The following is a 54,631-nucleotide window of genomic DNA, read 5'->3' as shown; positions in this document are numbered from 1 at the left end:
GAGGGGCTGGTGTCGGGAGACTGTTCCGGCCGCCGTAGGTGGGCCGCCTCGCCGCCGGCGAGGTGGGCGGGGTCACGGGGCGTCAGGAGCCGGTGGTGACAGGCAGGGTCAGGTCCGTTCCCAGATGGGTCACCTGGTGGATGACCATGTTGGCGTGGCGGGTGCTGGTGATCAGACCGGCACGCCGCAGCACCTGGGCGTGGGCGCTCGCGCTCGACAGCGAGATCCCTGTCCGGCGGGCGAGTTCGCTGGTGGTGCAGTCGTTGGTGGTGGCGACGCAGCGCAGGATGCGGGCTCTGGTGGGGCCGAGCAGGTCGGGTAGCGCGTCGTCCGGCTCGTGAGCCGCAGGGGTGTGGGGGACCGGGAAGACCAGGACGGGCGGCAGGCTCGTGTCGGCCAGCACGACGGGCATCGAACGGGCGAAGTAGGAGGGGATGAGCGTCAGCCCACGCCCGCCCAGGTGGAGTTCGTACTGCCCGCTGACGTAGTCGGCTTCCAGGACCGGGGGCCGCCAGCGCATCGAGGGGCCGAGGGCGGCGAGCATCGTCTCCACGCCGTGATCGGTGAGTAGCCTGGTCAGCCTGGCACGCTCACGCCCGAGCGAGTGCTCCATCGTCAGGCGCTGGGAGGCGAAGACGGTCTGACAGTACGTCGCGCTCAGGTCGGCCAGGTCACGGATGGACTGCTGGTTGCCCCGGGCGAGATCGTCCAGGGTGGCGGGCACCGGAACGTGGGGGCGTAGCTGGTCGACTTCATGGCGCACCCGCGAGGGCGGCGTGTCCGCCAGCGCGGCGACGCCGTTGTCCAACCCCGACAGCCCCTCGTACGGGGTCAGGAAATCGGGGAAGTACGCCTTGAGCGGCAGCAACGGCACCAGTGTCTCCCTGACCTGTTTCAGCAGGCTCGTCTCGGTCAAGGCCACGCGCGCTCGCCGCCGCCAACCGGCCAGGGCATTGCCTCTGCCGAATCCCTGGAGCACGTGCAGGCTCATCGCCATCTCCCAGAGCTCGTCGACGCGCGAGGCGATGCGCAGCCGAGCCAGGTCCTCACCAGTGAAGAAGATCTTCAGGGTTCCACCGCTCATACCAGCATGCTCTGCCGTGGACGTCACAGAACAATCAACGTTCTCTCGGCGCCGTCGCCTGCCACAGCTGTGAGCTGCGTGTTCCTGCTCAGCCAGGAACACGTGGACCAGGGATGCCATCGCGTTGTGGACTGACATCGGCGAAAGCCCGTGCCTCCGCCATCCGGCGGCGGCGGGCTCACAGGGGAAAGCCGAGGGAAGCCGACGGAAAACGCGTCGCTCCCGGCTCCGCCGGCAAGCGAGCCCGATCAGGCACCGGCATACCTACCCATCGAGGAGGACTCATGCATGGACGTTGGAGGAGAACATCGGTCGTCGTGGTCGCGAGTGCGATCGCCGCGGGTGCTTTCACCGGACCGGTGTCCGCCGCCACGTCGGCGTCCGTCACGGCCGCGTCAGCGAGCTGCGGCAAGTCCGTGGCCTTCCCAGGCGGGGACACATGGAGCTTTTATCCGGTCCGCAAGCTCACGTTCAAGGGCCGCACGCTGTGGCTGCGTAACGTGAGGCTCACCGACTACTCCTATGCCTACATCAAGAGCGGCTATCGGGCCGGTGACCTCGTCACGGTGCACCGCTCGAAAAACGGCGGAAAGACCTGGAAGAACTGCGGTCCGTTCGCGCGGGACCATTCCAATCAACAGCCCAACTACCGCGTGTGGATGCGCGCCTGCATCGGTGTGAGAGTCAGCGGCGCGCTCAGGAGCAAGTGCACGAGTTGGTATTACGACAAGGGCTGACACGCCCTCCAACAGCTATCCGGAGAGACTCGGCCGTGCTCCCCAACGACGACGTGGCCAGGATCGACGATCCTGGCCACGAGCTGAGACGGCTCCCGAGGTTGGGTGTGGTCCGTTCCCGGAGCCTGGACTGATCAAGCTGCGAGGGTGTACCCGTCCCGGTGGCGGGCCTGTCCGCGATCGGGCGGACGGCCGACCGCCACCGGCGTCGGGGCATGGCGGGATTCCGTCCCGAGCCACTCCGAGCCCCGTCACTTCGGGCGCAGCGAGGTGAGCAGCAGGTCGGCGAAGTGCTCTCCCACCTCGGCGCCGGAGAGCGCGCCCTCCGCGCTGTACCAGGTGCCCAGGTGGTGGACCGAGCCGAAGAAGAAGTCGACGACGATCTCGGCGGGGGTGTCGGCCCTGAAGACGCCCTCACGCTGGCCCTCGGTGACGAGGTCGCGGAAGCGCTCGTGATAGCGGCGGCGTTCGGCGCGGACGCTCTTGCGGGTGTCGGGGGCGAGCAGGTGCATGGAGCGGAAGAAGATCTTGGAGTCGTCCAGGTTCTCCACCGTGGTCAGCACGACGTCGGCGGCGGCGGCGTGGAGGCGTTCGGCCACCGGGCCCGGTCCGTCGGCGAGCAGGGTGAGCCGCTCCATCTGCATGCGCAGCACGCGGCCGTAGATCTCGTGGAGCAGGTCGTCCTTGGAGTCGAAGTAGTGGTACATGGCGCCCTTGGTGACGCCGGCCGCCGCGACGATCTCCTGCACCGAGGTGCTCTCGAAGCCCCGCTCGGCGAACAGGCGGGTGGCCTCGCCGATCAGCCGCTGCCGTACCGGCTCCTTGTCCTGCGTCATCTGTCCCCCAAGGTGTGGTGCGGCAAGCATACCGACTGGTCGGTCAAACCGGCGGCAGGTATCTGGGTTGTGTTATTTCCATCACCTTTGGATGCCTGGAGCCCCTGCTTGGGTATTTCATGATTGAGGGATCTTCAGCGTCGCAGATCCGCCTCACTGCCACCAATCGACTCTGGGGGGTTCGCTGTGCCCGGCGGATCAATCTACGTGACGCCCGACGACCAGGTGCACGGCCTGTCACCCCAGGTCATGTACGAGCAGTTCTGGATCAAGGAAGCCGATCAGCGCCGGAAGGCGCGCGCGGTCAAGGCGGCGGTCGGCCTGATCGTGGGCATCCTGCTCGCCTACCGTTTCGACCTGCCCAGCCCCCCGGTGATCGGGCTCGTGGCCGGCCTGCTGGTCGGCGCCGCCGACATGTTCTGGGTCTGGCACTCCTACGAGGCCACCGCCGTCTGGCGCGGCAGGCGCCGGGGCGAGACCATCACCGGCAAGCTGCTCCGCCGCAAGCTCCGCAAGCACGGCTACCACATCCTCGACGGCCGCGCCGTCCCCGGGCAGGCGTCGATCGACCACCTCGTCATCGGCCCCGGTGGCATCTGGGTGGTCGACAACGAGGCCTGGGACCCCGACACCGAGATCGCCCGGTACGGCGAGCGGCTGTTCCTCGGCGAGAAGTACGGCTCGAAGGTGGCCAAGGCGCTCGTCGACGCCTCCGAGTCGCTGGCCGCCGTGCTCTCCAAGGAGTCGGGCATCCCCGTCACGATCGAACCGCTGCTCGCCGTGCACGGCGGGGAGCTGCGGCGGACGGTCACCGCCGAGGGGCTCACCCTGCTCAAGCCGCGCCTGGTGTCGCGCTGGATCATACGCGGGCCGCGCGCGGAGTTCGACGAGAGCCAGGTGGAGCTGCTCGCCCGCACCGCCGCCCGGGTGCTGCGCCGGATGAGCTGAACCCGGCACCGGATGGGCTGACCGGACCGTTCCGCCACCTCGAACCAGACCGACCGGCCCGCCTCGTCGTCATGCTGGGATCCCCAGGCGGTCGCGAGCAGGTCGACCAGCCACAGCCCCCGCCCGCCGTCGCTGTCGGCCTCCGGCACGCGCACGGCCGGGACGCTCGTGGCCGACCCGTCGTCGGTCACCTCCACATGGACGGATTTCCGGTCGCGGGTCACGTGGACCGTCACCCGGCCGCCCGCCGTACGGCCGGAGTCGGAATGGGCGACGGCGTTGGTGACCACCTCGCTCAGCAGCAGCACGACGTCGTCGAGTGTCGCGGGTGCGAGCCGTACGGCCGGCAGCCCGTGGGCCCAGGCACGGGCCGCCGGCACGGACGCCACCTCGCCGGGGAACTCCCTGCGCCACGAGCCGTGTCGCGTGTCCGCGCTGGGAGTCCCCGGGGCAGCGTCGTGGGGCCTGATCCGCTCTTCCGGTCTCATCCGTTCACCTCGGCCATGACGATGTCGGCCGCGTTGTCGGCCTCCGTCAGCACCCATTCGCTCCGCCGCCACAGGCGCGCCCACCACGGCCGCCAGGTGAACACCCAGCCGCAGTAACGCCGGATGACCGTGATCCGGGCCAGGGTCCCGGCCGCCGAGTGGACCTCCAGGATCAGCTGCCCGGTCACCGGCAGGACCAGCGAGGTGCGAACCCCCAGAGTGCGCAGGTCCCAGCCGAGCCGCACCAGGTGGACGAACCGCTCCTGCTGCTCCGCGGTCGTGGGATCCGGAGGTTTCCGACGGCCGCGGGCGGAACGGGAAAGGCCGTTTTCCTGATCGCGCATCGCTCGTTTGTCTCCTGCCGGAAGGGAGCTCTTCGCGCTTTCTTTTCCTTCCTGACGGAAAGAGAAGGCGTGTGCCTAGATTGCCCTTGTGGCAGGTGGGGCAATGGCCGGACCGGCGGGCCGGGGGATGGCAGCTGATGTCAGGTGCCGGTTTGTCGAAACCGGTCTCCGGTATTCCCGTCGGAACGGAAAGTCTGTTTTTCTCTTTTTATGGGCCGAGGAGATCGAGCCCACCGCCCTGGTCCTGCGCTCCTGGGACCCGCTACTCGTCCCAGGTCTTCTGCAGACCGAGTCCTACGCCCGCCACCTTTTCACCCACGGCCCCCGAGCTACTCCTGATGAGGTTGAAGAGCGTGTTCAGGCTCGCATGCGGCGTGGCCAGATCCTCGACAAGGACGATCCTCCTCTGCTCCTGGTCCTCATCGACGAAGGCGTCCTGCACCGCCGGGTCAATGGCTCGGAGGTGATGCGTGAACAGCTCGGCTACTTATTGGAGGTCGCTCAACGGCCCGCCGTCTCCATTCAGGTCGTCGATTCGGAGTGCATGTCTGGGCTGGCCGGGCCTTTTATGATCGCGGAGCTTCCGAACGGGCAGCCAGACATCATCCACGCGGATTCTCCGGTACAGGGACAGGTTACGACCGACCCCATCTGCGTGACCTCGATATGGAACCGCTATGAAGCGATACGCCGATGGGCTTACCCTGATCACATGTCCCTCAAAATGATCGAGGAAGTGAGACGGGAATGGATTTGAGCGCCGCTGTGTGGCGGAAGTCGTCACGTTCTTCGGACAACGGCGGTCAGTGCGTCGAGGTTGCCGACAACCTGCCGGGCGTGGTCGCGGTCCGTGACAGCAAGGACCCTGACGGCCCCAAGCTGCTCTTCACCCCCGCCGAATGGCGCTCCTTCCTCGGCGGCGTCAAGGCCGGCGACTTCGACCGGCCGACCTGACTGTCGCAATCGAGCGAAGCTCTTTGAGCAGTGCGGGCCGTTCCACGACGGCCGGTCCTCAGCAGAGGCGAGGTGTGTCTCACGTGGCGGTGTCGGGGCTCTGCCTCCGGCGAGCTTCGAGCGCATCCAGAATGAGGGCCAGGCCGTAGCCGAACTCGCTCGTGTGGTCGTAGCCCGGTCGCAGGGCGTGGTCGACGATCATCTCCGTGAGGTACGGATCGAGCGACGCTGCGCAGCGGCCACGCTCATCGCCAGCGCTCCGGCCAAGCAGTGAGGGCGACCAACGAGGTTCCGCTAGCCGCCCACAACCACTGAATCTACCCGCAGGTGCCTACCTTGACGTGATTCGAGTTCTTGTTGGCCACGCGAGTGCCATTCTTGTAAGCGCTAATCCGAGTGTAGAACTCATAGCAGGCACGTGCCTCCAAGTTCCCGGCGAACACATCCGGAGCGCTCCACGACACGGAGCCCCGGTTGGTGCGACAAGCCATGGTGTAGTCCGAGTAGCCGCTCGAGTTCTTTTTCCCCATGATCACCACACATACGTTGGTATAGTCGCCGTTGTTCGTCATGCTGCCTGACCCCTTGATGTACCGCCCATCGACGATGGTGTAGCCAATGTCGATGACGGAACCTGCGGCTTGTGCCGGGGCGGCGACCAGGACGCCGCCGGCTACAATTCCCGCCGCACCAATAACTGCCGCAATCTTCTTGAGGGGTTTCACTTGCTGCTCTCCTATAACTGAAAGGGTGTTGGCGGTCGCGTCTCGGCACCTTGCCGCGCCGGCGCCGTGAGCGTTCGTCGCTGGGACAAGGCTGACCAGATTCAGCTCGGTCCCAGCTCCTTCAGCTCTTATGGCCGGCAGTCCGCTACTGTCCGCAATACATTCGAGTACTTAGTAGTAGTGCCCGAGGTGTGCTTCCAGACGGCCTTCGCACGCCAATCCCGCCAATCCATCATGGTGTCCGCCCTGCAAGGAAGATCCTTGAAAGAGTACGACTTCTGAGAAGGCGTGACGATCCCTGATATCGTGACACGAGTTTGACTGACGTCACTCCAGCCGCCAATCGCAACCTTTGTCTGGAGCACAATTTCGGCTGACTGGATCGCGCGGTTAGGGCAGCTGGTGTAGCTCGCCGACCCCTTGATGTATGCGCCGTCCTTGATTGTGTACCCGATGTCCATCTTGGTGCCGCTACTGCAGTTGATGGCCGCACTGGCCGGCTGGACCTGCCCTACGATCGCAATCCCGAGCGAAATGGCAAGTACGCCTAGGTGAGCAACAGTCTTCCGCACAGATAATCCTTCCCTGATTTGCGAAACCTCGTGTAACGTGGCTGTTGCAATGTGGGTTTCCCGGCACGCTTCAGCCGTCGCGTTGTTCCGATTCTTTTCGGCACCCTTGTGCCGTTCCGATACGCAGTAATGCGGGTGTAAGACTCTCGGCACACCCAGCCGTCCGGATCAGGCAGGCACTGGTCTGGTGCTGGGTCGCTCCAGGCGATATTTCATGGTGGGAACGGTACGGCTGGTGCCCTCAAAGGGGGCCCCGTTGCACCTCATGGAATTACGTTCCTCCGCTAATCGGAGGTATGGACGTGACTCAGGTTTCGGGGAAGCTACTCGCACGGAACGGTGATCGAGTTCGAGCGCAACTCCGTCTTTCCGCCGTCTGAATGGTAGAAGACCACAAAAGTGTCGTATCTGCTCGTGATCCTCGGGTTTTGGCAAATACGATCCTTAGGCGAAAAGGACCGACTCGATGGTGTAGCGATGCCCTTGATTTCAACCTCTGTGGCAAACAGCCGGCCACCGTTTCTGCGTATCCAAATCTCGGCCCGGGATATCGGTCGATCCGGGCAGCTTGTGTAGCTGGCCGAACCTTTGATGTATCCGCCGGAAAGAATGGTGTAGCCAATGTCTGTCTGGGTGCCGTTGGTGCAACTGGCGGCTGCCTGTGCTGGCGTCGACGGTGCTAGGAAGAGCGCCGTTGCCAGGCTGCCGATGGCAGCTGCCGACTTGATCCGCGTCAGTTTCATAAAAGTTCTTTCGGCTCTTTGTCCGTGGTGTCCCGGGTAAAGTTATTTCGGCGTCGCCGAGGCGTCAACGCTATTCGTTTGAGGCCGAAACTCGCTGGTTGCGGGCGTGTGAGGAGCGCATGGCCTGCCCCCCGGTCGCACTCGTTGATCTGAGGTGTCGTTGCGGTCGCGCTGGTCCAGGGGCGCGAGCTCCCGCAGATCGAAACGATCGGCAAGCGCGATCACGCAGGCGTCGACCGCCTGAATCGGAGGCACCGCCCAGGGCGTCGTCGAACTTCATGGCCCCAGCGGAGGCGGCTGCCCTTTTGGCGGCAGCAGGACTTGTCCGAAAGACATCGCGCCGGGTCGGGCGCCGGAGGACACCTCGTGCTTCGGCGTCAGGCCAGCTCCTCGATGAAGGCGGCGAGCTGGACGACGTTGCGGCATTCGTACATCGGGACGACCTGCCCGTACGCCGTGGCCACCGAGTCGCCGGTGTCCCACTGGCTCACCGGCTCCGGATTGAGCCAGTAGGCGTGCCGGGCCTCCCGGCTCAGGCGTCTCAGCGTCTCCAGCGCGGGCGGCTGGTAGTTGGACCTGGCGTCGCCCAGGATCAGCAGGGACGTCTTCGGCCCGATGGCGTCGCCGTACCGTTCGGCGAACCGTTCGAGCGCGTTGCCGTAGTTGGTCCGGCCGAACCGCACCATGTCGGCCTCCTTGGCCAGCCGGGTCATCGCCTCCGCCACGTCGGCGCCGGGGACGAAGAACCGGGTGATCTCGTCCACGGTGTCCACGAAGCCGAACGCGCGGACCTTGGTGAACTGCTCACGCAGCGCGTAGGTCAGCAGCAGCGTGAAGTGGGCGAAGGAGGCGACCGAATCGCTGGTGTCGCAGAGGATGACCAGCTCGGGTTTGTGCGGGCGGCGTGGCTTGTTGAAGGTGGTCAGCGGCACCCCGCCGCTGGACAGCGAGGCCCGTACGGTCCGGCGGAAGTCCAGGCGTCCCCGCTGGCCGAGCCGGTGCTTGACGGTCAGCCGGGCGGCCAGGCGGCGGGCGAGGGGCTGGACCTCGCGGCGCAGCCTGGCCAGGTCGGCCTTCGTCACCCTGAGGAAGTCGAGCTGCTCCAGCGGCGGCCGTACGGCGGAGCGCGCGATCCGCTCGATCCCGGAGTCCTCGGCGATCCGGCGGCGCACGTCGGTGGAGACGGCGTCCTCGAAGCGCCTGGTGTTCTCGCCGATCCGCTGCCGGGCCACCTTCTCCGCCAGGCCGCCGCGCTCCTGGCCGCCCAGCACCTCGGCGAGCAGCCGTGCCATGAGCGTCTCGGGGGACAGCGCCCGCAGCACCGAGTAGGAGAACCAGTTCTGCCGGCCGGGGCCCGCGGGCTGGCGGCCGAAGCGCTCCACCATGGCTCGGGCGAACTCGTTCATCCCGTCGGCGCCCAGCAGCAGCTCGGCCAGCCGGTCCCGCAGCTCGGGGACTGCCGCGGTCGCCAGGTCCGGTCCGGCGGCGTCCGGGCCGTCCTCGGGGCGCGGGGCGTACAGGCCGGTGGTCGACGCGGGGAACCACAGGTCGAAGAGCGTGTCGAAACCCGGCCGGTGCGAGGGCCGCTTGACCAGGGTCGAGGCGTAGGCGGCGCGCAGCGACTCCCGCTCGGCCAGATCGATCACCTGCAGCGCCCGCGCCGCGTCCAGCCCCTCGGCCAGCGAGACCGGCAGCCCAGCCTCACGCAGGGCGTGTACGAAGCCGACATGCCGGTCGAGCAGGCTCACCTCCCGCCCCCCGTCTCCCCGGTCTGTCCGCTCACAGGGCCTCCCGGTCCCCGGGTCCGGCCGCTCACAGCGCCAGTTCCTTGCGTGCACGGGTCTGGTCGGAGGCGTGCTTGAGCACGACCCCGAGGGTGGCGCCGACCGTCGCCCCGTCCAGCTCGGTACGGCCCAGCGCGAGCAGCGTGTTGGCCCAGTCGACGGTCTCGGCGATCGAGGGTGCCTTCTTCAGCTCCAGGGTGCGCATCGTGGCGACCGTACGGGCGAGCTGCTCGGCCAGGCCCGCCTCGATCGCGGGCACCTGCGCCAGCACGATGTCGCGCTCGCGCTCCGGCGTCGGATACTCCAGGTGCAGGTAGAGGCAGCGCCGCTTGAGCGCCTCGGACAGCTCGCGGGTCGCGTTGGAGGTCAGCACCACGTACGGCCTGCGCACGGCCGCGATCGTGCCGAGCTCGGGGATCGTGACCTGGTAGTCGGAGAGGATCTCCAGCAGCAGTCCCTCCACCTCGACGTCGGCCTTGTCGGTCTCGTCGATCAGCAGGACCGCCGGGGTCTCGGACCTGATCGCCCGCAGCAGGGGCCTTTCGAGCAGGAACTCCTCGGTGAAGATGTCGTCGTGGGTGGCGTCCCAGTCCTGGCCCGTCCCGGCCTGGATCCGCAGGAGCTGCTTCTTGTAGTTCCACTCGTACAGCGCCCTGGCCTCGTCGAGCCCCTCGTAGCACTGCAGCCGGATGAGCGAGGCCCCGGTCGCGGCCGCCACGGCCTTGGCGAGCTGGGTCTTGCCCACCCCCGCCGGGCCCTCGGCGAGCAGTGGCTTGCCCAGCGCGCCGGCCAGGAAGACCGAGGTCGCGATGGAGTCGTCGGCGAGGTAGTCCACGGCGCTGAGCCGCTCCCGGACGTCGGCGGGCGAGGCGAACCACATGTGCACTCCCAGTACAGGACCGAATGTTGTTCTACCCTAGCGGCTTGTCATTATCCGTTTCGAAGCCCTCCGGAAAGTGCGCTATCCTTCAAGAGCTTCACGCGCCGCTAGCTCAGTTGGTTAGAGCAGCTGACTCTTAATCAGCGGGTCCGGGGTTCGAGTCCCTGGCGGCGCACCAGCGAGAGAGCCCAGGTCGGCATAGCCGACCTGGGCTCTCTCCGTTGGACGAGCCGCGTGCTCAGGAGCCGGGCGAGGCCGGCGCGGACGGCGGGTGCGGCGGGTGCGGGTGCGGGTGCGGCTCGATCCTGGTCGGCAGCCGTATCGCCAGCAGGAGGGCCAGGAATCCGGCGGCGCCCCCGACGGCGATCAGGGAGAGGGCGGGCCAGAAGGGGTCCTGCCTCCAGTCGCTCTCCAGGTCCCCGGCACGGGGGACGGCGCCGGACGGTGAAGGCAGGGCCGACTCGACCAGCCGGGCAGCCGCCGTCACCGGGGAGTCGAAGTCCTCCGATGCCAGCCTGCCGGGGTCGATGGACCGGGCGACCGTGTCCAGCGCGTCGCGCAGCGCGCGGCCACCGGCCTGGTTGCACAGGATGAGCAGCGAGCGGCCCGGCAGCCCGGCGAGCGCCTCCGATCGGGGATAACCGCTGTCGCGGGCGGTCTCGCGGGGCACGATGGCGGCCTGCACCGCCTTGTCCCGGAGAGCGCGCAGCGGGTCGAGCGCCGGGACGGTCTCCAGATGCAGCCAGGGATGGCGCTGCCGCAGGATCTGCTCAGGCCGCTTCCGGGAGGGCCCCTCCTGGGAGGTATCCGGCACCGAGATCCGGATCTCCTCGTCCTGGTGCGCGAAGGCCGCCGTCAACTTCTCCGGCTTGATCAGACCGGCGTCGTAGACCAGGACGTCCCGGTCCGGGACCGGGATGGTGGCGACCTCGGAGAACCCCTGCGCCGCCAGCGGGTTCACCGGCCGCGTCGGCAGGGGACCCGAGAGGGCGGGATCCGCGGGAGGGATCTCCACGAGGACCACGGCCGGCTCCGCGACGGGTGCGGTCTCGGCGGGGGCGTCGCTCAGCCGGATCTCGAACCGGTAGCCCGTCCGCTGGACGGCCTTGGCCACGAGGTTCCTGGCGAACGCGTCCTCCTGCCCGGACGGGGCCTGGACGACGACCGTGCCCGGTTCCGTCCCGGCCGCGTCCCCCGCGGCGGGGGGATCGCCGCCGGGGGCGAGCAGCATCGCGACGACACCGGTGCCGATCGAGGTGATGGCCAGCGTCGTGAAAGCCGCGACCATGGTGACCTTGCCGCGCAGGCCCCAGCCGGGCCGGGGCCGTCTTTCGCGGTCGGCCTGTTCCAGCCCGCCGAGCGCGGCCTGCATCGAGGGCGGCACGGCCCCCGGGGCCGGGCCCGCGGCGGCCGTCGGCCGGTAGGGCACGGTCGCCGCGGCGGGCGGGACCGCCCCGGCCTCCGGGACACCGCCTCCTCCCGGAACCGGGTCACGATCCTCGGAACCGGGCGCGCCGGGGCCGGGCAAGGCCTTTCGATGCCCCGCCGCGACGCCCGTGTCCGCACCGGGGCCCCCTGTCCGGGGATCCTCCGAGCTCGGGTGCTTCGCCTTCCACCACACGCCTTTGGCGCCGGGGGGCAGCAGCCCGGAGCCGGCGTTTTCGAGCAGCCGTGCGGCGTCCGGTAGGTCCTCGGGGCCGAACGACAGCGGATCGGTCAGCCCGGCGAGCCCCTGCAGCATGTCCGCGAGCCGGACATCGGGCCGGGCCAGCAGGCCCAGGCACACGTTCGCCCGGCCGTCCCGCCAGGTGATCTCCGTTCCGTGGCCCCACCGCACCTCGTAGGCGTTCTCCGGCGCGTGCCGCGCGAAGGACAGCCTGATCTTGTGCCGGGCCGTGCTGCTGGTCCAGGTCGCCGCGGTCAGCCTCGTCCGCATGCCGTACGGCAGGAGCGCGGCGACGGTGTCCAGGAAGCGCAACCGTTCGATCATGGGAACTCTGTCCGCGCCCACCACGCAGACGGGCCGCCCGGTCAGCAGCAGCGCGGCGGCGCACCGCGCGTCCGGCCCGGGGACGAGGGCCGTGGGGTCGAACTCCGGCACGCCTACGACCAGGGGAGGGGAGGGGGTCACCGGCAGGCCCGCGAGGGCGCGGTAGAGCGCCTCGTAGGACACCTGATGGGCGGCCAGCTCCTGGTACGGGACGTAGAACCAGCGGGTGTGGACGATCTTACGGTTGGTGGCGTCCCGGTGCCCGGACCACTCCTGGGCCGCGAGCACGATGTGGCGCGACACCTGCTCGTGCTCCCTGGTCGCCGCGACCGCGATCGTCACCTGGGGCAGATCCGCCGAGAGACCCGTGGCATACCTGCTCCTGATCTCCTCGAAGACCTCGGGCCCGAGGCGGTCGTCGCTCCAGTCGAGCAACTCGTAGTCGTCGTGGGCGCCGGGCCGCTTCCCCTCCAGCGCCCACTCGAATCCGATCTCGTGGTCGGTCACGAGACCACCGTCGGCCGGATCGCGGCGAGCCGCTGCCCCAGCCAGAGCATGGGCTCCACCACGTTGATCGGATGCAACTGCCCCCGGATGCGCGAATCCTCGTCCGCCTCTCCGGGGACCATGTTCTGGAAGTCGTCCCAGTCGAAACGCTTCGTGCGCCGGTCCACGTAGAAGCCGATCGAGGACGTGGCGAAGAAGCGGATCCGATCCGGGTGGAAGAACTGGTCGAGCGCCTTGAGCACCATGTCGGCGTTGCCGCTGGCCGACACCTGGCACAGCTCGTGGAACAGCTCCCGCGCGTCCTCGCTGGTCACCCGGGGCAGCCGGTACGGATCGTCGACGTCCATGGTGAGCAGCCCTCGCTTCTCCGCCGTCTCCAGCACCCGGGGGTCGTCGAACTTGGTGACGCACACGGCGATGTGGTGCGGCAGCTTCCCGTCGGCGAGCTCACCGGCGGCGAGCATCCGCTCGGCGAGCCGGGCAAGCGGGGCGTGCATGTGGTCGAAGGCGTCCCCGAAGGTGAACTCCCTGATCGGATCGAAAAGGAAGACGATGCCTCGGCTCCGCTCAAGGTTGTCCAGCAGCTCCTGCCGACGCGGGTCTCCCGAGCCGTCCGGAGCGCTCGGGCCGCCCGCCGGGCGCCGTCCCGTGCCGAACAACCCTCCGGGAGCGTCGATCATGCCGATGCCTATCCGGGCCGGCGGCCCGGGCTTGGCCCTCCTGCCCCAGAATCCGGGCTTCCGGAGAGCGGGGCCGATCAGCGTCCAGTGATAGCGCTCCAGGGTCATGCTCGCCTCGGGGAACAGCTTGCCCCGCAGCAGGGCGTTGGTCTTCTCGATCAGGTAGTCCGACGACGCGGGGTCGGATCCGATGATCTTCCAGTCATCGCTGCTCTTGGTCAGGGCGATGAACAACGCCGCCAGCAGAGTGGTTTTGCCGCTGCCGGGAGCGCCCCACATGGCGATGTTGTGATCGGGACGTTCCCGGCGCGGATCGGGCTGCATGCGCGTTGTCACTCCGTCTCGTCGAGCAGGGGGAACGGGAAATGGACGGGGGAGGGGGCGACCAGGCCGAGATCGGCGGCCAGGCCGCGCACGTCCACCGCCTCCAGATGGGCCAGGGCCGCCGTGCCGATCCGGTGCCACGCCTGGTGCGCCTGGTCGGCGGGCTGGTCGCAGATCGCGCCCAGCACCGTGTTCTGCCGCTGGCGCAGGGCGGTGATCAGCTTCCGCCAGTCGTGCCGGTGGGGGCAGGGCAGGATCCTGGACTGGTCGGTGCGAGCCGGGTGCGGCGGGCGGCCTCCGACCGTGAGGATGACGGCGGGCGTCGGATCCGCCCGGCCGAGCCGTTCGACCACCACGGCGAGCATGTCCTCAAGTTGCGCCGCGTGGGGATGGTACGGATATCCCCTGGCCACCGCTCCCCGTTCCTCCAGCGCGTCGAGCGCGTTCAGGGCATCTCCCGCGCCGGCCTCCCAGGCCGCGACCCGCACCGGGAACTCCGGCGCCGACGGGTCGTACGAGTGCGCCGCGTAGGCGAGGAGGGAGACCCGGAGCAGGCCGCCGAGCTCGCCGGAGGCAGAGCTGATCATCTGGCGTGCCCGGCTCAGCCGTTCCGCGACCTGGTCGTCCGCTCCGCAGACCTCCACCGCGCAGACGAGGTGCGCCGGGCCGATGCCCCCCGCCGGCCGATCCGGGAGCTCGGCGACGAGCTGATCCCAGCCCCGGGGGTCGGGCGAGAGCGCGGGCAGACCGGTGAACCGTACCCGGCCGGGCCGTACCAGCTCGGCGGTCACCTCGTACCGGCCGGGCGCGACCGGGGCGGACTGCACGGACAGCAGCCGCGGCTTCGGACCCTGCCAGGTGACCACGGCGAACGCGGTGCCGTGCGCGCCCGCGGCTTCGCAGCGGAGGGCGACCCGGGTCCGGGCACCCGGGCGGGAGCCGAGGGGGAAGAGCTGCCTGCTGGTCAGCCGAGGCCGGCTGGTATCCGGGTCGACGAGGACGACGATCAGCTCGTACGACCTGGTCAGCGGGTCGTCGGCGATGACCTCCCGGATCAGTGCGGCGATCGGGGCTTCGGCCCGCAGCACCTGCGCGGCGGGATGTGCCGCGCGCAGCCAGGCGAGGGCCTGCTCGGCCCTCGGATCGGCGAAGGACGCGGCTACGAGGATCACGTCGGCGGTGGACGAGGCGGCGCGGGCCGTGCGTAGCACGGCCTCCCGGGTCTCGGCCGGATGGGCGTCCCATCCGCGTTCGCCCGCGAGACCCGGCCAGGTCGCCGACCAGCTCCGGCCGCGGGGGCGGCCGTTGTCGTCCCGGTGGAGCAGGAACGTGGTGACGCCGTCGGCGGCGATCTCCACCAGGGTGAGGTGATCGGTGTCGGCGAGGTCGGCCAGGGCCTGGGCGATCGCCTTCCTGCTCAGATCCCTGTCGGGCTCCGGCACGAGGAGTCCTCCATAGATATGTCGTATTAGCTGCGCTGCGTCCCCGGTGTCCCGATTAGTTGGCGTATATAACGTTAGGGGGTGTTGCTGGGGTGAGGTGTTGTATCGGGCTTCCTCGATGAAGTTCTATCGGGTATCTGTAAATGCGATATTGGGCGCCTATGATATCCCCTTCGGAGGGGCCGGCGCCGTTCCAATCGGTGCCGAAGCGATGAGACTCCCTTTGCGAGGAGGAGTATGAGACGTTTCCTGAGCGCGCTGTCCGCGGTTTTGGTCGCGCTGTCAGGAGCACGACCCGAGGTTCTCCGGACGTGCCCGACCGAACGCGGCAAATTCGAGGGCATCGGGGGTGCCGTCCTCACCACGAGCGTGCTCGCCTTCGTCTCCATGACGTTCGCCCTCAACAGCACGCTCGGCGTCAACATCGTCCTCGCCGTCGCCGCCGCTCTGCTGTGGGGCCTGGCGATCCTCAGCCTTGACCGGTGGCTCGTCTCAACCATCAGGGCTGACGCGCCGAACCGCTGGGCGCTGGCCGTGCCGCGCGTCCTCGTCGCCGTCATGCTCGGCCTGGTGATCTCCACTCCTCTGGTGCTGCAGGTTTTCAAGGCCGAGATCGACACCCAGATCACCGAGATGAAGCAGCGGCGCGGTGACGCCTTCGCCGTACAGCAGGAGCAGGGCGCGGTGGGAAAGAGCGTCGGCCAGCTCCGCAAGGAGGTGGCCGATCTGCGGCAGGTGATTTCCTCCGGTGGCGACGTTCCCCTTGACATAGAACAGGACTCGAAGATAAAGGCGCTGTCCGCCCAGCGCACCGGTGAGCAGAAGCGAGCGGACAAACACTACAAAGAGTGGCAGTGTCAGCTCTATGGTGGTCCAAACTGCATCAAAAAGGGCAATGGTCCACTCGCTCAGGAGAGCCGGCGTGCGTACGAAAAGGACAAGGGGCGCATCGAGCTGCTCACCCGGCAGATAGAGGAGCGAAAGCAGGAGCTGAACGCGACCGGGGAACAGGCCAAGGGGACACGGCTCGCCGCCGCGGAGGAGGCCCTGCCCAAGGTCCAGCGCCAGCTCGACGCCGCGGTCGAGCAGCAGGCCCGGATCCAGCGGTCCTTCGACGAGGACAACCTGGCCACCGACGGGCTGCTCATCCGGCTCCGGGCGCTCAACGAGCTGACCGGCAAGGACATCACCCTCAGCATGGCCCGGCTGCTGCTGTTCGCACTGTTCCTGCTCATCGAATGCCTGCCGGTCGCGGTGAAGCTCATGCAGCGGCCCGGCCTCTATGAGAAGGCGCTCGCGCTCGCCGAGCGCCAGGAGCTGGACGGCATGCGCGATGCGTTCGGTGTCCGCGCCGGGTCCCGGTCCCGGCCGGCGGATCCCGGCGGGTCGGACAGCGTCTGGCGCATCTGGTCGCCCCGGGAGGACACCTCGCGACGGCCCGGCGCCGCCTTCGGGGAGGAGACGCGGCCGCCCCAGGGACCGAACGGCACCCAGGCCGAGTCGGCCGACCTCGCCTACGAGTACGGGCCCATGGAAGATCAGGCCCTGCGCGGCATGACGGACACCCGCATCACGCGGAGACAGGGACCGGGTGCGGAGCGCTCGGGCGGGATCGAGCTGCTCCCCGACGAGGACTGAGGCCACCGGATGACGGAACGGATCGTCCAAGGCCGGTACGAGCTGAGGTCCCGGCTCGGCAGGGGCGGCATGGGCACGGTGTGGCTCGCCTGGGACCGGACGCTGCGGCGATCCGTCGCGCTCAAAGAGGTCGTGCTGGCGCCGTACGGCGAGGACATGGCCGTACGGCGGAAGAGGGCGCTGAGCGAAGCACGTGCCGCCGCGCGGATCCGGCATCCGGCGGTCGTCGACATCTACGACGCCTTCATGGACGACGGATCGCCGTGGATCGTCATGGAGTACATCGAGGGCACGTCGCTGGACCGCCGGATCGAGCGGCAGGCCCTCTCCCGGCGGCAGGTCCTCTCCGAGCGGGAGATCACCCGGGTGGGACGCGAGGTGCTGGCCGGGCTGGCCGCCGTGCACGACGCGCAGGTGCTGCACCGGGACGTCAAACCGGCCAACATCATCGTCGATCCCGACGACCGGGTCTTCCTGGTTGATTTCGGTATCGCGCGGATCTCCGGGGAGAGCGGCCTCACTTCGACCAACATGCTGCTCGGAACCATCGAGTTCATGGCGCCGGAACGGATCGACGGGCACGCGGTGGGGCCGGCGTCGGACCTGTGGTCGCTGGGAGTGACGCTGTTCTGCGCGCTGGAGGGCTACTCGCCGTTCCTCCGTGACAGCCCGATCGAAACGGTGCGGGCGGTCACCGCCGGGCGTCCTCCGCGCTTCCGGCGGCCGGGTCCGCTCGCCGACGCGATCGCCGGCCTGCTCGTCACCGCCCCCGCCCGGCGGACGGGGGCGGCCGAGCTGGGGCGGCGGCTGGACACGATCCTCGCGGGCCCGGCGTCGTGGCCCCAAGAACGGGATCCGCGGTCCCGTGAGCGGGAGAAGTCGAAGGGGCGCCCCGGCTCGGGAACGGGCCGGGAGGTGCGGCGTGGAAACGATGTGCGCGACGGGGGGCCGGGCCGGGAGGTGCGGCGTGGAAACGGTGCGCGCGACGGGGGGCCGGGCCGGGAGGTGCGGCGTGGAAACGATGTGCGCGACGCGGGGCCGGGCCGGGATCGGGCCGGGGGAGGCCGCGACGGTGGAAACCCGCTGCTCGATCGGCCCCGCCAGGAGGCCGCCGCCCTGCTCGGCTCGATGGAGCCGAAGGCCGCCGGGCGGCTCCTGGACGGCGCGGCGGAGGCGCCGGGCACGGCAGCCGAGGTGCTGGCGCTGCTGCCGCCGCCGCGAGCCGCGCGGGTGATCGACCACATGCCCCCGCATCGGGCGGCCAGGCTGGTGGGCGTGATGCCCCCCAGCCGGAGCGCGAGCATCCTGGCGCACACGGATGACCGTGTCACGGCCGCTGTCCTCGGCGCGCTCGGCATCGTCCCCGCCGCGGTCCGCCTGGTGGAGGCGATGACGGTGCGGCGCGCCTGCCGGGTGCTCGGATACGTGCCGCCCGCCGTCGTCGCGGAACTGCTGTCCGCGACCTCGGACGGCCGTGCCGATCGGCTCCTCGACGGGCTCAGCCGCGCCGTACGCGACGAGATCGCCCGCCTGACCGGCAGAGCGTGACGGCCTCGGCTCCGCCTCGGGCGGTGCGACGGAGGGACCGGGGACACGAGTAGACGGACGGCGGCCGGCGAGCATGCCGCGGTCCCCTGGTGCGCGTGACGGCGCCACGCCCTCATGCCATGCGTCCAGCGCCCGGCGGTCAAGTGGATTGGTCGGCGTCAGCGCCCGGCGGTCAAGTGGATTGGTCGGCGTCAGCGGCGAGCCCGGCGAGGAAGTCGTCGACGAGCTCGGTCTGGTGCTCCGGCGTGAACCTCTCCGGGGCGAAGAGCGCCTGCACCACCAGGCCGTGCGTGAAGGACAGGGCGGTCGTCGCCAGCCGCCGCGCATCGGCCCGGCCGGGCAGCTCGCCCAGGCGCTGCGCGTCCTCGATCGCGACGCGCAGCACCGCGCGGATGCGCTCGTACCGGGTGGCCTGCGCGGCGAAGAGCGCGGGGTCGGAGAGTGCCACGTCCCAGGAGCCGACCCAGATCCGGTTCATCGCCACCCCCTCCGGCGTCAGCGGGAGTATGTCGAGCAGGTGGGTGCGGAGCGCGGGCAGCCCGATCGCGGGCGCCTCCAGGCGCGGGCGCTGCCGCGTGCGTGTCTCCAGGATGTCGAGGGCGTGGGCGATCAGCTCGTGCTTGCCCCCGAAGTAGTGCGTGACGAGCCCGGTGGAGGCCCCCATGGCCGCCGCGACCGCGCGCAGGGTGAGGCCGGCGAACCCGTGCTCGGCGAGGACCCGCCAGACCGCCTCGGAGACGTCGTGGCGGCGGGCGTCGTGGTCGGTGCGGGCGGGGCTCATGGTCTACTAGCCTACATACCGAACGTTTGTTATGAATGTGTCCGGAGGTCCGATGTTCGCCCTTCCCCTCACCGCCAGCGCAGAACTGCGGCCGCTTGAGCCATGGCTGGCCGAGGAGTTCCTCGCCAACCTCGACCGGGCGCGCGAGCACATCTCGCCGTGGGTGTCGTCGACATTCGTCGCCACCGACCTCGCCGAGGCCCGTGCGGTGCTGCAGCGCTACGCCGACAGGCGGTCACAGGACGCGGGCGGCATCTGGGGGATCTGGCTGGAGGGCACGCTGGTCGGCGGCGTGCTGTTCGTGTCGTTCGACAGCGCGCTGGGCGTCTGCGAGGCGGGCTGCTGGCTCGAACCCGGCGCGGAGGGGCGCGGGCTGATCACTCGCGCCATCGAGCGGATCGTCGGCTGGGCGGTGGGGGAGCGCGGCATCCAGCGCGTCGAGTGGCGTACCAACGCCGACAACGTGCGCAGCATCAACGTCGCCAAGCGGCTGGGCATGACCCGCGACGGCACCCTGCGGCAGGCCTACCCGCGCGAGAGCCGGCGCATCGACATCGAGATCTGGTCGGTGCTCGCCGACGAGTGGCGCGCCCGCGAGGCGCGGAGCGACGCGGGCGGGGCCGGCTCGGCGAGCTGACGCCGGTCTTCCTCCGCCGCCGCGCGGGGCGACCGCCCGAGCCCGTCCAGGCCGGGGACGGCGGCGGCATGGCGCCTGGAACGTCAGATGAGCACGGGCTCGTCGGTGAGGGCGACGCGGACGGCCGACGGATCGCCGCCGGGGAGCGGAACGGCGAACACCGCCGTACGCCCCCCGGCCGCGTAGACCACGAACCGCAGGCCGTCCTCGTCCCACACGTCCTGGACGTCCGAGGTGAGCCGCGCGGATGCCGAGCAGTAGGCCGGGCTGCGATAGAGGAGGCGCATCGTGACCTCCAGCGGGATCTCCTGTGATGAGGGTACGGCGAGCGGCTTGCGCAGCCGTACGAGAAGCCGGCGCAGGGGCATCAGCCAGTGGCGGTCCAGCTCCGCCGAGAGCCCCAGCAGGGCGACGGCCTCCGCCAGGCCCAGCGCCACGAGCCACGGATCCAGCGGATACGGCCGTGCCCAGACCGCCGCGAGGCTCATGGCGAGCAGAAGTCCCGCCCGGGCGAATCCGCGCCGGTTCACCGGCCGCGAGTGCGCGCCCAGACAGCCGCACGACGAGGTGGGCGCGGCCAGGTACGCGTAGGTGAGATAGGCGAGGAACCCCGCGGAGAGCACGGCCGCGGCCGCACCCTCCACGGGGAGGGCGGGTGGCAGCAGCAACGCGGCCGCCACCGCGAGCTCCAGCACTCCGACGAGCCGGAGCGCGGGGACCGCGCGCGCCGAGCCGACCAGCCGGCCCAGGGCGGTCTGCCCGGCCTGCGCCCGCATCCGCCGGTCGAGCAGTTTCATCAGGGCGGCCCAGAGCAGGAAGAGGCCGATCACGTACGGCTGCAGCGCGGCGATCCCATGCATCTGTCGCTCCTAGTGGGGGGAGAAGACGGTGGCGATGTCGACTTCGTTGGTGTCCGGCCGCCAGGCGCCCAGGATCTGCACGTGCTGGCCCACGCGCAGCAGGGACAGGTCGGCGGAGGGCGGAGCGTCGGAGTAGACGGCGATCGACTTGCCCGCCACGCGGTGGCAGAGGACCTCCTGTCCCTTGTGGTCGAGATGGATCTTCTCGCCGGTGATGTTGCTGACATGCCCCTTGATGTTGACGATGTTGAGCCAGACCGACTCGGCGGCCAGCACCCCGTCCGGCATGCGGACGCCCCGGGCATAGAGGCCGTCACCGGGCTTGGCCTGGTCGAAGGTGGTGGGGCCCAGCTTCCACAGGCTCGTTCCGTCGACGACCCTGATGCTGTGGAACACCAGGTTCGACCCCAGGACGAGGAGCGTGTTGTCCTTGATGGAACGGATCCGGCCCTCGGCGAAATCGGGGTCGGGCGCGCCGGGCTCGACATCCGGCGCGGCGGCGCCGAAGGCGGCCTCCGGACCGAGTGATCCCAGCGCGGTCGCGGCGACGACGCCGACCCCGCCGCCGAGAACGGCGGACTTGAGCAGTTGCCTTCTGCTGGTCATCGACGGCCTCCTAGGGGGTCGAGATCTCGCATGGCCGGAGGCCGGTCGAAAGGCTGGCGATCCGGCTGTAGGCGGCCGGGGTCAGGTCGATGATGCGGTCGGTGGCGCAGGTCGCGCCGCAACAGCTGCGCTCGCCGCAGAACAGGTCCGTCTGCGGGCCGCAGTCGGCGATGGAGGTGACGACGCTGGTGCCGCTGCACAGCGCCGTGATCCGGTGCTGGAAGCCGCAGGTCCGCCGGCTCAGCGCGAAACCGCAGCTGTCCGGCCGGGTGATCGCCCAGCAGGCATCGGAGGTGTTGGGCCAGGCGTGTTGCAGGTTCCCGGAGTTGCAGGTGCCGCAGGCTCCCTTGCCTGTGCTGCTGCACGGCCCCCAGGCCGTGCCGCAGCAGAACCAGGAGACCTCTCCTCGGACGGCCGCGTGTAAGTCGATGGGCGGGTCGGTGGGCTGGCTGCGCGCCATGCGCATCCTCCTTGGGGGGTGGGCTCCGACGGTCCCCGATCAGGTGGTGCAGCTATACGAAATTTCCTGACATTTCACATGAATAACATGTAATTAAATTTCGTCAATGCCTGATCTGCCGGTGCTCCGGTCCCACCGGAGACCCCGCCGGTGCGTCACCTGCCGCTCTGGCCGTGTCGAGCAGGGTGGCGACGCCGTCGAGCATGCGCTGGAGACCGAACTCGAAGATGTTCTCCGGTTCGGACGCCTGGAACGCCTCGGTGCCGAACTCCGACACCATCGGAAGATGCGCGGTGCGCAGGGTGCGGTGGAGCACGTCCTGCCGGGCGTCCGCCCACTGTTGCCGGGTGTGGCGGGTCGCCCGCGCCGCCTGTGCCTCGTGGGCGAGAGGCATGGCCGCGCTCTGCAGGTATGTGCCGATCATGATGGCGATCTGGACCATGGTGGCGAAGTCCAGCCGATGGCCGTCCAGGGCCCGCATGCGCCAGTCCGTGTACGCCATGAGGCTCGGGGCGATCGGCGGCCGGGTGGTGACCGCGACGAGGTGCGACACCCAGGGATGATCTCGGTAGAGCGCCCACTCCTCGCGCGCGGAGAGCTCCAGCTTGGCCCGCCAGCCGTCCGGGCCCGGTTCGGGCAGCGGCCGTTCCCCGAAGACGGTGTCCACCATGAGGTCGTTGAGCTCCTCGCGGCTTGCGACATACCGGTACAGCGACATCACGCCCACCCCCAGCTCGGTGGCGACGCGCCGCATTGACACCGCGGCGACGCCGTCGCGGTCGGCGAGCTCGATCGCGGTGCGCACGATGAGCGGCTGATCCAGGGGCCCTTCCGAAAGGCCGGTCTCGGTGCTCTCGGGCACCCGCCGGGCGTCGGCTCCGGGATCGGCTCGGGTGCCGGCTCCGGGAACGGCCTGGCCCTCGGCTCGGCCCCCGGCTTGGAGGTCGGTCCGGCCCTCGGCTTGGAGGTCGGTCCGGCCCCAGGCTCGGCCGCCGGCGCGGGTGTCGGTCGCGGAACGGTCCGCGACCCGCATCCGGTAGGCCCGCGCCCGGCAGGCGCGCGAGCAGTACCGCGGCGGCCGCCCCCGCACGGCGAGGCGCAATGTCCGTCCGCACATCTCACACGTCGGCACGCTTGATGACCTCCGTCGATTTTCGTCACGAAACTCGTGTCGTGACGAAATTATAGGCGGTGAACGTGTGTGCGTGTATATTTACCGCTCTGACCTGCATGTTTAATGCGGATCCAGCATTTGATCCATAAGTGCGCTACGGTGTATTTATGACTCGTACAGCGTACTCACGAATGCCGCATACGACTTCGCGTCACGCCCTCGAACTCCATGAGGTGGTCAAGCGCCACGGGCACGGCGATGCCGTCGTGACCGCGCTGGACAGGGTGACGATGTCCATCCCGCGTGGCACCTTCACCGCGGTGATGGGGCCGTCGGGGTCGGGGAAGAGCACCCTGCTGCACTGCGCCGCCGGGCTTGACCGGCCGACCTCCGGATCCGTGGTTCTGGACGGCCACGAGCTGAGCGACCTGGACGAAACGGCGCTGACCCGGCTGCGGCGCGACCGCATGGGATTCATCTTCCAGTCGTTCAACCTCGTGCCGACGCTGACGGTGGCGCAGAACGTGGCCCTCCCCCTTGAGTTCGCCGGCCGCCAGCCCGACGAGCGGGCCGTACGGGCGTTGCTCGCGCGGCTGGGGCTCGCCGAGCGGGCCGATCATCGGCCGGCGGAGCTGTCCGGCGGCCAGCAGCAGCGCGTGGCCATCGCCCGCGCCGTGCTCTCCCGGCCCGCCGTCGTCTTCGCGGACGAACCCACCGGCGCGCTGGACACCCAGGCCGCACGCGACGTGCTCGGCATCCTGCGCGAGGCGGTGACCCTGACCCAGCAGACGATCGTCATGGTGACCCACGACCCGGTTGCCGCCTCCTATGCCGACACGGTGGTGTTCTTCGCCGACGGGCGGATCGTGGACACCATGTCGCGGCCGAACCCCGAGGCGGTGGCCGCGCGGATGGCCCGGCTGTCCGCGCCGGACCGGTCCGCCGGGCCGGCGGACGCGGCGCCGGGCCGCCGGGACGGTGGTCTCCGATGATGTGGAGGCTGGCCTTTCTCACCGTCCGCGCCCACCTCGGGTCGTACCTCGCCTCGGCCGCCGTGATGACGACCGGAACCGCCCTGCTCACCGCGTTCGCGAGCCTGCTGGAGACCGGTCTGGAGACCGGCCACAGCTCCGGGTTCCTGATCATGCTGCCCGCCATCCTGGGCGGGTGGACGGTGGCGATCGTGGCTTTCGGCGTGGTCTCCACCGTCTCCCTGACGATCCAGCACCGGGAGCAGGAGCTCGCGCTGCTGCGGTCGATCGCCGCCACCCCACGGCAGATCCGGCGGAACGTCGTGCTGGAGACGGTGATCGTGGCGCTGCCGGCGGTCGTGGCGGGTCTGCTGCCCGGTGTCGCGCTCGGCGCGGTCGTCCTCGGGCGGCTGGTGGACGGCGGCCTGGTCGCCGCTTCCACCGGGTTGAGCGCGGGCTGGCTCTGCGTCGCGGTCGGCGCGGGCACGTCCCTGGCCGCGGCGGTCGCCGCCGCCCTGATCTCCAGCAGGCGAGCCGCCTCCATTCCGCCCGTGCGCGCGCTGGGCGAGGCGTCGCCGTCGGCGACCCGGCTGCTCAGCCGCGCTCGAGCGGCCGGCGGCCTGGGGTTGCTGGTCGTCGGTCTGAGCCTGGCGACGGGGACTCTCTTCATGGAGAACGGCCCGCTGCTCTCCAGCACCGCGGGCCCGGCGGGCGTCGCCGTCGCCGTCGGGCTCGCCCTGCTCAGCCCGCTGGCCGTGACGCCCGTCGGATGGGTCTCCCACGCCCGGATCGGAGCCACCGCCCGGCTGGCCGCCCGCAACACCCACGTGCGGGCCAGGCACAGCGCCGGCGTGGCGTCCCCGCTGATCCTCCTGGTCGGCATCGCGGCCGGAACCCTCTACATGCAGAGCACGGAGGACAGCGTCCATCGGGGACCCGCCGTCGCGGGTGATGTCAGCGGGCAGCTCGCCCCCGTGAACTACCTGATCGTCACCATGATCATCGGCTTCTCGGCGATCGTCGTGATCAACACCCTTGTCGCGGCCACCCGCCGGCGTCGCCGCGAGTTCGGCCTCCTGCGGCTGTCGGCCGCCACCCGCGGCCAGGTGCTGGCAATGGTCACCGTCGAGGCCGCCGTGACCGCCGGCATCGCCGTCGTGCTGGGCACCGTCGCCGCCGCGGCCACGACGGTGCCCTACAGCCTGGTCAAGACCGGCTCGCCGATCGCGTCCGGCCCGGCGTGGATGTATCTCGCCATCGTCGGCGGCGCCTTCCTGCTCGTGATGCTGGCCACCGTCCCGACGACGGTGGGCGCCCTGCGCACCCGGCCGATCGACGCCCTCTCCGCGGCATAGCCGCCGGGCAGGCGGTCCTCACCGCTCCGGAACACCCGCCCTCACGCGGGTGCGGCGGCGAGCAGGGAGTCGGCCACCGTGGTGCGGGCGTAGAGGACCGAACGGCCGGCCCGGTGGGCGGTGACCAGGCCGGCGTCGCGCAGCGCGGTCAGGTGCTGGGAGACCCCCGCCGCCGACAGGCCGGCCCGCCGCGCGAGCTGGGTGGTGGAGGCCGGGGTCTCCAGCTCGGCCAGGAGCAGCGCGCGTGACCGGCCGATCACTGCGGCGATGGCGTCGTTGTCCGCGCTCGCGCGCCGTTCCCAGACGGTCCCGAAGCCTCTGGCCGGGTAGGCGAGCTGTGGCGTGTCCGGTGCGACGATCCTGGTCAGGACACTCGGCCAGGCGAACACCGAGGGCACCAGGATCAGTCCGGCACCGGCGCCCTCCCGGGTGATCGTGCACTGCCGTCTGACGAGCCGCAGGGTGTCGTCGTCCCAGCTCACCGAGGTGTGCAGGTCGTTGAGCAGGTGGGCGGCGCCGTACTCGGCGACCTGCCTGGCCCGGTGGAAGACGTCCGCCTCCAGCACCGCGCGGACGCGGGCCCAGTAGGGGCCCAGGGCCAGCTCCCAGTAGGTCTCGATCTCGGCCGTCACGCGGGAGAGATCATCCTGCGGCAGCTCCCACGGCTCCGGGGAGGCCGCCGCCAGGTGGCGGAGGTCCTCCCGGACCTGCTCGGCCGGGGTCTCCCGGACCGCGGCGAGCTCGGACTCCAGGGTGGGGAACGGCGTGGCCGGGGTCGGGGTGAGGAAGTCGGCGAGATAACCTCCGGCGGGGATCAGGCGGGCCAGCCGGCCGCGGTCCAGTCCCGCCGCCCTCAGCCGGGGCAGCACCTGCTCGGCCCATGACCGGTGCGGTGCGGGTACGGGGGAGCCGACCAGCAGGCGGAAGCTGGTCACGACCTCCCACATGGGGGAGACGGCGAAGCGGGTGTGCGCCAGGTCGCCCGTCGAGAAGGCCAGCTCGGACTGCATGTGCTCTCCCGGATGGTCGAGTATTCGGTCTGAGCTTAATCAATGGCCGCATCGCGCGGAGCGCCGCAGGATCTCCGCATGCCCTCTCTGCGCTCCTCCGTGGCCGACCAGTTCGGCGGCCTCTCCCGGCAGGTCTGGATCCTGTTCGCCGGGACCGTCGTCAGCCGGCTCGGCTACCTGGTCACCCCGTTCCTGGTGTTCTACCTGGCCTCGCGCGGCATCTCGGCCGAGGAGACCCCGTACATCCTGGGCGCGCTGGGCGCGGGGCACCTGATCGGCCCCATGCTGGGCGGCCTGCTCGCCGACCGTCTGGGCCGGCGGCCCACGATGCTGATCGGGCTGGTCGGGAACGCGGCCGCCAACGGAGCGCTGTTCGTGGCACCGGGGGTGGTCACGATGGCGCTGGCCGCGCTGACGCTCACCATGGCCGGCGCGATGGTCAGCCCGGCGGCGTACGCGGTGCTGGCCGACACGGTGGCTCCCGAGCGCCGCCGGGCGGCGTACTCGCTGTTCGGCTGGGGAATCAACGTCGGCACCGCGGTCGCCGGCGTGCTCGGCGGGTTCCTCGCCGAGCGCGGCTACTGGCTGCTGTTCGCGGTCGACGTCGTCGGCGCGCTCGGGTACGCGCTGATCGTCGCGGTCTTCCTGCCGGCCGACCGCCCCGCCCGGCGCCCGGCGACGGAGAGCGGCGGCGCCGGCTACGGGGTGGTGCTGCGCGACCGGCTGATGCTCGCGCTGCTGCCGCTGTTCGGCGTCCAGCTGGCGGTCTACGCGCTGACCGAGGTCGCGCTGCCCCTCGCCGTCCGCGACGACGGGCTCTCTCCCGCCGTCTACGGCTACATGGCGATGATCAACGCGGTGGTCGTCGTGGTGCTGCAGCCGGTCGCCACGGGTCTGCTCTCCCGGCTGCCGCAGCTGCCGGTGCTCGGCGTGGCCAGCGTGCTGATCGCGGTCGGCGTCGCCCTGACGGGAGCGGCCGACCAGCCGGTCGAGTACGCCCTGACCGTGCTGCTGTGGTCGGTGGGCGAGGCCTGCGTCGGCGGGATCGCGGCCTCGATCGTCGCCAACCTGGCGCCCGCCCACGCTCGCGGCCGCTACCAGGGGGCCTTCCAGTGGACATGGGGCCTGGCCCGGTTCACCGCGCTGACCGCGGGCGCCACCGTCTACACCCACTTCAGCCCGGCCGTGCTGTGGTGGACCGCCCTGCTGGCCGGGATCTCGGCCGCGGTCGTGATCATGGTGATGGGCCCTGCCATCGCCCGCCGTACCGCGCTTGCGGAGACGCAGGCGGAGAGCGCCGACCTCGCGCTGACCGCCTGACGGCGGCGCGCGTCAGGGGCGGGACTCCGCCGAAGGCGTCGAGGCCGGGAGATTCGGCAGGTGGTCACGCGGACACGGCCGCCCATGTCTCTCGCCGTCCACGGGATCGGCGGACGCCCGCCGGGGCCGGTTGACAGACCCCGGCGCCAATGGAGATCGTTTGCGGTGAGTGGACCAACCCTCCCTCGGGCCGATCGCGGAAGGGCGAGGCGAAGTTGATCATCCGTGGGCTGCTTATCGGTGTTCTCGTGCTCGTGGCGGGCGCCTTCTGGGCCCGCCGGCGTTACGTGGTGGTCACCGTCGACGGGATGAGCATGGCGCCGACGCTGACCGACGGCGACCGCGTCCTGGTACGGCGGCGGCGGATCGACCAGGTGGGCCAGGACGACGTCGTCGTGCTGGAGCCTCCGTCCGATACCGCCGGCCGCTACACGCCCGGACCGCCCGGGGCCGACGGCCGGCTCTGGAACATCAAACGGGTCGCCGCGCTCCCCGGTGACCCGGTGCCGCCGGGGATCGCCGCCGGCGACGGCGTGGCCCGCGTTCCCTCCGGGACGCTGGTGGTCCTCGGGGACAACCCGGACAGCGTCGACTCCCGGCAGCGGGGGTTCTTCCCCGCCGACCGGCTGCTCGGCGTCGCGTTACGCCGGTTGGGCGGGCCGGCCCTCTAACCGACGTGGCGGGGCTGGCGAGGAAGGCGGGACCTTGAGGTTTGGACTCCTTGGCCCGGTGCTGGTCCAGGCCGGTGACTCACCCTTACGGATCACGGCGCCCAAACAGCGCACGGTTCTCGCCATGCTGCTCGCGCGCGCCGGCTACGTCGTGCCGATCCGGTCATTGGTGACGGAGGTGTGGGACGAGCATCCGCCCCGCTCCGCGGTGGCCAACCTGCGCACCTATCTCATGCAGCTCCGCAGGATGCTGCCCCCCTGCGAGAATCCGGCCGTCGAGCCGCTGGTCACCTCGGACGCCGGCTACCTGCTGCGGGTCGAGCCTGCCGAGTTCGACCTCTTCCAGTTCGAGGCGCTCTCCGCGCTCGGCCGCCAGGCGCTGGCCCGGCGGGATCTCGTGACGGCGCAGGACGCCTACACCCGGGCACTCGCACTGTGGCGAGGGGGAGCGGCCGAGGACGCGCCGCTGGGGCCGACCCTGCGCGAGGTGGTCGCCCGCCTCACCGACCAGTATCTGAGCGCGGTGGAGGAGCACACCGAGATCCAGCTCGCCCTCGGCAGCCCCACGACGGCGGTCAGGCGCCTGCGCGAGCTGATCGGCCGCTACCCCCTGCGGGAACGGCTGTACGGCCAGCTCATGGTCGCCCTGTACCGGTGCGGTGACGTCGCCGGCGCGCTGGACGTCTTCGGGGTGGCCCGCCGGATCCTGGCCGAGGAGCTCGGGCTCGACCCCGGCCCCGAGCTGCGCCTCCTGCACCAGGCGGTGCTGCGCCGGGACGCGGATCTGATGGTGCCGGGCGGGCCGCCGGCCGGCGGGGACACCGTGACCGTGGGAGCCGCCGTGACCGGGGGAGCGGCCGTGCCGGTGGGAGCCGCCGTGACCGCGGCGGCGGCCGTGCCGGTGGAGGACACCGTGACCGTGCACGCCGGGGACGGGCCTCCGCGCCCGCGCCAGCTTCCGCGGGAGCCGCCGCTGTTCGTGGGCCGGCCGGCCGAGCTGGCCGGGATGCTCACCGCGCTGTGCGGCGATCCGGCGCAGGGCGCGGGACCGCCGGTGCTGGCGCTGCACGGCCCCGGCGGCGTCGGCAAGTCGACGCTGGCGCTGCGGGCGGCGTACGCCGTGGCCGACCGCTACGCCGACGGCCAGCTCTACGCCGATCTGCAGGGATCGAGCCCGGGGCTGCCGCCGTTGCGGCCGGCCGAGGTGCTCGGCCGTTTCCTGCGGGCACTGGGGGTGCCCCACGGCGAGGTCCCCGCCGCACCGGGGGAGGCGGCCGCCCACTACCAGTCCCTGCTGGCCGGCCGGCGGGTCCTGGTCGTCCTCGACAACGCCGTCGACGCGGCCCAGGTGGCACCGCTGCTGCCGGCCGGCGGCGGCTGCGCGGCGCTGGTCACCAGCCGGACGGCGCTGACCACCATGGACGCCGTGCCGATCGCCCTCGACGTGTTCGACGAGGCGGACTCGGTGCGGATGCTCACGCTGCTGGCGGGGCAGGACCGGGTGGCCGCCGAGGCCGGGGCGGCGGCCGACGTCGCGCGCTGGTGCGGCTACCACCCGCTGGCGCTGCGCATCGCCGGCGCCCGTCTCGCCGGCCGTCCCGACTGGTCGCTCGTGCGGTTCGGCGAGCGGCTGCGCGACCAGCGGCGACGGCTGGACGAGCTGCGGGCGGCCGACCTGGGCATCCGATCCTGTTTCGAGGTCAGCTACGCGGCGCTGACGGGCGGCGCGGGCCGGGGCGGGGGCGCCGCGGCGCACGCCTTCCGGCTGTTCGGCGTGCTCGACGTGCCGGAGATCAGCGTCGAGCTCGCCGCCGCGCTCCTCGACGCCGACCTGAAGGCGGCGGAGGACGCGCTCGACGAGCTGGCGGAGGTCCGCCTGGTCGAGCCGGCCGGCGGCGGGCGGTTCCGCATGCACGACCTGCTGAGGCTGTTCGCCGCGGAGCTGGCCGTCGTCCACGACCCGCCGGACGAGCGCGTGCGGGCCGTACGGCGGGCGCTGGACTGGTACCTCGACCTCTGCCATCAGGTGAACGACCTGCTCCAGCCGCATCTGCGATCCGGGGACGGGCACCGGCCGAGCCGGCGGGACACCGGGGTGGCCCTGCGCGACCACGTCGAGGCGGTGCGACGGTTCGAGACCGAGATGCCGTGCCTGATCGCGGCCGCGGCCCAGGCGGCGACGGGGGAGCAGGCGGTCGCGTGCTTCGTCACCGACCTGATGCCGCTGGTCAGGGCGCTGGCGACCAAGTGCGGGCACTGGCGGGAGTTCGAGACCGTCGCACGGCTCGCCATCGGGGTGGCGCGGCGGCACGGCGACCGTGCCGGGGAGGCGACCGCGCTCACGATGCTGGGACTGGTGGAGTGGAGGACCGGCCGGTCCGAGGCGGCCCGCGACTGCCTGAGCCGCGCCCTTGAACTCCGGCGCGGCCTGGGCGACCGGGAGGCCGAGGGGATGGCGCTGCACAACCTCGGCTGGCTGAGCACGCGCAGCGGCGACCTCGACGACGCCCTCGGTTCCATCACCGCGGGCCTGCGGCTGCTTGAGGCGCACGGGTCCAGCCGGGTCGGGATGGTCAGGCACAACCTGGGCGAGGTCCTGCTGCGGCTCGCCCGGTTCACCGAGGCGGCGGACTGCCTCCAGCGGTGCCTGGCCATCCGCAGGTCGAACGGCGACCGCTTCGGGGAGGGCATCACCCTGGCCGCGCTCGGCCGCGCCTACTGCCTGCTCGACCGCAGGGACGAGGCTCTGGCCACACTCGGGGAGGCGCTGCGCCACTGCCGCGAGACCGGCAACCGGGAGGACGAGTGGGAGGTTCTGCTCAGCAGGTCGGAGATATGGCTGCGCCGCGGGGATCCGGCCTCGGCCGCCGCCGACCTCGCCCGGGTGCTGGAGCTGACCGCCCAGGCCGGCGAGCTCTACGGCCAGGCCGCCGCCACCCGCCAGCTCGCCAGGGCGCGCGCCGCGCTGGGCGACCCCGCCGCGGCGGAGGACGCCCGCCGGGCCGGGGAGCTCTTCGCCTCGCCCGCCATGCGGCCCGATCCGGTGCTGGAGAGGCTGCTCACCGCCCCGCTGTAGCTGCGCTGTATCAGCGGCTGTATTTCCCCAAAATAGCGTTTCGGCTGTCCATATCGCTCTATGAAGGAGTGAGTCCAGATGAACGCTCTGCTGGGAAAGCTCGGCGACCGGGTGCTCGGGAAGCTGGTGCCGAAGGCGACCGCCAAGGCTGACACCTCCTACTACATGACCTGCTACTGCTACGGCAAGACCAGGTACCAGAAGCTCTGCCACATCGTCGGCGGTACGACGGGCTGCGTGTCGGGCTGTGAGAAGCGCGGGAGCTGCTGATCGGGCAGAACCCGTAGGTCCGGGGGCTGAAGCTGCCGCCGGGCTCCGGGCGTGTTTCGCGGGTCCTCACCGTGGCGGGGATGCGCGAAACACGCTCGTCGCGGGATGGAACGAGCGGTGAGACGGTGAAGATGCTCTATTTGACGATCGGCTGCCGGGCTCTGCTGGCCGGCGTCTTCCTGGTCGCGCTGGCGGGCAAGATCCGCGGGCGAGCGGCGTTCGGCGAGTTCGTGGCCTCGATCGTGGCCCTGGGGATGTTCCCGCGCGCCGGATCCGTGATGGCGGCGTACGCCGTGCTGGGGGCGGAGGCCGTGGTGATCCTGTCGCTCGCGCTGCCGTCCACCGTGCTCCTGGGATTCGCGGTGGCGATGGCGCTGCTCGCCGCGCTGACCGCCGGCATCCTGGCCGCCATGCGCCGGGGCCGGCGCGCGCCGTGCCGCTGTTTCGGAGCCTCCGCCGCGCCGCTCGGCAAGGCGCACGTGGTGCGCAATCTCCTCCTGCTGCTGGCCGGCGGTACCGGGCTCACGGCAGGGGCCGTCGCCGGTGACGCCGGGGCCGGGGCACACCCGGCGGGGATCGTCCTCGCACTGGTCACCGCCGCCGTGGGCGCCCTGTTCGTCGTACGCCTCGACGACCTGCTGGGCCTGTTCACCACCTCCGCCCCGCCGCGATGACGCGCGGGTGTGGCGACTCGAAGTCCTTAAGTGAGGTTGTCCGATGATTTTTCTGATCGCCGCCGTCGTGCTGGTCGGCATACTCTGCCTCTTCGACCTGGTGCTCACCTTCGCGGTACTGCGCCGCCTACGCGAGCACACCGCCGAGTTGGAACGTCTCGCCGGATCGGCGCGGTTCGATTCCTACAATCCGGGAGCCCTGATCGGCCGCACGCTGCCCCCCGTCGGAGCGGACGGCGGCGAGTGGCCACGGCTCGTGGCGTTCTTCGACGTCAGCTGCGGCGCGTGCCATGAGCACGCACCGCGTTTCGCCGACGCGGCCCGGACCGGCACCGCCATGGCGGTCATCTCCGGGGACGGGGAGAAGGCCGGCGACCTCATCGGGATGATCGGCGGTACGGCGCGCGTCGCCACGGCGGAACAGGCCGACCGCCTGGTGAAGGCGGTCGGCATCGAGGCTTTCCCGACGTTCCTCCGGGTCGACCCGGACGGCACGATCGTGGGGGCGGACACGGAGCTGGACGCCCTCGCCGGAACGGCCCGCGCGAGGTGACGACGTCTCCGGTCTCGGAAGCGGAGCCGGACGGGGGCCGGCTCCGCCGCCTGTCGCGATACGCCGGAACGGTGGTGCAGCTGTGCTGGCGTATCGGCCCCGGCCTGGCCCTGTCCCAGCTGGCGGTGACCGTCATCGGCGGTCTGTTGCCCATGGGGACCGTGTGGGCGACGAAGCTTCTCGTCGACGAGCTGGCGGCCGGCCGTACCGACCAGGTGCTGCTGCCCGCCTGCGGCCTCATCGTCCTGGGGCTGGCCGCCGGGGTGCTGCCGCATCTCATCGCCTATCTGCAGGCCGAGACGGAGCGCCGGCTGGACCGCCTGATGCAGGACCGCCTGTACACCGCGGTGAACGGGTTCCAGGGCCTGTCGCGGTTCGAGAACCCCGATTTCCTGGACAGGTTGCGGATGGCCGCGCAGGCGACGGGCGGCGCGCTGAGGCCCATCACCTCCGGCCTGTTCGACGTCGGGCGCAACGTCATCACGCTGGTCGGCCTTCTCGCCGCGCTGGCCGTGCTGAGCCCGCTGATGGCGGGGCTGGTGGCGCTGGCGGCGGTCCCCGCCCTGGTCGCCCTGATGTCGCTGGAGAAGCGGCGGACGAGGATGATCGCCGGGCAGTCTGCGGGAATCCGGCGGCAGGTCCTCTACTCCTCCCTCATCACCGACGTGCAGGCCGCCAAGGAGGTCCGGCTCTTCGGGCTGGGCGACTTCCTCAAGGGCCGGATGTTCGGGGAGCTGGCCGTCATCCAGGCCGGAGACCGGCGGCTGGACCGGCGGGAGGCACTCACCCAGTCGGTGCTGGCGGTGCTGTCGGCCGCGGTCAGCGGTGTGGGACTGATGTGGGCGGTGTACGCCGCCGTGGACGGCCGGCTGACCCTCGGTGACGTGACCGCGTTCGCCGCCGCCGTGGCCGGAACGCAGGCCGCGCTGATCGCGACGGTGGAGAACGCGGCCCATGCCCGCCAGGCGCTGTCCCTGTTCGGCTACCACGAGCAGGTGACGTCGCTCCCCGACGACCTGCCGTCCCCGCGGTCGGCCGCCGCGCTGCCCGCGCTGCGGCGGGGCATCGAGCTGCGCGACGTGTGGTTCCGCTACGACGACAGCCACCCGTGGGTGCTGCGAGGGGTCGACCTGACGATCCCGCACGGCGCGTCGGTCGCGCTGGTGGGGCTCAACGGGGCGGGCAAGAGCACCCTGATCAAGCTGCTGTGCCGGTTCTACGACCCGTCCCGGGGGAGCATCCTCTGGGACGGCGTGGATCTCCGCGAGGTGCCGCCGGCCGAGCTGCGCGCCAGGATGGGCGTGCTCTTCCAGGACTACATGAGCTACGACCTGACGGCGGCGGAGAACATCGGGGTGGGGGAGATCGAGGCGCTGTCCGACCGCGCCCGCATCCAGGCCGCAGCCGGGATGGCGGACGTCCACGAGACCGTCCAGGCGCTGCCCCGGGGCTACGACACGCTGCTGAGCCGGATCTTCTTCGGGCCGGAGGACGAGGACGACCCGCAGGCCGGAGTGGTGCTCTCCGGGGGCCAGTGGCAGCGTCTGGCCCTGGCCCGCGCGATGCTGCGCGAGGGGCGTGACCTGCTCGTCCTCGACGAGCCCAGCTCGGGCCTGGACGCGCAGGCCGAGTACGAGGTGCACCGGCGGCTCCGTGAGCATCGCGCCGGCCGTACCAGCCTGCTCGTGTCCCACCGGCTCGGCGCGGTCCGCGACGCGGACCTGATCGTCGTGCTCGACGGCGGCCGGATCGCGGAGCGGGGGACGCACGACGAGCTCACGGCCACGGGCGGGGGATACGCCCGGCTCTTCGAGATGCAGGCCCGCGGCTACCGCGAGGACGCCGGCGTCCAGTGATCACCCCGGCGGCGGGTCGGGGGCGCGGCCGGGTCCCGCGACCAGGGCACGCAAGCCGTCGCGGAACTGGGCGGTGTCGGCCTGGAGCAGGGTCCGCTGGACCATGAAACCGTGTACGAGGCCGATGAGGACCCGGGCGATGTGGCCGGCCGGCACGCCGCGCTCGATGAGGCCGCGTCCCTGGTAGGTCTCGACCTGCTCGGTCATGAAGCGCTCCACGTCGGCGAACGCCCTGGCGAACTGCTCGGCGAGCAGCGGGGAGCGCTGGGCCTCCGCCCACACCTGGATCTCCAGCTTGGCCGTGTCGTGCAGCGCGTCGAGCCGCTCGATGGTGGAGGTCACTGCGGTCACCATGTCGTCGGGCCCCGGGGTGGAGCCGTCCTCCGACAGGGCCTTGAGCGCGGCGGAGACCTCGGTCAGGGTCTCGGTGGCGATGGCGGCCACGAGGGCTTCCTTGCTGGGGAAGTAGCGGTACGCGCCGCCGGGGGACATGCGGGCCTCGCTGAGGACCTCCTGCATCGACGTGGCGTGGAAGCCGTTGCGGGCGAAGCAGGTGCGGGCGGCCTTGAGGAGCTGGGCGCGCCGCGCCGCGAGGTGCGCCGGCGAGACGGGTGACATGGCCCCATGAAAGAACGAGTGTTCGCTCTTGTCAATCCGGTGCGGGCGTGGCAGCTTGAAAGAGAACGAGCATTCGCTCTTTCCCGGGTGGGGAGGGACGGGGAGGACGCCCGCGCCCGGCCCGTCCGGGGGAGGCGTTCACGACAGCCCTGGAGGAGCACGATGGCACACCGACCCGAACTCGCCGGCGAGCTGACCGGAATCGGCGCGACCGCCCTGGGGGTCGCCTTCCTGCGAGCGGAGGAGAGCCGCCGCGCGGACCGGCTCTTCGACGACCCCTACGCGCGGACGTTCCTGGACGCGGACGGCGTCGCCAGATCGGTGTGGACGGCCGCGCCGGCGTCGACCGGTCCGGGCTTCGCGGAGCTGATGGCCGATCAGGTGGCGGTCCGCACGCGTTTCCTGGACCGGGCGTTGCTGGAGGCCGCCGGGGCCGGGTGCGCCCAGGTGGTGCTGCTGGCGTGCGGTCTGGACACCCGCGCGTTCCGGCTGGACTGGCCCGCCGGGACGCGCGTCTTCGAGGTCGACTTCGCCGACGTGCTGGCGTTCAGGAGGACCTGCCTGGCCGGACATGGCGTCCTCGCGCGCTGCGACCGGGTGGAGGTCCCCGCGGATCTGCGCGACGACTGGCCGGGTGCGCTGGTCGAGGCGGGTCTCCGGCCGCACGTGCCGACCGCCTGGTTGGCCGAGGGGATCCTGTACGCCCTGCCGGCCGACGCCGCCGACCTCCTCCTGGATCGCATCACCTGCGCCTCGGCCCCCGGCAGCGTCCTGGCTCTGGACCACATGGAGGACTCCGAACCGCTCCGTGCCGCCCGGCGGGCGATCTCCGCAGAGCTCGTCGACCTGTGGCGGGGCGGTCCCGCCGGGGATCTCGCCTCCTGGCTCCGCGGACGAGGATGGCGCCCGGCTCTCCGTGACCTCGGTGAGGTCGCGGCGGGATACCGCCGCCCGGTGCCACCGGCGTTCGACCCGGACCGTGCGGGTACCGGCCGGGGATGGCTGGTCACCGCCCGCCTGGTGGAAGATCGTCGATAGCCGCCCCTGCCGGGCCCGAGGCGGGCCGGACCCGCCGAAGATCGCGGGTTCGCCGAGGATCGGGCCGGGGATGCCGTCATACGTACGGCCCGCCGGTGATCGTGGGTTTACAGGGCTCCGCCGTGGCGGAGGCGTCGCGGCGTTGACACTCCGTTCTTGATCGGCAGCGGTGGGTTACACTCCCCGAAGAGGCGTTTCCGGCAGGCTCCTGGCCGGCGGTGTCTTGCCGAGGATGTGCGCGACGGTGTCCGTGGCGTCCTCGCCGGCCATGGTCGCCGGCCGGTGGCCGTCACGGATCGGAGATGCTCTGTCGGGCACGCGACCGGCCGACGACTACGTATCGCTGTGGGACTGCCGGTCCGCCGCCCCGGGCACCTCTGACGGATCGGTTGCGCCTTCCTCGCTTCGACAGTCCGGCGATCTTCGCTCGGCTGCACGGCGAGGACGCCGGACGCTGGTCCGTCCGCCCCACCCGACTCCGGGGAAAGGAGTGGCCTGTTATGTAATGTAATTGAATAGGGGTATTTGGTACTAATGTGGCGTTTTGTCCACATGGAAAGTTCTGTGCCGGGAAAGGCCTCTGGGGTGGTGGAAAATCCGCCAGGACACATTCCCGGAGGTAGTGATGGCGCTCCATACCCCACTCGTGGCGATCGCGGCGACCTCCGCTGCCGTGCTGGCGCTGACGGGCGGCTCGACGGCCTCGGCCCTGACACCCGCGCCGACGCCGGTGCCGAGGCCGACGACGACGTCCTCGGATGAGGGCCGGGTGCCCGCGCAGGACAGGCAGTTCCTGACCCAGGCGCATCAGGGCAACCTCACCGAGATCGCCGCCGGCAAGGCCGCCCAGAGCAAGGGGAAGGCCAACGCCGTCCGTTCGATCGGGGCCATGCTCGTCGCCGACCACACCAAACTCGACAAGAAGCTCCAGCAGGTCGCGCAGCGGCTGAAGGTGACGCTGCCCGAGCAACCCACGGCGCGCCAGCAGACCAAGGCCAAGGAGTTGGACGCCCTGTCCGGCACGGAGTTCGACAAGGCCTGGACCAAGACGATGGTCTACAGTCACCGTGCGGCCCTGGCCGCGATCAAGAAGGAGATCGCCGACGGGTCGGTGCCCCAGGTCAAGGCGCTCGCCAAGGCCGCCCGGCCGATCGTCCAGGATCACCTGGACCGGCTGCTCGCCGCGGAGAAAGCCCTCGGAGCCCTGAGCCCGGACCGGCCGCCGGCGATCCTGACGGTGTCCCTGCCGGGGACAGGCCGGGCCGGGAGGAAATAATCGGCGCGTGCAGATCGTGTCGTATCCGGAGGCGGCCACCCCGCCCGAACTCCGCGCGCAGGTGTCGGACCTGCGGCACCAGGCGTGGCCGGCGGAGGATCCCACCGCCGTCACCGAAGGGGCGCCCATCCACGACCCCGGGCTGCGGCCGTTGTCGGTGCTGCTGGTGGACGGCGGCGCGGTGCTGGCAGCCCTGGACATCCTCTCCAAGGAGATCGTCCACGCCGGACGGTGCTACCGGGCCGGAGGTCTGAGCACGGTGGTGACGCGCCGGGAGGCGCGCGGCAGGGGCCACGGCCGCCGCCTGGTGACAGCGGCCCGCGAGTCGATGGCCGCGATGGACCTGGATCTCGGGCTGTTCACCTGCGACCGTCCCCTGCAGGGGTTCTACGAGAGCGCCGGCTGGAGGCCGCTGCCCGGCGCGGTCCTCGTCGGGGGGACCCCTCAGGCCCCGTTCCCCAGCGACCAGCCCGGCTTCGGCAAGGTCACCATAGCCGGCTTCTTCTCGGTCGAGGCCCGTCGCCACCGATCGTCGTTCCAGCACTCCCGGATCGAGCTGTACCCGGGCGAGATCGACAAGCTCTGGTGACGTCACGCGGAGAACCCGGACGACGGCCTCCCGGTCCGGCCGTCCCGGCGGAACACCACTCCGTCCCCCGGCTGCCCGGTCACCGGAAGCCGGCCCGTCGCGGCAACGGCGGGAAAACATGTGGCCCGAGCGAGCGGCGGACCGTACCGTCGCCACCATGAGGCTGCTCTCCGTCAACATCGGCCGGCCCCGCCCCAACCCGTGGAAGGGGCTGGGGTTGACGGGCATCGACAAGCAGCCCGTTGACGGCCCGGTCGCCGTCACCGCCCCCGGCCCCAAGGGCACCGGCGCGGTCGGTCTCGCCGGTGACCGGGTCTATGACGTGGAGCACCACGGTGGCTCCGACCAGGCCGTCTATGCTTACGCCCGCGAGGATCTCGACGGGTGGGAAGCCGAATTCGGCAGCTCGCTCACAAACGGGGTCTTCGGGGAGAATCTCACGACTCTGGGGCTGGACGTCAACGGCGCCCTGATCGGTGAGCGCTGGCGGATCGGGCCGGACGTCGTCCTGGAGGTGTCGTGCGCGCGTATCCCGTGCGCGACGTTCCAGGGCTGGCTGGAGCGTGACGGCTGGATCAAGCGGTTCATGCGGGCCGCACGGCCGGGCGCGTATCTGCGCATGATCGAGCCCGGCGAAATCCGTGCCGCCGACCCGGTCGAGGTCGTGCACCAGCCCGGCCACGACGTGACCGTCGCGCTCGTCTTCCGGGCGATGACCCTGGAACCGCGGCTGCTGCCGCGGCTGGCGGCCGCCGACAAGCTGCCCGCGGAGGTCAGGAATAGGGCTGGATGAGGGCGTCGTCGATGCGGTTCTTGACCAGTTCGGCGACGCGGACGCCGGTGTAGAGCGGTGTCTTGATGGGCGCGATGTCGCCGGTACGGCGCGCGGCCCACACGGTGGTGCAGTAGCTGCGGATCTCGGCCTCGGTGGGGACGTCGGGCAGCTTCTTGGGCCGGCGTCGCACCGGGACGTGGAGCTCGGCCGCAGGTGCCGGAAGACCTCTTCGAGGTAGGCGTGGCCGGGTCGCTCCTCGCGCAGGTGCTTGGCCAGTTGGCGGTCCAAGCGGTGGACGGGGCGCCACGGTTGTCGATCACGGTGACGTCGCCGAGGTGGGCCGACACGGTGGCGGCCCTCGCGGATCCCAGGTTCGTGGGTGCGGGCATGGTGATGGAGAGGGCGCCGCCGGTGAGGGTCACGGTGCTGGCCGAGGTGGTGATGAGGGTGGAAGCGGTCTGGAAGATGAAGACCGCGTCCGTATTCCCTTGCGCGTCGAGGGTCAGGATACCGGTGATTCCGAACGTGCCCGCGGCGGAGGTGTAGACGCCTGGTGTCAGGGTGGTGGCGCCGAGTTCGGCGGCCACGGTGGTGGCGGGAGTCCGAGCCGCGGCGTCGTCGTAGGCGGCGGCCAGATCGGCCTTGGCTGGGCGGCGGCGTCGGCCGTGTGGATCGTCCCGCTCACCTAACCCGGCGGAAAACCGGTCACCGCTGTCCCCGGGCTCAGCCCGAGATCGCCGGTGACGGTGGTGGCACCGGTGTTGGTGACGGTGCTGCCGGCCAGAACCGCGAAGTCCGCGGCCTCACCCAGCAGCACCAAACTGCGCGGACGGCAGCACGGTCATGACCGGAACCAGCGCGAAACCCACCACCGGCCGGGAAAACCCGGGCAGGCGGACCTGCGGCGGAGCGGCTATCGGGGTAGGACCCGGCATCGCCGCCTCTGCCGATCTCGAACTCCTGGCGCGTCGCAGCCCGACCAAGACGAGTTTCCTCAACGTCACTCCCCCAAAGGCAGTTTCAAGGGGGGAAAGAAAGGCTTCGCATGAATAGCTCCGACTGCGGATCTACGCTCAGATATCGATCTTGTTGTAACACTCGACGGACCTGGTGGGGTGGCGACGTGCCGTTGGGTGACAGAAACCCCCATTGAGATCACCAGTGTGGGACACAAGACCGCGATGATGTTGCTCTGAGCGAGGAGGGAAGCCTGCCCAGCGTGCGGACCGCTCAGACCTCGATGTAGTGCGGGAATGCGCGGTCGAGCAGCTACCCGACCAGGAGGATTTCGCTGCCGCCGAGCGTCGGCGAACCGGAGCGGATGAGCGAGGATGCTCCCGTTTGGTACTGGTGGCACGATCGTTGGCGCCACCCCGATTCCCGCCCGCGTGGCGTGTGGCTTTTGCGACCTTGACCGGCGACGACTCAACTAGGGTGGTGGTGCCCATATCGCATGATCAACCAGTGATATGAGGCGATCTCCCCTCATGCTTTGAAAGCCGAGGTCGAGGAGAGATCCATGTCCCGCAGACATGCCGTTACCACGGGATATGTCCTGGCAATCACCGCGCTCACCCTGGCTGCGGTTCCGGCCGGCGCTGAACGCCGGGCAGCGAGCCCCGCAGCCGCCGTGACCGCCTTGGCCGCGCTGAAACCGCCGCCGGGCATGCTGGAGGCACTCCAGCGCGACCTGGGTCTCACCCCGGTCCAAGCCCAGGCTCGCCTGCTCAACGAGGCCCGCCTGGCACCGGTCGTGCCGCAACTTCAGAAAGCGCTCGGTGCCCGTTTCGGCGGCGCCTGGTTCAGGGGAACCACCGCGCAGAACCTGGTGGCGGCCACCACCAGCACCGCCGACATTCCCCAGATCCTCGCCGCGGGCGCCCAAGCCGAGATCGTCACCAGGCCGCTGACGCAACTGGCCTCGATCAAGAAGAAGCTCGACCAGGCTCTGCCCGTGCGGCCGGTGGTGGCCAGCGTGCGCTACGTCGACGTGAAGACCAACAAGGTCGTCATCCTCGCCCCGAAACCCGAGGCGGCCGAGATCCTCATCGAGAGCGCGGGGGTGGATAAGTCCGCGGTGGTCGTGCTGCCGTCCAACGAGCAACCCCGCCCCCTGCATGACCTGGTGGGCGGGCAGACCTACTACGTCGCCGACACCAACCGCTGCTCGATCGGCTTCCCCGTGTTCAAAGGCACCCAGAACGGTTTCATCACCGCCGGCCACTGCGGTAAGCCGGGCCAGACCACCACCGGCTTCAACCGGGTCGTCCAAGGTGTCTTCCAGGCATCCTCCTTCCCGACCAACGACTACGCCTGGGTCGCCGTCAACGCCAACTGGACGTCGAAGCCGGCGGTGGACAACGGCGCCGGCGGCACCGTGCCCGTTGTCGGTGCCAAGGTGGCCGCCGAGGGTGCCTCGGTCTGCCGGTCCGGTTCCACCACCGACTGGCACTGCGGCATCGTCCAGCAGCGTGATGCCAGCGTCACCTACCCCCAGGGCAACGTCTTCGGGTTGACCCGCACCAACGTCTGCGCCGAACCCGGCGATTCGGGCGGCGCCTTCATCTCCGTCGACCAGGCCCAGGGAGTCGCCTCCGGCGGTTCGGGCGACTGCAGCTTGGGCGGCACCACCTACTTCCAGCCGATCAGCCCGATCCTCACCGCCTACGGCCTGTCCCTGCAGACCACCGCGGGCAATCCCCCCGCTCTGAGCACGGGCACCTGCACCGGCTATCCGAGGGCCGCCACCGGCACCCTGACCAGCGGTCAGACCGCCGCCCAGACGCCCGCCCTCGGCTATCGGTCGACTGCCACAGGTATCCACTCCGGCTGTCTGCACACCGATGTGGGCGCCGACTTCGACCTATACCTGCAAAAACGGACAGGCCCGACCTGGAGCACCGTCGCCGCCGCTGAGGGCGTGACCCCTAACGAGCAGATCGCCTACACCGGCACGGCCGGCACCTACCGCTACCAGGTGGTCTCCTCCAGCGGCTTCGGCCCCTACACCCTGGGGTTCAACGCACCGTAACGCACCTCAGCTCCCCCCGTGCCCCGACCCGGTACCCCTGGTACCGCATCAAGACAGATGTCGCACCGCCTCGGGTGGTCCGCTTGCGCCGGCGGGTGGTTCCCGGCCGGGTGCGACGGTCCGTGAGAGCCTCCCCGAGGCACGCCTCAGCGGCTGACCGCGTCCGCCGGGCGCAGGCGGTCCAGGTCGGAGCGGCGGGGGAGGCTCTCCCAGTCGCCGTCCGCGGCGACCGCGAAGGCCCCGGCCGCGCACGCGGTCGCGAGACGGCGTTCGGGACCGGCGCCCTCCAGCGTCTCGGCGAGCCAGCCCGCGGCGAAGGCGTCGCCGGCCCCCACGGGGTCGAGCTCGGTGACGTGGTACGGCTCCGCGTGCCGTACGACGCCGTCGGAGAGCTCGACCGCGCCGAGCGGGCCGCGTTTGACGAGCACGTGGCGCGGGCCGAGATCCGACAGGGCCCCGGCCAGGGCGACCGGGTCCGCGCCTTCGACGATCAGACGGGCCTCCGCCTCGGTCGCGAACAGCACGTCCGTCGCCGCGACGGTCTCCCGCAGCACGGCGGACGCCTCCTCGGGGCTCCACAGGGCGCGGCGGTAGTTGATGTCCGCCGACACGGTCACGCCCGCGTCGCGGGCCTCGGCGACCGCGGCGCGCACCGCCTCCCGGGCGGAGGCGGACAGCGCGAGCGTGATCCCCGTGATGTGCAGCACGCGTGCCGACCGGATCAGTGAGACGTCGAGGTCCTCGGGCCGGAGCCGGGACCCGGCGCTGCCGGAGCGGTAGTAACGCACGTCGACCATCTCGCTCGTGCGCCGATTCTTGATCATCAAGCCCGTGGGGGCGTCCGGATCGACGATCATCCCCTGGACGTCGACGCCCTCACCCGCCAGCGTCGAGCGGAGCAGCTCCCCGAACTCGTCGGCGCCGACCCTGCCGATCCACGCCGCGCGCCGGCCGAGACGGGTGACGCCGATCGCCAGGTTCGACTCCGCGCCGCCCACGCTGAGACCGAAGTCACGGGCGTGCCGGAGCAGGCCGGTACGACGCGCGGTGAACAGCGCCATGCTCTCACCGAGCGTTACCAGATCGATCATCAGAAATTGGTCCTTAGGTGCTCGTCGTCCGTGCCGGTCATCGAGTCGACCCCAGCTTCCTGGAGATGCGCAGGGCCGTCTCCGCCACCAGCGGCCCCAGGTCGCGGACCCGGGCGGCGGTGATCCGCGAGGTGAGGCCGGAGACGGAGATGGCCGAGGTCGCGGTGTCGGTGTGGTTGAAGATCGGTGCGGCGACGCAGCGCACCTCGGGCTCGTTCTCGCGGTCGTCGACCGAGTAGCCCCGCTGCCGGATCCGGCTCAGCTCGGCGCGGAGCCGGTCGGCCTCGGTGATGGTGTAGCGGGTGATGTGCGGCATGCCGGCGGCCACGACCCGCTCGACGTCCTCCTCCGGCTGCCAGGCGAGGATCGCCTTGCCGACGGCGGTGCAGTAGACGGGGGCCCGGCTGCCGATGCGCGAGGCCATGCGCACGTTGGTCTCGTTCTCGACCTTGTCGATGTAGACCACGTCCGGCGCGTCGTAGACCACGAGGTGGACGGTCTCCCGGACCTCGGTCATCAGCCGGTGGGACTCCTCGGCGGCGACCGTACGCAGGTCGAGCGTGGCCAGATAGGCCTGGCCGAGGTGGAGCGCGCCGTGCCCCAGCCGGTAGGCACCGGTCCTGCGGTCGCGCTCCAGCAGCCTGGCGTCGATGAGCGGGGCGGTCAGCCGGAGCACCGTGCTCTTGGACAGGCCGACCGCCTCGGCGAGCCTGGTGAGCGACAGGCCCTGACCGGCGCCCGTGTGGTCGCGCACGTGTTCCAGCACGGCGAGGGCGCGCCGGAGCGAGGCCGACTGGTTGCGTTCCGGGGCAGCTTCGTTCATCACAGCCTCAGTGAGGATTCGACGGGTCGAACACGCAGGTCAAATTAGGGGAGCCGAGGCTTCAAACGCCACTTTGCAGCACAAGGTTCTGCACTGCACAACAAAATACGCGGCCTCTTCCCGCGACCGCCGCCCCCTTCCTAAGGTCTGCCGCCAACAGGAGGAGAGAGCTGTGAAGATCCTGAACTGGGCGGCGGCAGGTGTGGCCCTGCTGGCCCTCGCCGCGTGCGCCCCTTCCACCGCCCCGTCCGCGAGCGGCGGCGACGACAAGTCCGGGACCCTGCGAGTGTGGCTCTTCGACGAGCCCAACCGCGCCCCCAAGGAGAAGATCGTCGGAGAGGCGATCAAGGAGTTCGGCGCCGCCAACGCGGATGTGAAGGTCGAGGTGACCTACATCCCGACGACGCCCGCCCGGCACGAGAAGTTCAAAGGCGCGTTCAACGACCCGGCGAGCGCCCCCGACGTCGCCGAGTACGGCAACACCGACCTCGCCGAGTACGCCGCCGCGGGAGGCTTCGCCGACCTGAGCGCCGACCTGCAGAGCTGGACGGAGGGCAAGGACGTCGGCGCCGACCTGCTCAAGTCCGCGACCGTCGACGGCAAGGTCTACGGCCTGCCCTGGTACATCGGCATCCGCGCGCTCTACTACCGCACCGACGTCTTCGAGGAGCTCGGCCTCAAGCCGCCCACGACGATCGGGAACCTCACCTCGGCCGCCCGTGAGATCCGCAAGAAGAAGCCCGAGCTGTACGGCATCGCCGTCGGCGGCGAGTACACCTTCGGCGCGCTCCCGTTCGTCTGGGACGCCGGCGGCGACATCGAGAGCCTCGACAGCCCCGAGGCCCGCAAGGGCGTGCAGGCCTACACCGACCTGCTCAGCGACGACAACTGCCCGCCGCAGGCCTGCGCGAGTCTCACCGGCGGCAAGACCGTCGAGCTGTTCGCCAGCGGCAAGGCGGCCATGGGCATCCTCGGCAACTTCAGCCGCTCCGCGGTCGACGCGGGAGCGGCGGCGGGCAAGTACGCCGTGGTGCCGCTGCCGGGCGCCAAGGAGGGGACGATCGCCCCGGCCTTCTCCGGCGGCAACAACCTCGGCGTCATGAAGAACAGCAAGCACCGCTCGCTGGCCGTCAAGTTCCTGCAGCTGCTGGGCGGCAAGGCCTACCAGACCAAGATGTACGAGGCCATGGGCAACCTGCCCACGCTGACCTCGGCCCGTGACGAGCTCGCGGCCAAGGACTCCTTCCTCAAGCCGTTCCTCGACACCGTCGCGGCCGGCACCCGCTTCGTGCCGATCGACCCGGCCTGGGTGAAGATCGACAACCAGAAGGTCATCCCGACCATGCTCCAGAAGATCGCCACCAAGCAGGCCACCGTCGAGCAGGCCACCGACGAGGCAGCCGCGGCGGTGAAGGCCGCGTTCGGCCGGTCATGACGACGGTCACCACGGCGCCGGCGGACCCGGAGACCCGGGTCCGCCGGGCGCCGCCACGTCCCAGGGGCAGGCTCCGGCCCTGGCTCTACCTGCTGCCGTCCGCGGCCGTGCTGCTGCCGCTCTTCGGCTACCCGATCTACATGCTCGGCCTGCTGTCGGTGTTCGACTACCGGCAGGCACAGGTCAGCGGGGGCGAGCCCACGCGTTTCATCGGTTTCGACAACTACGCGACGCTCCTGGGCGACCAACGCTTCTGGTCGGTGCTGGCGCAGACCGTGGTGTTCGCCGCCGCCCTGGTGATCGCGACCCTGGCGGTCGGCGCGGCGCTCGCCGTCGTGCTGACCAAGGCCGGCAGGGTGCCGCGCCTGCTGCTGTCGCTGGCGGCCATGGCCGCCTGGGCCGCACCCGCGATGACCGGGTCGACGGTCTGGATGTTCCTGTTCGACGCCGACCTGGGCCTGGTCAACCAGCTCCTGGGCATCGAGGGCTACAACTGGTTCTACGACAAGTGGGTCACGTTCGGCATCGTCGGAGCGACCGTGGTCTGGCACTCCTTCCCCTTCGTCATGGTGACGCTCTACGCCGGGATCCAGGCCGTCCCGAGCTCGGTGCTGGAGGCGGCCTCGCTCGACGGGGCCTCGGCCTGGCACAGCTTCTGGCGGGTCATCGTGCCGATGCTGCGGCCGCTGGTCACGATCGTGGTCATTCAGTCGATCATCTGGGACTTCAAGATCTTCACGCAGATCTACGTGATGACCAACGGCGGCGGCATCGCGGGACAGAACTCCGTGCTGAACGTCTACGCCTACCAGACCGCCTTCGGCTCCTCGGAGTACGGGCTCGGCTCGGCGATCGGTGTGATCATGACGCTGATCCTGCTCGTGGTCACCCTGCTCTACATCCGCGCCCTCTACCGCAGCGGGGAGAAGCTGTGAGCAGATCCCGCCTGGTCGCCAACACCGTCGCGGTGGTCGCCGCGGTCGTCACGCTCTTCCCGATCTACTGGATGGTCCTCTCGGCGCTCAAGCCCGCGGGCGAGATCCAGTCGCTGGAGGTCCGCCCCTGGACCCTGGCCCCCACCTTCGAGCACTTCCAGCGCGTGCTCGGCGGCGAGAACTTCAGCAGATACCTCCTCAACAGTCTCGGCATCGCCCTGACGGTCGTCGTCCTGTCCGCGCTGGTGGCCTTCCTCGCCGCCGTGGCGGTCACCCGGTTCCACTTCCGGTTCCGCACGACCGTGCTGATCATGTTCCTGGTGGCGCAGATGGTGCCCGTGGAGGCGCTCACCATCCCGCTGTTCTTCCTGATCCGCGACATCGGTACGGCGGTGCCGGGCGTGGGGCTCAACACGCTGGGCTCGCTCGTCCTGGTCCACCTGGCCTTCTCGCTGCCGTTCGCGGTATGGATGATGCGGGGGTTCGTGGCCGCGGTGCCCGAGGCGCTGGAGGAGGCCGCGATGATCGACGGCGCGAGCCGCTCCGTCATCCTGTGGCGGATCCTGTTCCCCCTCGTCGCGCCGGGTCTGATCGCGACCAGCGTGTTCTCCTTCATCGCCGCCTGGAACGACTTCATCTTCGCCAGGACCTTCATCATCTCGGCCAAGGACAACCAGACCCTGCCCGCGGCCCTGCTGGTCTTCTTCAAACCCGACGAGAACGACTGGGGAGGAATCATGGCGGCTTCGACGCTGATGACCATTCCTGTACTGATCTTCTTCGTGGCCGTCCAGCGCAGGCTGGTGGCAGGGCTCGGCGGGGCGGTGAAGGATTGACCCCCCAGGACCGGCCCTCGCACGGATCCCCCTCCCCGCGACCGGCCCCCCGGCATCCGGCCCCGCCCGGCCAGGGCTCCGGAACTCCCGGGCAGGGCTCCGGACCGGCGGCCGCGTACGGCCTGATCCCGCTGCCCTCCTCGGTCCGGCCGGGCTCCGGCGAGTTCACGCTGACCGCCGGGACCGCTCTCGACGCCCCGCCCGAGCTGGCCGCCGTCGCCGCCTGGCTCCGCTCGGCACTCGGCCCGGCCACCGGCTGCGCCCTCCTGCCGTCGGGGGCCGGGATCCCGGGCGTCGCCGGCGGGGACGGTGCCGGGGCGGACGCGGACGCGGAGCGTGCGGCCGGGGGAGAGGGGCGCATCGTGCTGGCGCTCGGCCCCGGTCTGGCGGCCGAGGAGTTCCGGCTCCGGATCACCCCCTCCGGCGTGCGGATCACCGGCGGTGACGCCGCGGGAGTGTTCTACGGGGCGCAGACCCTCCGCCTGCTGCTCCCGCCCGCCGCGCTGCGCCGGGCGCCCGTCGCGGGCGGCCCGCTGACGGTGCCCGCCACCGAGATCGAGGACCGGCCCCGGTACGGCTGGCGCGGATGCATGCTGGACGTCGCCCGGCACTTCATGCCCAAGGCGGACCTGCTGCGCTTCATCGACCTGCTCGCCCTGCACCGGCTGAACGTGCTCCACCTCCACCTCACCGACGACCAGGGCTGGCGGGTGGAGATCGCGAAGTATCCCCGGCTGACCTCGGTGGGAGGCTGGCGGTCGTCGAGCATGCTCGGCTCCCGCCAGCACGAGACCTTCCTGCCGCGCCCGCACGGCGGCTTCTACACCGCCGACGACGTGCGGGAGATCGTCGCCTACGCGGCCGAGCGGTACGTCACCGTGGTGCCCGAGATCGACCTGCCCGGTCACACCCAGGCCGCGGTCGCCGCCTACCCCTGGCTCGCCCCGGAGGCGGCCGGCGTCCCGGAGGCGGCCGGCGTCCCGGAGGCGGCCGGCGTCCCGGAGGCGGTTGACCGCCCGGACACGGCCGAGGCTCCGGGAGTGGCCGACGGCCGGGACACAGCCGACGGCCCGGACGCGGCCGACGGTGCGGGGCCGGTCGGGGTCCGCGCCGCGTGGGGGCTCTCCCCGCACTGCCTCGACGTCACCTCCGCCGCGGCGCTGGACTTCTGCCGTGACGTCCTGGACGAGGTCATGGAGCTGTTCCCCGGCTCGCACGTGGGCATCGGCGGCGACGAGTGCCCGGGTGACGCCCGCTCGCGGGCCGCCTTCGTCGCCGCCCTCGCCGAACACGTCACCGGACGGGGGCGCGTGCCGTACGCCTGGGACGAGATCCTGGAGTGCGGGGCGGTGCCCGGTGTGACGGTGGCGGCCTGGCGCGGGCCCGACGCGGCGGCCGTGGCGGCGCGGGCCGGCCACCAGGTGGTCTCCTGCCCGGACATGTTTGTCTACTTCGACTATCGCCAGTCGGAGCTGCCGGACGAGCCCATCCCCGTCGGCCCGCCCCTCTCCCTCCAGGACGTCCACGCCTTCGAACCCGAGCCGGCGGGGCTGACCGCCGACGAGCGCTCCCGCGTGATCGGAGCCCAGTGCAACGTCTGGACCGAGCACATGGACACCCCGAGGGCCGTCGACTACATGGTCTTCCCGCGGCTGTGCGCGTTCGCCGAGGTCGTGTGGTCCGCGGACCGCGCGCCGTACCCGGACTTCGCCCGGCGGCTGGAGGCGCACACGGCCCGGCTCGACGCGCTGGGAGTGGAGTACCGGCCCGCGGCGGGACCGCGTCCCTGGCAGAGCCGTCCCGACGCGCCCGGCTGGCCGATCAGCAAGGCCCGGCGCGAGGCCATGGTGGCCGAGTTCGGCGTCGGCAAGCACCAGGGGTGAAGCCGGTCACCGCGGCCGCCGTCCGTGCCGTCGGCGGCCGCGGCGATGGAGGCCGAGTGGGGGGCGTCCGGGCAAGTGCCGCATGGCGCCCAGCCGCGCGACCTCCTCACCCGGCTGCGGGAGATCGATCCGTGTCCGGAGCGCTGAGCCACTTTCCGTCGATCATGAGATCGCGCCCGGCGAGCTCGTTCGCCTCGCGCCAGGCCTGCACCTGGAGCGGGACGATCCGGAAGTAGGGGTAGGCGCCGCGCTGCTTGCGCGGGTCGAAACCCGCCTTGACGGCGAAGGCGTCGCCGACCTCGGCCGGGATCTCGGCGGCGGGTATCACCTCGCGCACCTCGGCGTCGATCAGGACGACGTCGCGGGTGGGGCCGAGCGCCACCCTGACCTTGCCGGTGGCCTCCAGGAACCTGGCCGTCGGGTTGGTCCTGGCCGTGGAGACGAGCAGGGCCTGGCCGTCCCAGAGGAACGACAGCGGCACGAGGTACGGCAGGCCCGCCGGGTCGGCGGTGGCGAACCAGGCGTCGACGTCGTGCTCAAGCCGGTCCAGCGTGTCGCGGATGCGCTGGTCGAAGGCGCGGGCGGGAGGGTTCACGGTGGTCAGGTTAGCGCTCATCGGTCAACCCCGGGCCCCGGCGGTCTGCCGCGCGGCGCTGGTAGGTGGTGGGCGACATGCCGACCAGCTCGGTGAAGCGGGCGCTGAAGGTGTCCGGCGATGAGCAGCCGACCGAGGAGCAGACCTCGGTGACGCTGAGATCGCCGCGACGCAGCAGCGCCGTCGCGCGCTCGACGCGACGTGCCGTCAGATAGGCGTACGGCGACTCGCCGTACGCGATCTGGAACTGCCGGCTGAGGTGCACGGCCGGCATGGCCGCGTCGAGGGCGAGTGCCTCGACGTTCAGCGGCCGCGCGTACTCCCGGTCGATCCGGTCGCGGACGCGGCGCAGCCGCGCGAAGTCGACCAGTCGTTGCGCGGCGACAAGCGCGTGCGCCCATGCGGGATGACACATGAGGGAACCCTTTCATCGATGTTCGCAAACACCTGCGTACAAGCCGAGGGTGGAGAACGCCTCGGTCCGGTGGCCGGCATCGCGGGGAGGCGTGGAAGCACCGGCCACCGAGGCCCGATCGGTCGCCGGACGGCTCAGCGAAGCTCCTGGATGCGGATCAGGTTGCCCGCGGGATCGCGGAAGGCGCAGTCGCGAACGCCGTACGGCTGATCGGTCGGCTCCTGGACGACCTCGGCGCCGCCGGCCTGCACCTTCTCGAAGATGCCGTCGAGGTCGGGGGTGGCCAGCAGGATCCAGCCGTAGGTGCCCTTGGCCATCATCTCGACGATGGTGCGGCGCTCGTCCTCGGTGACGCCGGGGTCGGCGGCCGGCGGCGCCAGGAGGATGGAAGTGCCGGGCCGGCCGACGGGGCCGACCGTGATCCAGCGCATCTTGCCGTGTCCGACGTCGCTGCGGACCTCGAAGCCGAGGGTGTCGCGGTAGAAGACCAGGGCGGCGTCCGGGTCGTCATGAGGAAGGGAGGTCGTGTGAATGGTGATGTCCATAGCGGTCACGTTAGTTGCGGCGCGGTGACCGGTGCTTCTCGATTCCTGATCCGCCCGGCCACCTGTCGCGCGCCGCCCGGCGCCGGCTCCCGTCCGGCGTGATACCGATGATTTTCGCCCGGTCCCGGGGCTAACTGTCGCTCGGAGTGCCTGACAGGCCAAAATTGACCCGTGGGCAGGATCGGATCGGTAGGGATGAGCGATTGCGAGCGTGGGCAACTTCCGCCAGTGCTGGGCCAGCTGTTCGCCGACGGCGGTGACGGGCGCACGCTCTCCAGCGTGCTGCCGCCCGGGGACGTGGTCTGGCCCGATCCCGGTTACGCGAAGTTCGCGATCGACCACCGTCCGGCGTTCTGGCTGAGCGACCTGCCGGTCTCCGGCGAGCTCTGGGCCGGGCTGCGGGCCGAGCACGGGCGCTCGGGCCTGTGGCCGGTGCTGCTGGAGGACTCCGTCCAGCCGTGGTCGGCCGGGCAGATCGCCCCGGACGCGGTGGCCGAGATCGACAACTACCACGCCGCCGCGTTCATGGCCGAGGTGTGGTCGGACTGGATCGAGAAGGCCCACGCCGACCAGCTCGAACTGCTGGCCCCCTTCGGCCCGCGGTGCCCGGGGCCGGCCGCCTCGGGGAAGCTCGCCGCCGATCCCGGCGTGGTCGCCGACTGGTACGCCGGGATGGTGGCCGAGCGCAGGACCCCGCTCGGGCTGGTCGCGGCGGATCGAGGGGCCGACGTGCTGGCCGTCATGGGATGGCAGGGCGCGCTGAACCACAACGAGTGGATGGTCCCGCTCGCGGCCGTGGTGCGGAGCTGGGAGGACAGGTTCGGGGCGCGGGTGGTCGGCGTCGGCTTCAACACCCTGGACCTGAGCGTCGCCGCCCCCCCGGTCACCCCCGAACACGCCCTGCACGTCGCCGCCGAGCACTGGACGTTCTGCCCCGACAGCGTCATCTACAGCGCCGGGACGCTGGTCGACTACGCCCAGGAGATCATGGGCAGGAACGCCTGGTCGTTCTGGTGGGACTGATCATCCGAGCGGGAAGCGCCGGAGCGGCGGGTCTCGCCCGCGGTTCACGCGTGCGGCGGGTGGACGAGCAGGCATTGCTTGCCGCCGGCGTCGGCGAGGTTGCCCGTTCCAGCCGTCCGGCGGCTGGGTATCGCCGGTCGTGACCGGGGCTTTACACGCGGCGGGTCAGGCGTCTCCGGATCTTTCAAGAAGCACGCGTAACCCCCGGCTGACCGGCGTTTCCATCGACCCGTGGATGTATGCGGAGGTGAACGTCACCGCCGTGAGAAGGGCCGGGGCGCCGGCCGCCGCGACGACCGCGGCAATCCTGCAATTGTTCGTCAAGCGGGATGCGGCGGGGGATGAGAAGTAAGGACATGCAGGTCAAGGGCATGATCATCGGTTAACTATCAGATAACTTTCCCAATAGTCCCGGTGAGGTCAACGTCTCAGGCGGAGTGGTCAAGACTTGGCCAATGGCCCTTTCTTGGCCGATGAAGGTAGATCTTCTGGGTTTTCCATGGGTTTTGTTTTGCTTTGTGCCTGAATGGGCGCTAGTGTCCTATTCGTGATCGGTTGGTGACCTGCCCTTCAGCGGAAGGAGCGGCCGGCCGACGTCGAATCCCGGAGGCCGTCAGGGCCACGGGAACCGGGGACCCACTTCTTGGGGTGAATCCGCCGCGAACCTGCGGCGGTAGGGCAACTCCACCGCCCGAATCCGTCAGCTAACCCGGTAGACGAGATGGAGAGGAGATCACCAATGGGGCACACCGCCCTCTTCCTGTCGGTACCCGCCTCATTGGCGCCGACCCTCTAAGACTTCCTTGCCGCGTCCGAACGCGGCGCCCCCCACCGCGCTCCGCGTAGCGCCTGGGCTGCCCGGCTACGCCTCTTCTGTCTGTGAGCGCGTATTCGCCTGCGCCTCTTCACGGCGCACGCGTCCTCCCCGTTCCCTCGCGAAAGAGTCTTCTACCTCATGCGTTTCTCCCTTGGCATACGTAAGAACCGGTTCCTGGCCGCCACCCTCCTCGGTGCGAGCGTCCTGACCTCCGCGGGCGTCGTCTCGGCGCTCCCCGCCGCGGCCGGCGCCTCCTCCACCCCCGGCTCCGAGTCCGGCGCCGAGAGCGTCCTGCTGAAGGGCTCCACCAAGGCCTCGTACTTCTGGGACGACTCCTCCGGCCGCGCAGGCGACACCGGCCTGCCCGCGAGCGGCAAGCCCATGCAGAAGGGCATGATCGCCAGCCCGAGCTGGCCCCTCCTGACCGAGGGCTACGTCGTCTACAAGGGCAAGAAGGCCAAGTTCTTCGTCGGCGACCGCGGTCCCGGCGTGCCCTCCAGCAGCGGCGTCATGATCGACCTCGACGCCAAGACCTTCGCCGACCTGACCGGCGGCACCTTCAACTCCGACACGCTCGGCGTGGACGGCAACGGCGGCATGGGCCACATCAAGGTCGACTACGTCATCACCAAGTGGGGCAACGGCGTGGGCAAGAAGAACTACCCCGTGCCGTTCTCCGCCGGCGCGTGGGGCCGCATGGACAACAACCCGGCCACCCCGCCGCAGGTCGTCAACAAGTAACGCGAGACCGCGGGGAGGGTGGAAGCCCTCCTCCGCGTCCCCCGCGAGCCCCCTCCACCTCCCCGGCTCGCACCCCCGTCGAGAAGCAAGAGCGGACACGCCGTACGGCGTGTCCGCTCTTGCTCTCATTTCTACCGAATGACATTCTGTTTCCTGTGACCAGCACGGCATCCGGCATGACCGGCGCGGCGGGAGCGCCATGATCCTGCGCGCTCCGGCGAACGGCATAGAGCTCGCCTACGAGACCTTCGGCTCGCCCGCGGGCCGCCCGCTTCTCCTGATCATGGGACTCGGCGCCCAGCTCATCCACTGGGACGAGGGGTTCTGCGAGCTGCTCGCCGGCCGCGGGCACCACGTGGTCAGGTTCGACAACCGGGACGCCGGCGAGTCCACCCATCTCCGCGACGCCGCGGTGCCCGCCTTCGGCGGCGACGGGCGGGCCCCCTACCTGCTGGACGACATGGCCGACGACGCCGCCGGGCTGCTCGACGCGCTCGGCTGGGAGTCCGCGCACGTGGTCGGCGCCTCGATGGGAGGCATGATCGCCCAGTCGCTGGCGATCCGCCACCCGCGCCGGGTGCGCAGCCTCACCTCCATCATGTCCACACCCAGCCCGCACGCCGCCCCGCCCAGCAAGGCCGCGATGGCGGCGCTCATGGGGCCGGTCTCGGCCGATCGCGAGACGGCGATCCGGCAGTCGCTGGTGACCTGGGAGGTCATCGGCTCGCCGGGATACCCGCTCGACCGCGACCGGATCGCCCGGGTGGCCGGGCTGAGCTACGACCGCTCCTACGACCCGGCCGGTACGGCCAGGCAGCTCGCCGGGATCATCGCCTCCGGCGACCGCGCGCCGCTGCTCAAGGACCTTGAGGTGCCCGCCCTCGTGCTGCACGGCGAGGACGACCAGCTCGTGCCGCTCTCCGGGGGCATCGCCACGGCCGGGGCGATCCCCGGGGCCAGGCTGATCACCTTCCCCGGGATGGGTCACGACCTGCCGCGCCCGCTCTGGCCCGAGTTCGTCGCCGCGATCGACGAGCTCACCGCCGTGGCCGACGGTTGAGCTCCGGTACGGCTTGCGCCTCCCGGGGCGCAAGCCGTACCGGAGGATCAGACTTCGAGCTTCTCCTCGATGCCGCGCATGTGGTGCCGCGCGAGCGCCAGGTTGGCCCGGCTGCGGTCCAGTGCCAGGTAGAGGAAGAGCCCCTTGCCGCCCCGGCCGCTGACCGGGCGGATCACGTGGTACTGGCCGCTGAGCGTGATGAGGATGTCCTCGATGCCGTCCTTGAGCCCCAGCGACTCCATGGTCCGCATCTTGGCCTTGACGACCTCGGTGTTGCCCGCCGCCGCGACCTGGAGATCGAGCTCTTTGGAGCCGCCGAGGGCCCCCAGCGCCATGCCGCTGTTGTAGTCCACGACCACCGCGCCGATGGCGCCGTCGATCGTCATCATCTCTTTGAGAGAGATGTCCATGTTGCCCATGTTGTCTCCGATCACTGGGTTATCGATATGCGGGATGTGATGGCGGCGACGTTCGCCGCGGTCTTGCGGCCCTCCAGCCGCAGCAGCCCGAGGTTGGTCCCGGGGCGGGCGAGAACTGTGAGGACGATCTTTGGACCGGCGGCGTAGCAGGCCGCGTAGCCGTTGGTGCCGGAGATCAGCGTCTCCTCGAAGGCGCCCTTGCCGGCCATGCCCGTCATCCGGCGGCTGAGGGCCAGCAGCGCGGACGA

Annotated in this window: 56 protein-coding genes, 1 tRNA gene, 2 pseudogenes and 1 riboswitch (1 of these 60 running past the window's edge); of the genes and pseudogenes, 30 read left to right on the top strand and 29 right to left on the bottom strand. The window is 70.7% G+C overall.

The genetic code is table 11. From position 1 onward, the window contains the following. Positions 1–82 precede the first annotated feature (82 nt). The gene (locus SROS_RS37485; RefSeq protein WP_012894167.1) at positions 83–1,084 is read right to left on the bottom strand and encodes an ArsR/SmtB family transcription factor; all 1,002 of its coding nucleotides are present in this window, start codon (positions 1,082–1,084) and stop codon (positions 83–85) included. A gap of 284 nt (positions 1,085–1,368) precedes the next feature. On the opposite strand from SROS_RS37485, the gene SROS_RS37480 reads away from it, so the two are divergent. Beyond that, positions 1,369–1,821, top strand: coding sequence for an SAM domain-containing protein (locus tag SROS_RS37480; RefSeq protein WP_012894166.1), 453 nt, complete (start codon positions 1,369–1,371; stop codon positions 1,819–1,821). A 251-nt stretch (positions 1,822–2,072) separates the two neighbouring features. Here the strand turns inward: SROS_RS37480 and SROS_RS37475 are convergent, their stop codons facing one another. Further along, positions 2,073–2,657: a TetR/AcrR family transcriptional regulator gene (locus SROS_RS37475; RefSeq protein ID WP_012894164.1), complete on the bottom strand. Its 585-nt coding sequence runs from the start codon at positions 2,655–2,657 to the stop codon at positions 2,073–2,075. Positions 2,658–2,843: 186 nt separating this feature from the next. On the opposite strand from SROS_RS37475, the gene SROS_RS37470 reads away from it, so the two are divergent. Beyond that, on the top strand, positions 2,844–3,605 hold the full coding sequence (locus tag SROS_RS37470; RefSeq protein WP_012894163.1) for a nuclease-related domain-containing protein: 762 nt from the start codon (positions 2,844–2,846) through the stop codon (positions 3,603–3,605). Positions 3,606–3,658: 53 nt separating this feature from the next. On the opposite strand, the pseudogene SROS_RS54655 reads toward SROS_RS37470, so the two are convergent. Together SROS_RS54655 and SROS_RS37465 are read right to left on the bottom strand one after the other, a co-directional pair. Continuing rightward, positions 3,659–4,093, bottom strand: a pseudogene (locus SROS_RS54655) (ATP-binding protein); the annotation flags it as partial. Next, complete coding sequence (locus SROS_RS37465) at positions 4,090–4,437, bottom strand: hypothetical protein (RefSeq protein WP_012894162.1); 348 nt, start codon at positions 4,435–4,437, stop codon at positions 4,090–4,092. The pseudogene SROS_RS54655 and the gene SROS_RS37465, both read right to left, overlap by 4 nt. A gap of 103 nt (positions 4,438–4,540) precedes the next feature. Between SROS_RS37465 and SROS_RS50310 the strand changes: the two genes are divergently transcribed. Continuing rightward, positions 4,541–5,194: a DUF5753 domain-containing protein gene (locus SROS_RS50310; RefSeq protein WP_012894161.1), complete on the top strand. Its 654-nt coding sequence runs from the start codon at positions 4,541–4,543 to the stop codon at positions 5,192–5,194. Then, the gene (locus tag SROS_RS37455) at positions 5,185–5,391 is read left to right on the top strand and encodes a DUF397 domain-containing protein (protein ID WP_012894160.1); all 207 of its coding nucleotides are present in this window, start codon (positions 5,185–5,187) and stop codon (positions 5,389–5,391) included. The genes SROS_RS50310 and SROS_RS37455 overlap by 10 nt, the downstream gene beginning before the upstream one ends. Before the next feature lie 79 nt (positions 5,392–5,470). On the opposite strand, the gene SROS_RS54075 is transcribed toward SROS_RS37455, so the two are convergent. From SROS_RS54075 to SROS_RS37445, 5 genes are all read right to left on the bottom strand, one after another. After that, positions 5,471–5,593, bottom strand: coding sequence for a hypothetical protein (locus tag SROS_RS54075; protein WP_281047977.1), 123 nt, complete (start codon positions 5,591–5,593; stop codon positions 5,471–5,473). 115 nt (positions 5,594–5,708) lie between these two features. Then, positions 5,709–6,116, bottom strand: coding sequence for a hypothetical protein (locus SROS_RS50300; protein ID WP_012894159.1), 408 nt, complete (start codon positions 6,114–6,116; stop codon positions 5,709–5,711). A gap of 895 nt (positions 6,117–7,011) precedes the next feature. Next, positions 7,012–7,431, bottom strand: a complete 420-nt coding sequence (locus tag SROS_RS50295; protein WP_148269322.1) for a hypothetical protein — start codon at positions 7,429–7,431, stop codon at positions 7,012–7,014. Between the two features lie 377 nt (positions 7,432–7,808). Continuing rightward, positions 7,809–9,179, bottom strand: a complete 1,371-nt coding sequence (locus tag SROS_RS37450; RefSeq protein WP_012894158.1) for a vWA domain-containing protein — start codon at positions 9,177–9,179, stop codon at positions 7,809–7,811. A gap of 64 nt (positions 9,180–9,243) precedes the next feature. Beyond that, positions 9,244–10,095, bottom strand: coding sequence for an AAA family ATPase (locus SROS_RS37445; RefSeq protein WP_012894157.1), 852 nt, complete (start codon positions 10,093–10,095; stop codon positions 9,244–9,246). A gap of 101 nt (positions 10,096–10,196) precedes the next feature. Here SROS_RS37445 and SROS_RS37440 point away from each other — a divergent pair. Further along, positions 10,197–10,273 (top strand) — tRNA-Lys (locus SROS_RS37440). Positions 10,274–10,333: 60 nt separating this feature from the next. Here the strand turns inward: SROS_RS37440 and SROS_RS37435 are convergent. Genes SROS_RS37435 through SROS_RS37425 form a run of 3 tightly spaced genes read right to left on the bottom strand, consistent with a single transcriptional unit; the run spans position 10,334 to position 15,038 of the window. After that, entirely contained in the window at positions 10,334–12,592 is a 2,259-nt protein-coding gene (locus SROS_RS37435; protein ID WP_012894156.1) for a hypothetical protein, read from the bottom strand. Then, entirely contained in the window at positions 12,589–13,596 is a 1,008-nt protein-coding gene (locus tag SROS_RS37430; protein ID WP_012894155.1) for a DEAD/DEAH box helicase family protein, read from the bottom strand. Before SROS_RS37430 ends, SROS_RS37435 begins: the two co-directional genes overlap by 4 nt. Positions 13,597–13,604: 8 nt before the next feature. Beyond that, positions 13,605–15,038, bottom strand: coding sequence for a hypothetical protein (locus SROS_RS37425; protein WP_012894154.1), 1,434 nt, complete (start codon positions 15,036–15,038; stop codon positions 13,605–13,607). Between the two features lie 237 nt (positions 15,039–15,275). Here SROS_RS37425 and SROS_RS37420 point away from each other — a divergent pair, with 237 nt between their 5' ends. Together SROS_RS37420 and SROS_RS46525 are read left to right on the top strand one after the other, a co-directional pair. Further along, complete coding sequence (locus SROS_RS37420; RefSeq protein ID WP_012894153.1) at positions 15,276–16,676, top strand: DUF4407 domain-containing protein; 1,401 nt, start codon at positions 15,276–15,278, stop codon at positions 16,674–16,676. 9 nt (positions 16,677–16,685) lie between these two features. Next, entirely contained in the window at positions 16,686–18,224 is a 1,539-nt protein-coding gene (locus tag SROS_RS46525) for a protein kinase domain-containing protein (protein WP_012894152.1), read from the top strand. A 172-nt stretch (positions 18,225–18,396) separates the two neighbouring features. Here the strand turns inward: SROS_RS46525 and SROS_RS37410 are convergent, their stop codons facing one another. After that, a complete protein-coding gene (locus SROS_RS37410) occupies positions 18,397–19,005 on the bottom strand; it encodes a TetR/AcrR family transcriptional regulator (protein ID WP_012894151.1) in 609 nt (202 codons plus the stop codon). A 52-nt stretch (positions 19,006–19,057) separates the two neighbouring features. Between SROS_RS37410 and SROS_RS37405 the strand changes: the two genes are divergently transcribed. Next, on the top strand, positions 19,058–19,642 hold the full coding sequence (locus SROS_RS37405; protein WP_012894150.1) for a GNAT family N-acetyltransferase: 585 nt from the start codon (positions 19,058–19,060) through the stop codon (positions 19,640–19,642). Positions 19,643–19,725: 83 nt separating this feature from the next. On the opposite strand, the gene SROS_RS37400 is transcribed toward SROS_RS37405, so the two are convergent. The 4 genes from SROS_RS37400 to SROS_RS37385 all read right to left on the bottom strand — a co-directional run bounded on the left by SROS_RS37400 (position 19,726) and on the right by SROS_RS37385 (position 22,670). Then, complete coding sequence (locus SROS_RS37400) at positions 19,726–20,502, bottom strand: MauE/DoxX family redox-associated membrane protein (protein ID WP_012894149.1); 777 nt, start codon at positions 20,500–20,502, stop codon at positions 19,726–19,728. A 9-nt stretch (positions 20,503–20,511) separates the two neighbouring features. Then, positions 20,512–21,108 (bottom strand): hypothetical protein, encoded by a 597-nt coding sequence (locus SROS_RS37395; protein WP_012894148.1) that lies wholly within the window; start codon positions 21,106–21,108, stop codon positions 20,512–20,514. A gap of 10 nt (positions 21,109–21,118) precedes the next feature. Next, positions 21,119–21,568 carry an RlpA-like double-psi beta-barrel domain-containing protein gene (locus tag SROS_RS37390; protein WP_012894147.1) on the bottom strand — a complete coding sequence of 150 codons (450 nt, stop codon included), beginning with the start codon at positions 21,566–21,568 and terminating at the stop codon, positions 21,119–21,121. A gap of 103 nt (positions 21,569–21,671) precedes the next feature. After that, positions 21,672–22,670, bottom strand: a complete 999-nt coding sequence (locus SROS_RS37385) for a TetR/AcrR family transcriptional regulator (RefSeq protein WP_052317125.1) — start codon at positions 22,668–22,670, stop codon at positions 21,672–21,674. A 203-nt stretch (positions 22,671–22,873) separates the two neighbouring features. Between SROS_RS37385 and SROS_RS37380 the strand changes: the two genes are divergently transcribed. Next, positions 22,874–23,674 (top strand): ABC transporter ATP-binding protein, encoded by an 801-nt coding sequence (locus SROS_RS37380; protein ID WP_012894145.1) that lies wholly within the window; start codon positions 22,874–22,876, stop codon positions 23,672–23,674. Further along, positions 23,671–25,008 (top strand): FtsX-like permease family protein, encoded by a 1,338-nt coding sequence (locus SROS_RS37375; RefSeq protein ID WP_012894144.1) that lies wholly within the window; start codon positions 23,671–23,673, stop codon positions 25,006–25,008. Before SROS_RS37380 ends, SROS_RS37375 begins: the two co-directional genes overlap by 4 nt. A gap of 41 nt (positions 25,009–25,049) precedes the next feature. Here the strand turns inward: SROS_RS37375 and SROS_RS37370 are convergent, their stop codons facing one another. Continuing rightward, a complete protein-coding gene (locus tag SROS_RS37370) occupies positions 25,050–26,018 on the bottom strand; it encodes an ArsR/SmtB family transcription factor (RefSeq protein ID WP_012894143.1) in 969 nt (322 codons plus the stop codon). 78 nt (positions 26,019–26,096) lie between these two features. On the opposite strand from SROS_RS37370, the gene SROS_RS37365 reads away from it, so the two are divergent. The 7 genes from SROS_RS37365 (at position 26,097) to SROS_RS37335 (ending at position 34,438) form a co-directional block, all read left to right on the top strand. After that, entirely contained in the window at positions 26,097–27,338 is a 1,242-nt protein-coding gene (locus SROS_RS37365; protein WP_012894142.1) for an MFS transporter, read from the top strand. A gap of 215 nt (positions 27,339–27,553) precedes the next feature. Then, positions 27,554–28,009, top strand: a complete 456-nt coding sequence (locus SROS_RS37360; protein ID WP_218919749.1) for a S26 family signal peptidase — start codon at positions 27,554–27,556, stop codon at positions 28,007–28,009. A gap of 124 nt (positions 28,010–28,133) precedes the next feature. Further along, entirely contained in the window at positions 28,134–31,085 is a 2,952-nt protein-coding gene (locus SROS_RS46520; protein ID WP_148269321.1) for a BTAD domain-containing putative transcriptional regulator, read from the top strand. A 78-nt stretch (positions 31,086–31,163) separates the two neighbouring features. Continuing rightward, on the top strand, positions 31,164–31,355 hold the full coding sequence (locus SROS_RS37350) for a hypothetical protein (protein WP_012894139.1): 192 nt from the start codon (positions 31,164–31,166) through the stop codon (positions 31,353–31,355). 131 nt (positions 31,356–31,486) lie between these two features. Next, positions 31,487–32,029, top strand: a complete 543-nt coding sequence (locus SROS_RS37345; protein ID WP_012894138.1) for a MauE/DoxX family redox-associated membrane protein — start codon at positions 31,487–31,489, stop codon at positions 32,027–32,029. A gap of 43 nt (positions 32,030–32,072) precedes the next feature. Then, positions 32,073–32,582, top strand: coding sequence for a thioredoxin domain-containing protein (locus SROS_RS46515; protein WP_012894137.1), 510 nt, complete (start codon positions 32,073–32,075; stop codon positions 32,580–32,582). 71 nt (positions 32,583–32,653) lie between these two features. Then, entirely contained in the window at positions 32,654–34,438 is a 1,785-nt protein-coding gene (locus tag SROS_RS37335) for an ABC transporter ATP-binding protein (RefSeq protein ID WP_245564423.1), read from the top strand. Here SROS_RS37335 and SROS_RS37330 read toward each other — a convergent pair whose 3' ends face one another. Then, entirely contained in the window at positions 34,439–35,056 is a 618-nt protein-coding gene (locus SROS_RS37330) for a TetR/AcrR family transcriptional regulator (RefSeq protein WP_012894135.1), read from the bottom strand. 162 nt (positions 35,057–35,218) lie between these two features. On the opposite strand from SROS_RS37330, the gene SROS_RS37325 reads away from it, so the two are divergent. From SROS_RS37325 to SROS_RS37310, 4 genes are all read left to right on the top strand, one after another. After that, on the top strand, positions 35,219–36,094 hold the full coding sequence (locus SROS_RS37325) for an SAM-dependent methyltransferase (protein ID WP_012894134.1): 876 nt from the start codon (positions 35,219–35,221) through the stop codon (positions 36,092–36,094). Positions 36,095–36,719: 625 nt separating this feature from the next. After that, positions 36,720–37,370, top strand: coding sequence for a DUF4142 domain-containing protein (locus tag SROS_RS37320; RefSeq protein WP_012894133.1), 651 nt, complete (start codon positions 36,720–36,722; stop codon positions 37,368–37,370). A gap of 7 nt (positions 37,371–37,377) precedes the next feature. Next, a complete protein-coding gene (locus SROS_RS37315) occupies positions 37,378–37,959 on the top strand; it encodes a GNAT family N-acetyltransferase (protein WP_012894132.1) in 582 nt (193 codons plus the stop codon). A gap of 157 nt (positions 37,960–38,116) precedes the next feature. Then, positions 38,117–38,752, top strand: a complete 636-nt coding sequence (locus tag SROS_RS37310) for an MOSC domain-containing protein (RefSeq protein WP_012894131.1) — start codon at positions 38,117–38,119, stop codon at positions 38,750–38,752. Here SROS_RS37310 and SROS_RS46510 read toward each other — a convergent pair. Further along, positions 38,733–38,924 (bottom strand): hypothetical protein, encoded by a 192-nt coding sequence (locus tag SROS_RS46510; RefSeq protein WP_012894130.1) that lies wholly within the window; start codon positions 38,922–38,924, stop codon positions 38,733–38,735. The genes SROS_RS37310 and SROS_RS46510 overlap by 20 nt on opposite strands. Positions 38,925–38,947: 23 nt before the next feature. On the opposite strand from SROS_RS46510, the gene SROS_RS53500 reads away from it, so the two are divergent. Then, complete coding sequence (locus SROS_RS53500; protein ID WP_052317121.1) at positions 38,948–39,280, top strand: hypothetical protein; 333 nt, start codon at positions 38,948–38,950, stop codon at positions 39,278–39,280. Here SROS_RS53500 and SROS_RS54650 read toward each other — a convergent pair. Both SROS_RS54650 and SROS_RS54645 read right to left on the bottom strand, forming a co-directional pair. Beyond that, positions 39,193–39,369: pseudogene (locus tag SROS_RS54650) on the bottom strand (ice-binding family protein); the annotation flags it as partial. The gene SROS_RS53500 and the pseudogene SROS_RS54650 overlap by 88 nt on opposite strands. 50 nt (positions 39,370–39,419) lie before the next feature. Further along, a complete protein-coding gene (locus SROS_RS54645) occupies positions 39,420–39,551 on the bottom strand; it encodes an ice-binding family protein (RefSeq protein WP_218919748.1) in 132 nt (43 codons plus the stop codon). A 702-nt stretch (positions 39,552–40,253) separates the two neighbouring features. On the opposite strand from SROS_RS54645, the gene SROS_RS37295 reads away from it, so the two are divergent. Next, positions 40,254–41,765, top strand: coding sequence for a S1 family peptidase (locus SROS_RS37295; protein ID WP_012894128.1), 1,512 nt, complete (start codon positions 40,254–40,256; stop codon positions 41,763–41,765). 146 nt (positions 41,766–41,911) lie between these two features. Here the strand turns inward: SROS_RS37295 and SROS_RS37290 are convergent, their stop codons facing one another. Beyond that, the gene (locus SROS_RS37290; RefSeq protein ID WP_012894127.1) at positions 41,912–42,856 is read right to left on the bottom strand and encodes a sugar kinase; all 945 of its coding nucleotides are present in this window, start codon (positions 42,854–42,856) and stop codon (positions 41,912–41,914) included. A 37-nt stretch (positions 42,857–42,893) separates the two neighbouring features. Beyond that, positions 42,894–43,679: an IclR family transcriptional regulator gene (locus SROS_RS37285; RefSeq protein ID WP_012894126.1), complete on the bottom strand. Its 786-nt coding sequence runs from the start codon at positions 43,677–43,679 to the stop codon at positions 42,894–42,896. Between the two features lie 172 nt (positions 43,680–43,851). On the opposite strand from SROS_RS37285, the gene SROS_RS37280 reads away from it, so the two are divergent. Genes SROS_RS37280 through SROS_RS48230 form a run of 4 tightly spaced genes read left to right on the top strand, consistent with a single transcriptional unit; the run spans position 43,852 to position 48,768 of the window. After that, positions 43,852–45,114 (top strand): extracellular solute-binding protein, encoded by a 1,263-nt coding sequence (locus tag SROS_RS37280; protein WP_012894125.1) that lies wholly within the window; start codon positions 43,852–43,854, stop codon positions 45,112–45,114. Next, positions 45,111–46,049: a carbohydrate ABC transporter permease gene (locus SROS_RS37275; RefSeq protein WP_012894124.1), complete on the top strand. Its 939-nt coding sequence runs from the start codon at positions 45,111–45,113 to the stop codon at positions 46,047–46,049. The genes SROS_RS37280 and SROS_RS37275 overlap by 4 nt, the downstream gene beginning before the upstream one ends. After that, entirely contained in the window at positions 46,046–46,885 is an 840-nt protein-coding gene (locus SROS_RS37270) for a carbohydrate ABC transporter permease (protein WP_012894123.1), read from the top strand. Before SROS_RS37275 ends, SROS_RS37270 begins: the two co-directional genes overlap by 4 nt. Further along, the gene (locus tag SROS_RS48230) at positions 46,882–48,768 is read left to right on the top strand and encodes a beta-N-acetylhexosaminidase (protein ID WP_012894122.1); all 1,887 of its coding nucleotides are present in this window, start codon (positions 46,882–46,884) and stop codon (positions 48,766–48,768) included. The genes SROS_RS37270 and SROS_RS48230 overlap by 4 nt, the downstream gene beginning before the upstream one ends. Positions 48,769–48,874: 106 nt before the next feature. On the opposite strand, the gene SROS_RS37260 is transcribed toward SROS_RS48230, so the two are convergent. The 3 genes from SROS_RS37260 to SROS_RS37250 all read right to left on the bottom strand — a co-directional run bounded on the left by SROS_RS37260 (position 48,875) and on the right by SROS_RS37250 (position 50,323). Further along, the gene (locus tag SROS_RS37260; protein WP_012894120.1) at positions 48,875–49,384 is read right to left on the bottom strand and encodes a pyridoxamine 5'-phosphate oxidase family protein; all 510 of its coding nucleotides are present in this window, start codon (positions 49,382–49,384) and stop codon (positions 48,875–48,877) included. After that, positions 49,374–49,778, bottom strand: a complete 405-nt coding sequence (locus tag SROS_RS37255) for a helix-turn-helix transcriptional regulator (RefSeq protein ID WP_012894119.1) — start codon at positions 49,776–49,778, stop codon at positions 49,374–49,376. The genes SROS_RS37260 and SROS_RS37255 overlap by 11 nt, the downstream gene beginning before the upstream one ends. Positions 49,779–49,912: 134 nt before the next feature. Continuing rightward, positions 49,913–50,323 carry a VOC family protein gene (locus SROS_RS37250; RefSeq protein WP_012894118.1) on the bottom strand — a complete coding sequence of 137 codons (411 nt, stop codon included), beginning with the start codon at positions 50,321–50,323 and terminating at the stop codon, positions 49,913–49,915. A 228-nt stretch (positions 50,324–50,551) separates the two neighbouring features. Here SROS_RS37250 and SROS_RS37245 point away from each other — a divergent pair, with 228 nt between their 5' ends. The 3 genes from SROS_RS37245 (at position 50,552) to SROS_RS37235 (ending at position 53,964) form a co-directional block, all read left to right on the top strand. Beyond that, positions 50,552–51,346 (top strand): DUF4253 domain-containing protein, encoded by a 795-nt coding sequence (locus SROS_RS37245; protein ID WP_245564422.1) that lies wholly within the window; start codon positions 50,552–50,554, stop codon positions 51,344–51,346. 584 nt (positions 51,347–51,930) lie between these two features. Next, positions 51,931–52,080: riboswitch (cyclic di-AMP (ydaO/yuaA leader) on the top strand. 221 nt (positions 52,081–52,301) lie between these two features. Next, entirely contained in the window at positions 52,302–52,904 is a 603-nt protein-coding gene (locus tag SROS_RS54285; RefSeq protein ID WP_012894116.1) for a hypothetical protein, read from the top strand. A gap of 199 nt (positions 52,905–53,103) precedes the next feature. Beyond that, entirely contained in the window at positions 53,104–53,964 is an 861-nt protein-coding gene (locus tag SROS_RS37235) for an alpha/beta fold hydrolase (RefSeq protein ID WP_012894115.1), read from the top strand. A 47-nt stretch (positions 53,965–54,011) separates the two neighbouring features. On the opposite strand, the gene SROS_RS37230 is transcribed toward SROS_RS37235, so the two are convergent. Further along, entirely contained in the window at positions 54,012–54,383 is a 372-nt protein-coding gene (locus SROS_RS37230; protein ID WP_012894114.1) for a hypothetical protein, read from the bottom strand. An 11-nt stretch (positions 54,384–54,394) separates the two neighbouring features. After that, a protein-coding gene (locus SROS_RS37225; protein WP_425358623.1) for a roadblock/LC7 domain-containing protein crosses the window boundary here: on the bottom strand, positions 54,395–54,631 show its 3' portion. 150 nt of this gene lie beyond the right edge of the window; 237 of the gene's 387 nt are visible here — the last part of the coding sequence; the start codon falls outside the window, past its right edge; it ends in the stop codon at positions 54,395–54,397.

The organism is Streptosporangium roseum DSM 43021, assembly GCF_000024865.1.
In the GTDB taxonomy this organism is placed as follows: domain Bacteria; phylum Actinomycetota; class Actinomycetes; order Streptosporangiales; family Streptosporangiaceae; genus Streptosporangium; species Streptosporangium roseum.
This window is presented reverse-complemented; position numbering and strand designations above follow the sequence as displayed.

Excerpts from the sequence above, each read along its gene's own strand:
- SROS_RS37420 (WP_012894153.1), top strand. The coding sequence starts at position 15,276 with ATGAGACGTTTCCTGAGCGCGCTGTCCGCGGTTTTGGTCGCGCTGTCA.
- SROS_RS37260 (WP_012894120.1), bottom strand. The coding sequence starts at position 49,384 with ATGAGCGCTAACCTGACCACCGTGAACCCTCCCGCCCGCGCCTTCGAC.
- SROS_RS37235 (WP_012894115.1), top strand. The coding sequence starts at position 53,104 with ATGATCCTGCGCGCTCCGGCGAACGGCATAGAGCTCGCCTACGAGACC.
- SROS_RS37475 (WP_012894164.1), bottom strand. The coding sequence starts at position 2,657 with ATGACGCAGGACAAGGAGCCGGTACGGCAGCGGCTGATCGGCGAGGCC.
- SROS_RS37380 (WP_012894145.1), top strand. The coding sequence starts at position 22,874 with ATGCCGCATACGACTTCGCGTCACGCCCTCGAACTCCATGAGGTGGTC.
- SROS_RS46515 (WP_012894137.1), top strand. The coding sequence starts at position 32,073 with ATGATTTTTCTGATCGCCGCCGTCGTGCTGGTCGGCATACTCTGCCTC.
- SROS_RS37250 (WP_012894118.1), bottom strand. The coding sequence starts at position 50,323 with ATGGACATCACCATTCACACGACCTCCCTTCCTCATGACGACCCGGAC.
- SROS_RS54075 (WP_281047977.1), bottom strand. The coding sequence starts at position 5,593 with ATGATCGTCGACCACGCCCTGCGACCGGGCTACGACCACACGAGCGAG.
- SROS_RS50310 (WP_012894161.1), top strand. The coding sequence starts at position 4,541 with ATGGCCGGACCGGCGGGCCGGGGGATGGCAGCTGATGTCAGGTGCCGG.
- SROS_RS37310 (WP_012894131.1), top strand. The coding sequence starts at position 38,117 with ATGAGGCTGCTCTCCGTCAACATCGGCCGGCCCCGCCCCAACCCGTGG.
- SROS_RS37285 (WP_012894126.1), bottom strand. The coding sequence starts at position 43,679 with ATGAACGAAGCTGCCCCGGAACGCAACCAGTCGGCCTCGCTCCGGCGC.
- SROS_RS37275 (WP_012894124.1), top strand. The coding sequence starts at position 45,111 with ATGACGACGGTCACCACGGCGCCGGCGGACCCGGAGACCCGGGTCCGC.
- SROS_RS37325 (WP_012894134.1), top strand. The coding sequence starts at position 35,219 with ATGGCACACCGACCCGAACTCGCCGGCGAGCTGACCGGAATCGGCGCG.
- SROS_RS37405 (WP_012894150.1), top strand. The coding sequence starts at position 19,058 with ATGTTCGCCCTTCCCCTCACCGCCAGCGCAGAACTGCGGCCGCTTGAG.
- SROS_RS37375 (WP_012894144.1), top strand. The coding sequence starts at position 23,671 with ATGATGTGGAGGCTGGCCTTTCTCACCGTCCGCGCCCACCTCGGGTCG.
- SROS_RS37395 (WP_012894148.1), bottom strand. The coding sequence starts at position 21,108 with ATGACCAGCAGAAGGCAACTGCTCAAGTCCGCCGTTCTCGGCGGCGGG.
- SROS_RS46520 (WP_148269321.1), top strand. The coding sequence starts at position 28,134 with ATGCTGCTCGCGCGCGCCGGCTACGTCGTGCCGATCCGGTCATTGGTG.
- SROS_RS37345 (WP_012894138.1), top strand. The coding sequence starts at position 31,487 with ATGCTCTATTTGACGATCGGCTGCCGGGCTCTGCTGGCCGGCGTCTTC.
- SROS_RS37320 (WP_012894133.1), top strand. The coding sequence starts at position 36,720 with ATGGCGCTCCATACCCCACTCGTGGCGATCGCGGCGACCTCCGCTGCC.
- SROS_RS37255 (WP_012894119.1), bottom strand. The coding sequence starts at position 49,778 with ATGTGTCATCCCGCATGGGCGCACGCGCTTGTCGCCGCGCAACGACTG.
- SROS_RS37445 (WP_012894157.1), bottom strand. The coding sequence starts at position 10,095 with ATGTGGTTCGCCTCGCCCGCCGACGTCCGGGAGCGGCTCAGCGCCGTG.
- SROS_RS37350 (WP_012894139.1), top strand. The coding sequence starts at position 31,164 with ATGAACGCTCTGCTGGGAAAGCTCGGCGACCGGGTGCTCGGGAAGCTG.
- SROS_RS37480 (WP_012894166.1), top strand. The coding sequence starts at position 1,369 with ATGCATGGACGTTGGAGGAGAACATCGGTCGTCGTGGTCGCGAGTGCG.
- SROS_RS37330 (WP_012894135.1), bottom strand. The coding sequence starts at position 35,056 with ATGTCACCCGTCTCGCCGGCGCACCTCGCGGCGCGGCGCGCCCAGCTC.
- SROS_RS37400 (WP_012894149.1), bottom strand. The coding sequence starts at position 20,502 with ATGCATGGGATCGCCGCGCTGCAGCCGTACGTGATCGGCCTCTTCCTG.
- SROS_RS37410 (WP_012894151.1), bottom strand. The coding sequence starts at position 19,005 with ATGAGCCCCGCCCGCACCGACCACGACGCCCGCCGCCACGACGTCTCC.
- SROS_RS37485 (WP_012894167.1), bottom strand. The coding sequence starts at position 1,084 with ATGAGCGGTGGAACCCTGAAGATCTTCTTCACTGGTGAGGACCTGGCT.
- SROS_RS37370 (WP_012894143.1), bottom strand. The coding sequence starts at position 26,018 with ATGCAGTCCGAGCTGGCCTTCTCGACGGGCGACCTGGCGCACACCCGC.
- SROS_RS54285 (WP_012894116.1), top strand. The coding sequence starts at position 52,302 with ATGCGTTTCTCCCTTGGCATACGTAAGAACCGGTTCCTGGCCGCCACC.
- SROS_RS37365 (WP_012894142.1), top strand. The coding sequence starts at position 26,097 with ATGCCCTCTCTGCGCTCCTCCGTGGCCGACCAGTTCGGCGGCCTCTCC.
- SROS_RS46525 (WP_012894152.1), top strand. The coding sequence starts at position 16,686 with ATGACGGAACGGATCGTCCAAGGCCGGTACGAGCTGAGGTCCCGGCTC.
- SROS_RS37430 (WP_012894155.1), bottom strand. The coding sequence starts at position 13,596 with ATGCAGCCCGATCCGCGCCGGGAACGTCCCGATCACAACATCGCCATG.
- SROS_RS37465 (WP_012894162.1), bottom strand. The coding sequence starts at position 4,437 with ATGCGCGATCAGGAAAACGGCCTTTCCCGTTCCGCCCGCGGCCGTCGG.
- SROS_RS50295 (WP_148269322.1), bottom strand. The coding sequence starts at position 7,431 with ATGAAACTGACGCGGATCAAGTCGGCAGCTGCCATCGGCAGCCTGGCA.
- SROS_RS37230 (WP_012894114.1), bottom strand. The coding sequence starts at position 54,383 with ATGGGCAACATGGACATCTCTCTCAAAGAGATGATGACGATCGACGGC.
- SROS_RS37455 (WP_012894160.1), top strand. The coding sequence starts at position 5,185 with ATGGATTTGAGCGCCGCTGTGTGGCGGAAGTCGTCACGTTCTTCGGAC.
- SROS_RS37295 (WP_012894128.1), top strand. The coding sequence starts at position 40,254 with ATGTCCCGCAGACATGCCGTTACCACGGGATATGTCCTGGCAATCACC.
- SROS_RS37390 (WP_012894147.1), bottom strand. The coding sequence starts at position 21,568 with ATGGCGCGCAGCCAGCCCACCGACCCGCCCATCGACTTACACGCGGCC.
- SROS_RS37290 (WP_012894127.1), bottom strand. The coding sequence starts at position 42,856 with ATGATCGATCTGGTAACGCTCGGTGAGAGCATGGCGCTGTTCACCGCG.